The organism is Geodermatophilus sp. SYSU D00525, assembly GCF_054050475.1.
In genome coordinates this window covers 55,398-111,241 of sequence record NZ_JBJGZK010000009.1, presented here as the reverse complement: position 1 = coordinate 111,241, position 55,844 = coordinate 55,398, and the positions used below count along the sequence as shown (strand labels likewise).

General features: G+C 76.6%; 62 protein-coding genes (2 of these 62 cut by a window edge). 28 read left to right on the top strand and 34 right to left on the bottom strand.

What is annotated here, in order from left to right:
• The 3 genes from ACI796_RS10255 to ACI796_RS10245 form a co-directional block, all read right to left on the bottom strand.
• Positions 1-1,906, bottom strand: partial view of an elongation factor G-like protein EF-G2 gene (locus ACI796_RS10255; protein WP_456941124.1) — the 5' portion only. 161 nt of this gene lie to the left of the window's left edge; only the first 1,906 of its 2,067 coding nucleotides appear in the window; the start codon lies at positions 1,904-1,906; its stop codon lies beyond the left edge, outside the window.
• A gap of 125 nt (positions 1,907-2,031) precedes the next feature.
• Positions 2,032-2,931 carry a PP2C family protein-serine/threonine phosphatase gene (locus ACI796_RS10250; RefSeq protein ID WP_456941123.1) on the bottom strand — a complete coding sequence of 300 codons (900 nt, stop codon included), beginning with the start codon at positions 2,929-2,931 and terminating at the stop codon, positions 2,032-2,034.
• Between the two features lie 75 nt (positions 2,932-3,006).
• On the bottom strand, positions 3,007-3,984 hold the full coding sequence (locus tag ACI796_RS10245) for a zinc metalloprotease (RefSeq protein WP_456941122.1): 978 nt from the start codon (positions 3,982-3,984) through the stop codon (positions 3,007-3,009).
• 182 nt (positions 3,985-4,166) lie between these two features.
• On the opposite strand from ACI796_RS10245, the gene ACI796_RS10240 reads away from it, so the two are divergent.
• A complete protein-coding gene (locus ACI796_RS10240; protein WP_456941121.1) occupies positions 4,167-4,382 on the top strand; it encodes a hypothetical protein in 216 nt (71 codons plus the stop codon).
• Here the strand turns inward: ACI796_RS10240 and ACI796_RS10235 are convergent.
• Positions 4,379-5,473, bottom strand: coding sequence for a sensor histidine kinase (locus ACI796_RS10235; protein WP_456941120.1), 1,095 nt, complete (start codon positions 5,471-5,473; stop codon positions 4,379-4,381). The two genes, ACI796_RS10240 and ACI796_RS10235, sit on opposite strands and share 4 nt — an antisense overlap.
• Before the next feature lie 239 nt (positions 5,474-5,712).
• Positions 5,713-5,901 carry a hypothetical protein gene (locus ACI796_RS10230; protein ID WP_456941119.1) on the bottom strand — a complete coding sequence of 63 codons (189 nt, stop codon included), beginning with the start codon at positions 5,899-5,901 and terminating at the stop codon, positions 5,713-5,715.
• A 114-nt stretch (positions 5,902-6,015) separates the two neighbouring features.
• Between ACI796_RS10230 and ACI796_RS10225 the strand changes: the two genes are divergently transcribed.
• Positions 6,016-8,574 carry an HAD-IC family P-type ATPase gene (locus tag ACI796_RS10225; RefSeq protein ID WP_456941118.1) on the top strand — a complete coding sequence of 853 codons (2,559 nt, stop codon included), beginning with the start codon at positions 6,016-6,018 and terminating at the stop codon, positions 8,572-8,574.
• Here the strand turns inward: ACI796_RS10225 and ACI796_RS10220 are convergent.
• The 3 genes from ACI796_RS10220 to ACI796_RS10210 all read right to left on the bottom strand — a co-directional run bounded on the left by ACI796_RS10220 (position 8,522) and on the right by ACI796_RS10210 (position 10,083).
• The gene (locus ACI796_RS10220) at positions 8,522-9,106 is read right to left on the bottom strand and encodes an AAA family ATPase (protein WP_456941117.1); all 585 of its coding nucleotides are present in this window, start codon (positions 9,104-9,106) and stop codon (positions 8,522-8,524) included. The genes ACI796_RS10225 and ACI796_RS10220 overlap by 53 nt on opposite strands.
• Before the next feature lie 165 nt (positions 9,107-9,271).
• The gene (locus ACI796_RS10215; protein WP_456941116.1) at positions 9,272-9,859 is read right to left on the bottom strand and encodes a hypothetical protein; all 588 of its coding nucleotides are present in this window, start codon (positions 9,857-9,859) and stop codon (positions 9,272-9,274) included.
• A gap of 77 nt (positions 9,860-9,936) precedes the next feature.
• Positions 9,937-10,083 (bottom strand): hypothetical protein, encoded by a 147-nt coding sequence (locus ACI796_RS10210; RefSeq protein WP_456941115.1) that lies wholly within the window; start codon positions 10,081-10,083, stop codon positions 9,937-9,939.
• 727 nt (positions 10,084-10,810) lie between these two features.
• Here ACI796_RS10210 and ACI796_RS10205 point away from each other — a divergent pair.
• From ACI796_RS10205 to ACI796_RS10185, 5 genes are all read left to right on the top strand, one after another.
• Positions 10,811-11,323, top strand: a complete 513-nt coding sequence (locus tag ACI796_RS10205; protein WP_456941114.1) for a LysR substrate-binding domain-containing protein — start codon at positions 10,811-10,813, stop codon at positions 11,321-11,323.
• Complete coding sequence (locus tag ACI796_RS10200; protein WP_456941113.1) at positions 11,283-11,516, top strand: hypothetical protein; 234 nt, start codon at positions 11,283-11,285, stop codon at positions 11,514-11,516. Before ACI796_RS10205 ends, ACI796_RS10200 begins: the two co-directional genes overlap by 41 nt.
• Before the next feature lie 60 nt (positions 11,517-11,576).
• Entirely contained in the window at positions 11,577-12,569 is a 993-nt protein-coding gene (locus tag ACI796_RS10195; protein WP_456941112.1) for a serine hydrolase, read from the top strand.
• 64 nt (positions 12,570-12,633) lie between these two features.
• The gene (locus tag ACI796_RS10190; RefSeq protein ID WP_456941111.1) at positions 12,634-13,089 is read left to right on the top strand and encodes a hypothetical protein; all 456 of its coding nucleotides are present in this window, start codon (positions 12,634-12,636) and stop codon (positions 13,087-13,089) included.
• Positions 13,090-13,145: 56 nt separating this feature from the next.
• Entirely contained in the window at positions 13,146-13,925 is a 780-nt protein-coding gene (locus tag ACI796_RS10185; RefSeq protein WP_456941110.1) for a PadR family transcriptional regulator, read from the top strand.
• A 188-nt stretch (positions 13,926-14,113) separates the two neighbouring features.
• Here the strand turns inward: ACI796_RS10185 and ACI796_RS10180 are convergent, their stop codons facing one another.
• Positions 14,114-14,311 carry a DUF1918 domain-containing protein gene (locus ACI796_RS10180; RefSeq protein WP_387988159.1) on the bottom strand — a complete coding sequence of 66 codons (198 nt, stop codon included), beginning with the start codon at positions 14,309-14,311 and terminating at the stop codon, positions 14,114-14,116.
• An 86-nt stretch (positions 14,312-14,397) separates the two neighbouring features.
• A complete protein-coding gene (locus ACI796_RS10175) occupies positions 14,398-15,276 on the bottom strand; it encodes an alpha/beta fold hydrolase (RefSeq protein WP_456941109.1) in 879 nt (292 codons plus the stop codon).
• Positions 15,277-15,395: 119 nt separating this feature from the next.
• Between ACI796_RS10175 and ACI796_RS10170 the strand changes: the two genes are divergently transcribed.
• The 12 genes from ACI796_RS10170 (at position 15,396) to ACI796_RS10115 (ending at position 27,719) form a co-directional block, all read left to right on the top strand.
• On the top strand, positions 15,396-15,986 hold the full coding sequence (locus ACI796_RS10170) for a sugar O-acetyltransferase (protein WP_456941108.1): 591 nt from the start codon (positions 15,396-15,398) through the stop codon (positions 15,984-15,986).
• Positions 15,983-16,537 carry a TetR/AcrR family transcriptional regulator gene (locus ACI796_RS10165; RefSeq protein ID WP_456941107.1) on the top strand — a complete coding sequence of 185 codons (555 nt, stop codon included), beginning with the start codon at positions 15,983-15,985 and terminating at the stop codon, positions 16,535-16,537. Before ACI796_RS10170 ends, ACI796_RS10165 begins: the two co-directional genes overlap by 4 nt.
• Positions 16,538-16,572: 35 nt before the next feature.
• The gene (locus ACI796_RS10160; protein ID WP_456941106.1) at positions 16,573-17,772 is read left to right on the top strand and encodes an MFS transporter; all 1,200 of its coding nucleotides are present in this window, start codon (positions 16,573-16,575) and stop codon (positions 17,770-17,772) included.
• A 193-nt stretch (positions 17,773-17,965) separates the two neighbouring features.
• Positions 17,966-18,346 (top strand): hypothetical protein, encoded by a 381-nt coding sequence (locus ACI796_RS10155; RefSeq protein WP_456941105.1) that lies wholly within the window; start codon positions 17,966-17,968, stop codon positions 18,344-18,346.
• A 134-nt stretch (positions 18,347-18,480) separates the two neighbouring features.
• Entirely contained in the window at positions 18,481-19,476 is a 996-nt protein-coding gene (gene iolC / locus ACI796_RS10150) for a 5-dehydro-2-deoxygluconokinase (protein WP_456941104.1), read from the top strand.
• On the top strand, positions 19,469-20,392 hold the full coding sequence (locus tag ACI796_RS10145) for a class I fructose-bisphosphate aldolase (RefSeq protein ID WP_456941103.1): 924 nt from the start codon (positions 19,469-19,471) through the stop codon (positions 20,390-20,392). The genes iolC and ACI796_RS10145 overlap by 8 nt, the downstream gene beginning before the upstream one ends.
• Before the next feature lie 13 nt (positions 20,393-20,405).
• On the top strand, positions 20,406-21,335 hold the full coding sequence (gene iolB / locus ACI796_RS10140) for a 5-deoxy-glucuronate isomerase (RefSeq protein ID WP_456941102.1): 930 nt from the start codon (positions 20,406-20,408) through the stop codon (positions 21,333-21,335).
• A complete protein-coding gene (gene iolD / locus ACI796_RS10135) occupies positions 21,332-23,260 on the top strand; it encodes a 3D-(3,5/4)-trihydroxycyclohexane-1,2-dione acylhydrolase (decyclizing) (RefSeq protein ID WP_456941101.1) in 1,929 nt (642 codons plus the stop codon). The genes iolB and iolD overlap by 4 nt, the downstream gene beginning before the upstream one ends.
• Before the next feature lie 21 nt (positions 23,261-23,281).
• A complete protein-coding gene (locus ACI796_RS10130; RefSeq protein ID WP_456941100.1) occupies positions 23,282-24,259 on the top strand; it encodes a TIM barrel protein in 978 nt (325 codons plus the stop codon).
• The gene (locus tag ACI796_RS10125) at positions 24,256-25,341 is read left to right on the top strand and encodes a Gfo/Idh/MocA family protein (RefSeq protein WP_456941099.1); all 1,086 of its coding nucleotides are present in this window, start codon (positions 24,256-24,258) and stop codon (positions 25,339-25,341) included. Before ACI796_RS10130 ends, ACI796_RS10125 begins: the two co-directional genes overlap by 4 nt.
• On the top strand, positions 25,338-26,213 hold the full coding sequence (locus ACI796_RS10120) for a sugar phosphate isomerase/epimerase family protein (protein WP_456941098.1): 876 nt from the start codon (positions 25,338-25,340) through the stop codon (positions 26,211-26,213). The genes ACI796_RS10125 and ACI796_RS10120 overlap by 4 nt, the downstream gene beginning before the upstream one ends.
• A gap of 12 nt (positions 26,214-26,225) precedes the next feature.
• Positions 26,226-27,719, top strand: coding sequence for a CoA-acylating methylmalonate-semialdehyde dehydrogenase (locus ACI796_RS10115; protein WP_456941097.1), 1,494 nt, complete (start codon positions 26,226-26,228; stop codon positions 27,717-27,719).
• 8 nt (positions 27,720-27,727) lie between these two features.
• On the opposite strand, the gene ACI796_RS10110 is transcribed toward ACI796_RS10115, so the two are convergent.
• On the bottom strand, positions 27,728-28,543 hold the full coding sequence (locus ACI796_RS10110; protein ID WP_456941096.1) for a DUF899 family protein: 816 nt from the start codon (positions 28,541-28,543) through the stop codon (positions 27,728-27,730).
• 85 nt (positions 28,544-28,628) lie between these two features.
• On the bottom strand, positions 28,629-29,372 hold the full coding sequence (locus ACI796_RS10105) for an MBL fold metallo-hydrolase (protein WP_456941095.1): 744 nt from the start codon (positions 29,370-29,372) through the stop codon (positions 28,629-28,631).
• 96 nt (positions 29,373-29,468) lie between these two features.
• Between ACI796_RS10105 and ACI796_RS10100 the strand changes: the two genes are divergently transcribed.
• Both ACI796_RS10100 and ACI796_RS10095 read left to right on the top strand, forming a co-directional pair.
• Positions 29,469-29,729: a hypothetical protein gene (locus tag ACI796_RS10100; RefSeq protein WP_456941094.1), complete on the top strand. Its 261-nt coding sequence runs from the start codon at positions 29,469-29,471 to the stop codon at positions 29,727-29,729.
• Positions 29,730-29,805: 76 nt separating this feature from the next.
• Positions 29,806-30,399 carry a hypothetical protein gene (locus ACI796_RS10095; RefSeq protein ID WP_456941093.1) on the top strand — a complete coding sequence of 198 codons (594 nt, stop codon included), beginning with the start codon at positions 29,806-29,808 and terminating at the stop codon, positions 30,397-30,399.
• A gap of 16 nt (positions 30,400-30,415) precedes the next feature.
• Here the strand turns inward: ACI796_RS10095 and ACI796_RS10090 are convergent, their stop codons facing one another.
• From ACI796_RS10090 to ACI796_RS10065, 6 genes are all read right to left on the bottom strand, one after another.
• The gene (locus tag ACI796_RS10090; protein ID WP_456941092.1) at positions 30,416-30,631 is read right to left on the bottom strand and encodes a hypothetical protein; all 216 of its coding nucleotides are present in this window, start codon (positions 30,629-30,631) and stop codon (positions 30,416-30,418) included.
• 122 nt (positions 30,632-30,753) lie between these two features.
• A complete protein-coding gene (locus ACI796_RS10085; protein ID WP_456941091.1) occupies positions 30,754-31,482 on the bottom strand; it encodes a GntR family transcriptional regulator in 729 nt (242 codons plus the stop codon).
• Positions 31,483-31,626: 144 nt separating this feature from the next.
• Positions 31,627-32,403: a TIM barrel protein gene (locus ACI796_RS10080; protein ID WP_456941090.1), complete on the bottom strand. Its 777-nt coding sequence runs from the start codon at positions 32,401-32,403 to the stop codon at positions 31,627-31,629.
• Positions 32,400-33,419, bottom strand: coding sequence for a Gfo/Idh/MocA family oxidoreductase (locus tag ACI796_RS10075; RefSeq protein WP_456941089.1), 1,020 nt, complete (start codon positions 33,417-33,419; stop codon positions 32,400-32,402). Before ACI796_RS10075 ends, ACI796_RS10080 begins: the two co-directional genes overlap by 4 nt.
• Positions 33,416-35,689, bottom strand: a complete 2,274-nt coding sequence (locus ACI796_RS10070) for a cytochrome P450/oxidoreductase (protein ID WP_456941088.1) — start codon at positions 35,687-35,689, stop codon at positions 33,416-33,418. Before ACI796_RS10070 ends, ACI796_RS10075 begins: the two co-directional genes overlap by 4 nt.
• Positions 35,690-35,774: 85 nt before the next feature.
• Entirely contained in the window at positions 35,775-36,812 is a 1,038-nt protein-coding gene (locus ACI796_RS10065) for a LacI family DNA-binding transcriptional regulator (protein ID WP_456941087.1), read from the bottom strand.
• A gap of 144 nt (positions 36,813-36,956) precedes the next feature.
• Between ACI796_RS10065 and ACI796_RS10060 the strand changes: the two genes are divergently transcribed.
• Positions 36,957-38,198 carry a Gfo/Idh/MocA family protein gene (locus tag ACI796_RS10060; RefSeq protein WP_456941086.1) on the top strand — a complete coding sequence of 414 codons (1,242 nt, stop codon included), beginning with the start codon at positions 36,957-36,959 and terminating at the stop codon, positions 38,196-38,198.
• Between the two features lie 94 nt (positions 38,199-38,292).
• Positions 38,293-39,291 (top strand): sugar phosphate isomerase/epimerase family protein, encoded by a 999-nt coding sequence (locus tag ACI796_RS10055; RefSeq protein WP_456941085.1) that lies wholly within the window; start codon positions 38,293-38,295, stop codon positions 39,289-39,291.
• Between the two features lie 196 nt (positions 39,292-39,487).
• On the opposite strand, the gene ACI796_RS10050 is transcribed toward ACI796_RS10055, so the two are convergent.
• The 8 genes from ACI796_RS10050 to ACI796_RS10015 form a co-directional block, all read right to left on the bottom strand.
• Positions 39,488-40,303, bottom strand: a complete 816-nt coding sequence (locus ACI796_RS10050; RefSeq protein ID WP_456941084.1) for an ATP-binding cassette domain-containing protein — start codon at positions 40,301-40,303, stop codon at positions 39,488-39,490.
• A 4-nt stretch (positions 40,304-40,307) separates the two neighbouring features.
• Positions 40,308-41,369, bottom strand: a complete 1,062-nt coding sequence (locus tag ACI796_RS10045; protein ID WP_456941083.1) for an ABC transporter permease — start codon at positions 41,367-41,369, stop codon at positions 40,308-40,310.
• Between the two features lie 64 nt (positions 41,370-41,433).
• Positions 41,434-42,414, bottom strand: coding sequence for a substrate-binding domain-containing protein (locus ACI796_RS10040; RefSeq protein ID WP_456941082.1), 981 nt, complete (start codon positions 42,412-42,414; stop codon positions 41,434-41,436).
• A gap of 133 nt (positions 42,415-42,547) precedes the next feature.
• Positions 42,548-43,789 (bottom strand): Gfo/Idh/MocA family protein, encoded by a 1,242-nt coding sequence (locus ACI796_RS10035; protein WP_456941081.1) that lies wholly within the window; start codon positions 43,787-43,789, stop codon positions 42,548-42,550.
• A 90-nt stretch (positions 43,790-43,879) separates the two neighbouring features.
• Positions 43,880-44,806 carry an anti-sigma factor RsbA family regulatory protein gene (locus ACI796_RS10030; RefSeq protein ID WP_456941186.1) on the bottom strand — a complete coding sequence of 309 codons (927 nt, stop codon included), beginning with the start codon at positions 44,804-44,806 and terminating at the stop codon, positions 43,880-43,882.
• Positions 44,807-44,811: 5 nt separating this feature from the next.
• On the bottom strand, positions 44,812-45,648 hold the full coding sequence (locus ACI796_RS10025) for an MEDS domain-containing protein (protein ID WP_456941080.1): 837 nt from the start codon (positions 45,646-45,648) through the stop codon (positions 44,812-44,814).
• A 91-nt stretch (positions 45,649-45,739) separates the two neighbouring features.
• Positions 45,740-46,168 (bottom strand): ester cyclase, encoded by a 429-nt coding sequence (locus ACI796_RS10020; protein WP_456941079.1) that lies wholly within the window; start codon positions 46,166-46,168, stop codon positions 45,740-45,742.
• Between the two features lie 7 nt (positions 46,169-46,175).
• Complete coding sequence (locus ACI796_RS10015; protein ID WP_456941078.1) at positions 46,176-46,412, bottom strand: lipopolysaccharide assembly protein LapA domain-containing protein; 237 nt, start codon at positions 46,410-46,412, stop codon at positions 46,176-46,178.
• A gap of 193 nt (positions 46,413-46,605) precedes the next feature.
• On the opposite strand from ACI796_RS10015, the gene ACI796_RS10010 reads away from it, so the two are divergent.
• Entirely contained in the window at positions 46,606-47,310 is a 705-nt protein-coding gene (locus tag ACI796_RS10010; RefSeq protein WP_456941077.1) for a hypothetical protein, read from the top strand.
• A complete protein-coding gene (locus ACI796_RS10005; protein ID WP_456941076.1) occupies positions 47,307-48,152 on the top strand; it encodes an MBL fold metallo-hydrolase in 846 nt (281 codons plus the stop codon). Before ACI796_RS10010 ends, ACI796_RS10005 begins: the two co-directional genes overlap by 4 nt.
• A gap of 9 nt (positions 48,153-48,161) precedes the next feature.
• On the opposite strand, the gene ACI796_RS10000 is transcribed toward ACI796_RS10005, so the two are convergent.
• The 5 genes from ACI796_RS10000 to ACI796_RS09980 form a co-directional block, all read right to left on the bottom strand.
• Positions 48,162-48,572, bottom strand: coding sequence for a hypothetical protein (locus tag ACI796_RS10000; RefSeq protein WP_456941075.1), 411 nt, complete (start codon positions 48,570-48,572; stop codon positions 48,162-48,164).
• Between the two features lie 19 nt (positions 48,573-48,591).
• Complete coding sequence (locus ACI796_RS09995; RefSeq protein WP_456941074.1) at positions 48,592-49,047, bottom strand: RDD family protein; 456 nt, start codon at positions 49,045-49,047, stop codon at positions 48,592-48,594.
• A gap of 103 nt (positions 49,048-49,150) precedes the next feature.
• Positions 49,151-50,119, bottom strand: a complete 969-nt coding sequence (locus ACI796_RS09990) for an NADPH:quinone oxidoreductase family protein (protein ID WP_456941073.1) — start codon at positions 50,117-50,119, stop codon at positions 49,151-49,153.
• Between the two features lie 86 nt (positions 50,120-50,205).
• Complete coding sequence (locus ACI796_RS09985) at positions 50,206-50,709, bottom strand: copper chaperone PCu(A)C (protein ID WP_456941072.1); 504 nt, start codon at positions 50,707-50,709, stop codon at positions 50,206-50,208.
• 67 nt (positions 50,710-50,776) lie between these two features.
• Positions 50,777-51,028 carry a hypothetical protein gene (locus ACI796_RS09980; protein WP_456941071.1) on the bottom strand — a complete coding sequence of 84 codons (252 nt, stop codon included), beginning with the start codon at positions 51,026-51,028 and terminating at the stop codon, positions 50,777-50,779.
• A 93-nt stretch (positions 51,029-51,121) separates the two neighbouring features.
• On the opposite strand from ACI796_RS09980, the gene ACI796_RS09975 reads away from it, so the two are divergent.
• Positions 51,122-51,694 (top strand): N-acetyltransferase family protein, encoded by a 573-nt coding sequence (locus tag ACI796_RS09975; protein ID WP_456941070.1) that lies wholly within the window; start codon positions 51,122-51,124, stop codon positions 51,692-51,694.
• Positions 51,695-51,857: 163 nt separating this feature from the next.
• Positions 51,858-52,541 carry a hypothetical protein gene (locus ACI796_RS09970; protein WP_456941069.1) on the top strand — a complete coding sequence of 228 codons (684 nt, stop codon included), beginning with the start codon at positions 51,858-51,860 and terminating at the stop codon, positions 52,539-52,541.
• Here ACI796_RS09970 and ACI796_RS09965 read toward each other — a convergent pair.
• Positions 52,502-53,707, bottom strand: a complete 1,206-nt coding sequence (locus ACI796_RS09965; protein WP_456941068.1) for a cupin domain-containing protein — start codon at positions 53,705-53,707, stop codon at positions 52,502-52,504. The genes ACI796_RS09970 and ACI796_RS09965 overlap by 40 nt on opposite strands.
• Before the next feature lie 50 nt (positions 53,708-53,757).
• A complete protein-coding gene (gene hppD, locus ACI796_RS09960; protein WP_456941067.1) occupies positions 53,758-54,963 on the bottom strand; it encodes a 4-hydroxyphenylpyruvate dioxygenase in 1,206 nt (401 codons plus the stop codon).
• A 153-nt stretch (positions 54,964-55,116) separates the two neighbouring features.
• Here hppD and ACI796_RS09955 point away from each other — a divergent pair, with 153 nt between their 5' ends.
• On the top strand, positions 55,117-55,614 hold the full coding sequence (locus tag ACI796_RS09955) for an Lrp/AsnC family transcriptional regulator (RefSeq protein ID WP_456941066.1): 498 nt from the start codon (positions 55,117-55,119) through the stop codon (positions 55,612-55,614).
• Positions 55,615-55,639: 25 nt separating this feature from the next.
• Here ACI796_RS09955 and ACI796_RS09950 read toward each other — a convergent pair whose 3' ends face one another.
• Positions 55,640-55,844, bottom strand: the 3' end of a protein-coding gene (locus ACI796_RS09950) for a universal stress protein (protein WP_456941065.1). Its footprint extends 281 nt past the window's final position; only the last 205 of its 486 coding nucleotides appear in the window; its start codon lies off the right edge, out of view — the gene reads right to left on this strand; its stop codon occupies positions 55,640-55,642.

Sequence of the window (55,844 nt, the reverse complement as noted above, 5' to 3'; positions counted from 1 at the left end):
CGGCGTCGCTGCCGGTGACCCGGGCGCGGCGGGAGGACAGGTCGCTCATCACCGCGCCCACGTGCTCCCCGGGCACGACCACGTCGACCTCGCACCACGGCTCGAGCACCTTGGTGCCGGCGGCGGCCGCGAGCTCGCGGACCGCCAGCGCCCCGGCGGACTGGAAGGCGGCGTCGGAGGAGTCGACCGAGTGCGCCTTGCCGTCGACGAGGACGAACGCGACGTCGACCAGCGGCCGGTCGTCGTGCACGCCCTTGGCCGCCTGCGCGCGGATGCCCTTCTCGACGCTGCCGTGGTACTGGCTGGGCACCGCCCCGCCGACCACCTTCTGCTCGAAGGTGATGCCCGACCCGGGCGGCCCGGGCTGCGCCTCGACCACGACGACGGCGTACTGCCCGTGCCCGCCGGACTGCTTGACCAGCCGCCCGGTGGCCTTCGCCGGCGCGGCGAGGGTCTCGACCATCGGCACCCGCACCGGGACGGTGGTCACCGCGACGCCGTGCCGGGTGCGCAGCCGCTCGAGCAGCACCTCGCCGTGGGCCTCCCCCACGCACCACAGCAGCAGCTGCCCGGTGTCGCGCGAGCGCTCGACGCGCACCGTCGGGTCCTCGGCGGCCAACCGGGCCAGCGCGGGCCCGAGCCGGTCCTCGTCGGCGCGGGAGGCGGCCTCGACCGCGACCGGGTGCTGCGGCACCGGCAGGTCCCAGGGCGGCACCAGCCGCGGGTCGCCGGGTGCGGACAGGGTGTCCCCGGTCTCGGCGGTGCTCAGCCGGGCGACGGCGCAGACGTCGCCGGCCGGGCAGGCGGCGACCGGGCGCAGCGCCGACCCGAGCGGGGAGGACACCGCGCCGATGCGCTCGTCGGCGTCGTGGTCGGGGTGGCCGCGCTCGGCGCCGCCGTGCCCGGAGACGTGCACCGGGGTGTCCGGGGTGAGGGTGCCGGAGAAGACCCGCAGCAGCGAGACCCGGCCGAGGTAGGGGTCGGTCGTCGTCTTGACCACCTCGGCGACCAGCGGGCCGTCGGGGTCGCAGGTGAGCTCCGGGGCCCGCGAGCCGTCGGGGCGGGTGACCGGCGGGCAGCCGTGCTCGGTGGGGCTCGGGAAGCCGTTCACGATCAGGTACAGCAGCGCGTCGAGGCCGATGCCCTGCAGCGGGGCCGCGCACAGCACCGGGTGGAAGTGGCCGCGGGCGACCGCGGTGCCCAGGTCGGCCATCAGGTCGCCCTGGACCAGCTCGTCGCCGGCGAGGTAGCGCTCCATGAGCGCCTCGTCCTCGCTCTCGCCGATGATCCCCTCGATCAGCTCGCCGCGGAGCCGGTCGGCGTCGGGGGCCTGCGCGCCGGGCTCGAGCAGGTTGACCACGCCGGTCACCGTCCCGTCGGGCGCCCGGTCGACGAGGTGGACCGGGTACACCCCCTCCCCGAGCGCCGTCTGGCACAGCCGCACGGTCTCCTCGACGTCGGCGCGGGCGCGGTCGAGCTGGGTGACGACGACGGCGCGCGGCATGCCGACCGCGGCGCACTCCTCCCACAGCTGCACGGTGGTCGCGTCGACACCGCCGACGGCGGAGACGACGAACAGCGCGGCGTCGGCGGCGCGCAGCCCGGCCCGCAGCTCGCCGACGAAGTCGGGGCTGCCGGGGGTGTCGAGCAGGGTGATCCGGGTGCCGTCGTGCTCGACGGTGGCCACGCCGAGGGTCACCGAGCGCTGCTGGCGGACCTCGACGTCGTCGCTGTCGAGGCAGGTGGTGCCGTCCTCGACCCGGCCGGCGCGCACGAGAGCGCCGGTGGCCACGAGCAGCGCCTCGGCGAGGGTCGTCTTGCCGGCACCGGCGTGGCCGACGAGGGCCACGTTGCGCACCCGGGCCGCCTCCCGCGGCTCCGGCGCCGGGACGACGTCCTTACCCACGGCGGCCGCCGGGCCGGTCGCTGTCCTGGACGGGGATGCGCACGGGGACCTCCCGGGCTCGCGGGATGTGGTGTGCACCACACCCTGCCCCCGGACGCGCGGGCCGGGCAAGTCCCTCCCGGGACTCAGTCGGCGGCGGTCCCGGCGGGGGTCCCCGCCGCCGCGCCGACGGTGACCCGGACGGTGCACCGGGCCCACCCGGCGGGGGTCACGTCGCCGACGGCCACCGTCACGTCGTCGCGGGTGCCGGCCGCCAGCGCGGCCACGAGCAGCCGGGCGGCGGCGGCCGCGGGGTCCCGCTCGGCGGCCAGGACCCGCTGCAGGGTGGCGGCGGGGACGACGCCGGACAGCCCGTCGGAGCACAGCAGCAGCCGGTCGCCGGGCTCGGCCCGGACGGCGACCACGTGGGCCCGGCCGGGGTCGGCCGAGCCGCCCACGGCGCGGAGCAGGACCGACCGCACCGGGGAGGCGGCGGCCTCCTCGGGGGTCATGTCGCCGGAGTCGACCAGCGCCTGCACCAGCGAGTGGTCGGAGGTGAGGCGGGTGAGGACGCCGCCGCGGAGCAGGTGGGCGCGGCTGTCGCCGACGTGCCCGACGACGAGCCGGCCGTCACGGGTGAGCACGGCCGCGGTGCAGGTGGTGGCCATGCCGGCCAGCGCGGGGTCGGCCGCGGCGGCGGCGCGCACGGCGGCGTCGGCGGCGGCGATCGCGTCGGCGAGCCCGGCGTCGGGACGGGCCTCGGTGCCGTCGCCGCGGGCGGCGGCCGCGCGGGCGACGACCTCCTCCACGGCCAGCCGGGCCGCGGTGCCCCCGCCCCGCCCCCCTCCTACGCCGTCGGCGACCACGAGCAGGGCGGGACCGGCGGACCCGGCGTCCTGGTCGGGGCCGCGCGGGCCGGCCAGGGAGACCGCGGCGGGGTCGAGGACCAGCCGGTCCGGGCCGGCCGGGCCCGGCGGCGGCACCGGACGCCCGCCGGGCGCCGCGACCGCCGGGAACCACGGCAGCGGCGTCGACGGGGCGGTCACGGGCGACAGCATGGACCGCCGTGCCCCGTCCCGGGGGGAAGCGCCCGCGGGGCCGGACCCCGCGGGCGGCGGCGCTCAGACCCGGACGTCCCGGTAGGCCTCCCAGGCGTTGCTCATGCGGGCCACCTGCCCCAGGGAGAACCGGTCCATGCAGAAGTCCTCGGTGTAGTCCATGAAGTTGTGGACCGGGTCGAGGCCGGGGTCGGCCGGGCAGCTGTCGCGGGTCGCGTCGACGGCGCACTCGAAGGCCGGCACCGCCTCGGCGGGGGTGTCGGCGACGTGGTCGCCGGGGCCGGAGCAGCCGCCCTGGAAGGTGTGGAACAGCCCGAGCCAGTGGCCGACCTCGTGGGTGGCGGTGTCCCCCTCGTTGTAAGGCGCCGCGGCGCCACCGGGCAGCGACTCGTCGAGGACGACCACGCCGTCGCGCCACAGCTGCCCGCCCTTGGCCGACTGCGGGAAGGTCGCGTAGCCGAGCAGGCCGCCGCCGATGGGGGCGACGTAGACGTTGAGGGTGGCCGGGCCGCCCTCGCGCAGCGCGGACTTGGCCGCCCGCTCCTCCGGGCTCCCGGGCACCAGGCCCGCCCAGGCCGCGTCCACCGTGTAGTCGGTGTCGACGAGGGCGAAGCGGAACGGGGTGTCCGGCGAGGGCCCGGCGGCGCCGACGCCGGCGTAGGCGTCGTTGAGCACCTGCACCTGGGCGGCGATCTGCCGGTCGCGCTGCCGCTGCTCGGTGCGGGACAGCGGCTCGACGGTGACGACGTGGACGTGCGTCGGGATGGTCACCGACGCGGCGGGCAGCACGGGCCGGCTCTTCGGGTCGCCCAGCGCCGCGGCCTGGTCGGTGGCGACGGCGTTGGGCTCGTCGCGGGTGGCCCCGGGCCGGACGCGGGCCTCGGTGCCGTGGCTGACGCCGTCGGTGTGGACGTCGGCGCAGGCCGCCGCGGCGCTGGGGAGGGCGGCAGCGGCACCGGCCGGGCCGGCCGCCGGGGCGGTCGTCAGGGCCAGTGCCACCGCGGCGCCGAGGGCGTGGACGGTCCGGCGCAACCGGGTCATGGGTGCCTCCGCAGGGCGCATCGGGTCCTCCGGCCCCGGCCCTGGCCGGCCGGAGGTGGGCGGGAGCCAACCACACTCCGGAACCGGACGGTCCGTCCACGTGTGTCGCAGGACACGTCCGCACCGACCAGGCGTGGACCTGCGGGCGGGAGCGGTCCGCCGGCGTCCGGGACACTGGGGCGGTGACGAGCGCGACGGGCGGGCACGCGGCCGGGCGGGACCAGGAGAGCAGCCGCGCGCACGCGGTGCCGCGGGAGGCCGCCGACGGGCCGCCGCCGTGGGTGGCCGCGTGCGGGACGCCGGTCGCCGTCGTCCAGGGGGCGTGGGACGGCCGGCGCGGACTCGGCGCGGACGACGTCTGCCCGGAGTGCCGGCGCCTGGTGCCCGCCCGGGGCTAGGTGCCGGCCGCCTCGAGCGCGTCGTCGTCCGCGGGCTCGGCCACGGTGGCGCCGGGCAGGCGCACGGTGAACACCGTCCGCCCGGGCCGGCTGTCCACGCCGACGGTGCCCACGTGCCCGGCCACCACGGCCGCGACGATCGCCAGCCCGAGGCCGGTGCTGCCGTTTGCCCGCGAGCGCGCGGAGTCGCCGCGGGCGAACCGCTCGAAGACCCCGGCCTGCAGCCCGGCGGGCACGCCCGGGCCGTCGTCGGCGACCTCGAGCACCGCGGTGCCGTCCTCGGCGCGCAGCCGGGTGGTCGCCGTCGTCCCGGCCGGGGTGTGCGTGCGGACGTTGGCCAGCAGGTCGGCCAGCACCTGGTGCAGCCGGGCGGCGTCGCCGGGGACGAGCACGGCCGCGCCGGGCAGGTCCACCCGCCAGCGGTGCGCGGGCCCGGCGGCGTGCGCGTCGCTGACGGCGTCCATGACCAGCCCGGTGAGGTCGACGGTGCCGACGGCGAGCTCGCGGCCGGCGTCGAGCCGGGCGAGCAGCAGCAGGTCGTCGACCAGGCCGGACGTGCGCACCGCCTCGGCCTCCACCCGGCGCAGCGAGGCGTCGGCGTCCTCGGGCAGCCCGCCGCGGCGGCGCACCAGCTCGGTGTAGCCGCGGACGGAGGTGACCGGGGTACGCAGCTCGTGGCCGGCGTCCGCGACGAACCGGCGCAGCCGGGTCTCGGAGGCCTGCCGCGCGGCGATGCCGGACTCCACCGAGTCCAGCAGCCGGTTGAGCGCCGCCCCCACCCGGCCGACCTCGGTGCGCGGGTCGGTGTCGGCGGCCGGCACCCGGTCGGGCAGCCGCACCTCGCCGCTGAACAGCGGCAGCGCGGCGACCCGCCCGGCGGTGGCGGCGACCCGGTGCAGCGGGCGCAGCGTGCGGCCCACCACCACCGACCCGGCGACACCGGCGGCCAGCAGCCCGGCGACCACCTCGACGGCGACCAGCCGGACCAGCGTGGCCTCGGCCGAGGCCAGCGGCAGGCCGGTGACCAGCACGTCGCCGTCGCCGGACGGCGAGGCGACCACCCGGTAGTCCCCCAGCGGACCGAGGTCCACGGTGCGCGCGGCCCGTCGGCCGGGACGCCGGCCAGCGCGGCGGCCTCCCCGGCGCTCAGCGCCCGACCGTCGCCCTCGGTGCCGACGACGGCGGCCTCGGTCACCGTGCCGTCGACGACGCGCGCGCCGAGTGTGCCGTCGCCCTGGCCGGGCACGAGCAGGAAGTCCGGTCCGCCCCCCGGGTCGCCGGGCCCGGGGGGCGGACCCGCTGAGCCCGCCGTCGGCGTGCGCCGAGCGGGTCACGGCGGCGGCCAGCCGGTCGTCGACCTGGCCGAGCAGCTCGCCGCGGACCGCGGCGGTCGCCGCCGCCCCCACGACGACGACCCCACGACGACGAGCACGAGGGCGAGCGGGACGAGGAAGACCCACAGCAGCCGCGCCCGCAGCGAGCGGGGCCGGGCTCGCCGCGGGAGGGCACGCGTCGTCACGCCGTCCACGGTCCGCGCCGCGGCTGCACGTTCCCTGGACGCCGGGCGGGAGTCGGCTGGGTCCCGGGCGCCGCGGCGTGCCGCCCGCCGTCCCGCCTGTCAGAGTCGGGGGTGATGACGACGGGGACCACCGGCCTGACCCCTCCCGCGGCGCCGGCCGGCCTGACCGCGGCCGAGGCGCGGGCGCGGCACCGGCGCGGTGAGGGCAACGTCGCGGTCAGCGCGTCCTCGCGCAGCTACGGCGTCATCCTGCGCACGAACGTCTTCTCCTTCTTCAACGTCATCCTGTTCGCCATCGGCGCGGCGCTGCTGGCGCTGGGCCGGTACAGCGACGCGTTCACCAGCGTCGGCCTCGGGCTGGTCAACGCCGCCGTCAGCGCGGTGCAGGAGATCCGGGCCAAGCGCAAGCTCGACCGGCTGCAGCTGCTCGCGCGCGGCACGGTGACGGTGGTCCGCGACGGCGCCGACACCGAGGTGCCGCCGGAGGAGGTCGTGCTCGGCGACGTGCTGCGGCTGCGCCCGGGCGGGCAGGTCGTCGTCGACGGGCCGGCGCTCGGCGGGCGGCTGGAGGTGGACGAGTCGCTCCTGACCGGGGAGTCCGACGCGCTGCCGAAGGAGCCCGGCGACGACCTGCTGTCGGGCTCGTTCGTCGTCGGCGGCGAGGGCACCCAGCTGGCCCGCGAGGTCGGCGCCGCCTCCTACGCCGGCCGGCTGACCGCCGAGGCGCGCCGGGCCTCCACCGACCGGACGCCGCTGCAGCGCCGGATCGACTTCGTCGTCCGGCTGGTCATGCTCCTGGTGCTGCTGATGAGCGTGACGATCCTGGCGCAGGCCGCGCTCGAGGGCTTCACCCTGGTGCGGACCGTGCAGACCACCGCGGTCCTCTCGGGCCTGGTGCCCTACGGGCTGTTCTTCCTCGTCGCGGTCGCCTACACCGTCGGGGCGGCGAGGAGCGCCGGCCGCGGCGCGCTGGTGCAGCAGGTGAACGCGGTGGAGTCGGTGAGCAACGTCGACGTCGTCTGCACCGACAAGACCGGCACGCTCACCACCGGCCGGCTGTCGCTGGCCGAGGTGCGCCCGGTCGGGCCGCTGCCGGCCGCCGGGGTGGAGCGGCTGCTGGGGTCGATGGCCCGCAGCACCGCCGCGGGCAACCTGACGACGGCGGCGCTGGCCGGGGCGCTGCCCGGGGAGCCGGTGCCGGTCGCCGAGGAGGTGCCGTTCTCCTCCGCGCTGCGGTGGAGCGCGCTGCGCACCGCGGATGCCGTGCTGGTCCTGGGCGCCCCCGACACGCTGGCGCCGCGGCTGTCCGGGGAGCCGCTGGGCGTCCCCGTGCGCGAGCTGACCGGCCGCGGGCTGCGGGTGCTGGTGCTCGCCCGCGCCGACCGGGACGCCCCGCTGCGCGACGGCGCCGGCCGGGCGCGACTGCCCGCCCTCGAGCCGCTCGCCGTCGTCGCGCTGGCCGACGAGCTGCGCCCCGGCGTCGTCGACACCCTCGCCCGGCTCACCGCGGACGGCATCGCGGTCAAGGTGGTCTCCGGCGACGACCCGGCCACGGTGGCGGCGCTGGCCCGGCAGGCCGGCCTGGAGCCGGGCGAGCCGGTGGCCGGCCCCGCCCTCTCCGGGCTGTCGGAGGCGCAGTTCGACGACGTCGTCGCGCGGACGACGGTGTTCGGGCGGATCGCCCCGGAGCAGAAGGAGCGGCTGGTCGACGCGCTGCGCCGGGCCGGCGGCTACGTGGCGATGGTCGGCGACGGCGTGAACGACGCCCGCGCGCTCAAGCGGGCGCACGTCGGGGTGGCGATGGCCGGCGGCAGCGCGGTCACGCGCGACGTCGCCGACATCGTGCTGACCGGCGACTCGCTGGCCGCGCTGCTGCCCGCCGCGCACGAGGGCCGCCGGATCATCACCGGGATCAGCACGTCGATGCAGGTGTTCCTCGCCCGCGTCGGCACCCAGGGGCTGGTCATCCTCGCCGTCACCATGCTCGGGCTGGGGTTCCCCTACTCCCCGGCCAACGTCGGGCTGACCCTGCTCACCGTCGGCGTGCCGACGCTGTTCCTCACCGCCTGGGCCCGCCCGTCCGCGCCCGACCCGCACCTGCTGACCACGCTGTGGCGGTTCGTGGTGCCGGCGGTGCTGGTGACCGCCGCGGGCGGGGTGGCCGTGTACGCCCGGCACTACACCGACCTGCTGCAGGGGTTCACCGACGACGCCGTCCCCTCGTTCGTCGTCGACGCCTTCGAGGACTACACCGGCGTGTCCTCCGACGACGTCGGCTTCGCCGAGGCGGCGGCGACGATCGGCGCGCAGACGGCGCTGTCGACGTTCGTCTCCTACGCGGCGTTCCTGCTGATCCTGTTCCTCAAGCCGCCGAACCGGTGGTTCGCCGCGTGGACCCGCCCCGACGGCGACCGGCGCCCCGCGTGGCTGGTCCTCGCGCTGGTGGTGGTGTTCTCCGCCGGGCTGTTCTGGCCGGCGTTCACGACCCACTTCGGGCTCACCGAGGCCGCCGACCCGGTGTTCGAGACCGTGGTCCCGGCGCTGGTGCTCTGGTTCGCGGTGCTGACCGCCGCCTACCGGTTCCGGCTGCTCGAGCGGGCGCTGGGCCTCACCGGCGTGGTCAGCCCGCTGCAGCCGCCGGGGTCACGGGACCCAGGAGCTCGGCGAGGGTGAGCGCGGCGGCCCGCGGCCGGTCGACGACGAGGACCTCGCCGGGCGCCGGCCCCGCGGCGCGGTAGCGGTCCCAGCGTCCGGCGTGCCGCCGCATCCGGCCCTCGGGGATGCGGCGGCCGCGGATGCGCTGGCCCTCGGCGGCGTCGTCGGCGGAGACGTCGAGCAGCACCAGCCGGACCGCGCGCCCGGCCCGGTGGGCCGCCCACAGCACCACCGGGCGCCACCAGCGGCTGGTCCACGGGTCGGTGAGGACGACGACCGGCGCCGTCCCCGCCAGGGCCCGGAGGACCCGCAGCCGGTGCGCGGTGTGCACCAGCGGGCGCATCACGCGGTAGGGCACCCGGGAGCCGGTGCGCCAGCGGGCGGCGACGTCCTCGGAGTCGACAGCGGCGACGCCCGGGACGCCGTCACCGAGCACCCGCCGCACCAGGGTGGTCTTGCCGCTGCCCGGCAGGCCGCCGACGACGACGAGCGTGCGGGCCGGCGCGGGCGGGCGCCCGCCGGGCCGTGCCGACGGCAGCGTGGTGGTCACGGGTCTCCTCCTCCGGGCGCCGGCCGTCGCGGGGCGTGCACTCCGGCGGAGCGGGGGACGGTACCGGCGCGGCGCCCCGCGGTGCCGGACCGCGTGCGCGGGGACCGGGGTGCAGCGCGGCACCGTCCTCCCCAACGGAGGACGGCGCCGCGAGGTGCCGGGCGGTCAGTCGTCCTCGTCGTCCGGGCCGCCGCGGCCGCCCCACCAGGGACCGTCCCCGTCGGCGGACTGCACGAACTCGGTGACCCGCGCCTCCAGGTCGGCCAGCCGCTCGTCGGCCTCCTCCTGGGTGAGGCGGCCCTCCTCGACGGCGGTGGCGATGCGCTCCTCCGCCGCGCCGACGAGCGCGGCGACGAGGTCCGCGACGGCGACGCCCCGGTCCTCGGCCACCGAGGCGAGAGTGGCGCCCTCGGCCTCCAGGGCCGTGCGCAGCTCCTCCTCGGACAGGCCCAGGGTCTCGGCGGCGACCGGGAAGCCGCCGCCACCCCAGCCGCCCCACCCGCCGTGCCGGCCACCGGGGCCGCCGTGCCAGGCCCCGGCGTCGCTCAGGGTGGCGGCGACCTCGTCGGCCTGCTCCTGGGTGATCGACCCGTCGTCGACCAGGCCGGCGAGGGCGTCACGGATGCGGTCGACGGCCGAGGTCGCGGAGGTCTCGGGAGTCGTGTCGTCCTCGGCCAGGGCCGGGGCGGCGAGGGCGAGGCCACCGACGATCAGGACGCCTGCCGTGGTGGCGAGCACGGTCTTTCTGCGCACGGGGGTTCTCCTCGTTCGGGCGGCCGGCTGCTCCGGCCGTCGCCCCGAGCGTCGGCGCGGTCCCTGTGACGGACCTGTCAGGCGGCCGTGGCGGGACTGTGGACCTCGCTGCCGTCCACCTCTGCCGCCCCGGGCGTGTGCAGCAGCACCGCCGCGGCGTTGGCCACCACCACGACGCCGATGCCGGCCCACTCGTGCAGCGCGAGCACCTGCCCGAGCAGCACCGCGCCGGCGAGGGCGGCCCACGCCAGGGTGCGCGCTGCACAGGACGCCGAACGCGCGCGGCGGGACCCAGCGCAGCGCGACCACGTCGGCGGCGTAGGGCACGGCCGAGGCGAGCACCCCGGCCGCGACGGCGCACGCCCAGCGGCGCGCCGGTGAGCCGCTCCTGCACGACCAGCACGACGACGACCGGGGTGACGGCCAGCGCGCACAGGGCGGTCGCGAGCGCGGGGGCCTGCAGCCCCGGCAGCCGGGCGCCGGCGACCCGGTTGAGCAGGGTGTAGGACGCCCAGCAGCCCGCGGCGGCCAGCCCGAGGCCGATCCCCGCCCAGTCGCTGGAGCCGCCGGGCAGCACGAGCAGCCACACCCCGCCGGCCGCGGCGAGGGCGACCAGCAGGTCCCGCCGCGACCGGGACCCGGCCAGGGCGACGGCCAGGGGCCCGAGGAACTCCAGGGTCACCGCGAGGCCCAGGCCGATCCGCTCGATCGCCGAGTACAGCGCGAGGTTCATCCCGCCGAAGACGGCGGCCAGCAGCAGCACCGGCCACCACTGCGGCCAGGTCAGGCGGTGCACGGCCGGACGGGCGAGCGGCAGCAGCACGGCAGCGGCCACCCACTGCCGCACCGCGACCACCCCGGCGGGGCCGACGGCCGGGAACGCCTGCGCCCCGAGGGCGGCGCCGGTCTGGTTGCTCGCCGAGCTGACCAGCAGGGTGGCGAGGCGCGCGGGTGGTCGCGCACGCCCGGCGGGTCGTCGAGGAGGTGGCCGCCCTGCGGCGCGCCGCCGAGCGGGGCCGCGGGGAGCTGCGCGTCGGCTACGCGTGGGCGGCGCTGGGCCGGCACACCGCCGCGGTGCAGCGCCAGTGGGCCCGGACCGCACCCGGCGCGTCGCTGGTGTTCGTGCACTCGAACACCCCCACCGCCGGGCTGGCCGAGGGGCTGGCCGACGTGGCCGTGCTGCGCCGGACGCCGGCCGACCCGCGGCTGCGGACGGCGCCGGTGGGGTCCGAGCGGCGCTACGCCGCGCTGGCCGCCGACGACCCGCTGGTCCGCCGCCGCACCCTGCGGCTGGCCGACCTGGCCGGCCGGGTCCTGACCTCCGAGTCATGGCCTCCGACGGCGCCACCGGCACGACGACGGCGCGGCTGTGGGCGCCCGGGCACGGGCCCGCGGAGATCCGGGACACCCGCGGGGTGCACGAGTGGCTCACCGCCATCGCCGCCGGCCAGGCCGCGGGCGTGACCACCGAGGCCACCGCACCACCGAGGCCACCGCGCGGCACCACCCGCGGCCCGGCGTCGCCTACCGGCTGCTGCGGGACGCACCGCCGGTCGAGGTCCGGCTGGCCTGGTGGGCCGACAGCCCGCCGCCGGGCCTGGCCGGCCTGGTCGAGGTGGTCCGCGCCCGCCTGTCCGGCACCGCCGTCCCCGGCTGACCTGGGAGGACGACACACGGACGTCACCCGTTCGTCGCCGATCGGGTCCAGGCTGTGCCCGTGCACGCCGTCCGCCCGCCGACCGGGCGCCCGCGCCGGGGTCTGCTCGCGCGGCTGGTCCTCGGCGCGCTGACGCTCGTCCTCGCGTCGGTGCTGGTGGTGACCGCCGCGGGCGTCCTGGCGGTGGTCCTCTGGGTCCGGGACGGCGGGGAGGGTGCGGAGGCGCCGGCCACGCTGCGGGCCGCGGTGGCGCCGGAGCCGGGCAGTCCCGGCGAGATCCGCGGCCTGGACGCCGCCGGGGAGGCCGCCGTCCCCGTGCCGCCGCCGCCGGTCGCCGTCGACGAGGCCGGGGTGCTGGCCGCCGTCGACGCGGCCGCGGCGACCGCGGACGGCACGGTCGCGGTGGCGGTGCTCGACGCGCTCGGCCGGCCGCTGGTCACCGGTCCGGCCGCCGGGGACGTCCTCCTGTCGGCGTCGCTGGTCAAGCTGCACGTCGTCGGCCGGCTGCTGGCGCTGGACGCCGCCGGCGCGGTCGACCTCTCCGACGGCGACCTCGCGCTGATGGAGCGGGCGATCGTGTCCTCCGACGACGGCGCGATGAGCACCCTGTGGGACCGCTACGACGGCGCCGCCCTGGTCACCGCCACCGCCGCCGACGCCGGCCTGACCGCCACCGCGCCGCCGCGGGTCGCCGGCCAGTGGGGCGAGGCGACACTGAGCGCGGCCGACGTCGCCGTCCTGCTCGTCGGCCTGGCCGGCACGCTCGGCGAGGAGCCGGCCGCCACGCTGCTCGGCTGGATGCGGAACACCGCACCGACGGCGGCCGACGGGTTCTCCCAGACCTTCGGCCTGCTCGCGGGCGGCAGCGGGGTGGCGGTCAAGCAGGGCTGGATCTGCTGCATCGACGGCCGGCGGCAGCTGCACTCGGCCGGCGTGCTGCCCTCGGGCACCGTCGTGGTCCTGCTCGGCGACTTCCCCGCCGCGACGTCGTGGGGGCGCGCCCGCGCCGCCCTCGACTCCGCCGCCGGGGCGGTGCTCGCCGCGCTCGGCTGAGCCCCTCAGGGAGCTCACAGGCGGGGTCCAGCCCCTCCGGAGGGTGCCCGGGCAGCGTGCCGTCATGGACCGCGACACCGCGCCCTGGCTCTTCGACCCCTCGGCGACCCGCGCCCTCGTGGTGGCCCGGCGCTCCCCCGGCGGCGGGCCGGTCGGGGACGTCGTCTCGGACGTGGTGTGGGGCGAGGTGGTGCGCCTGCTGCGCTGGGCGGCCGCCGGCGGGTCCGGGCCCGTGGAGCTGCGTCCGGGGACGTGGTGGCGGCTGGCCGCCGAGAGCGCGGCGCTGCTGCGCCGGCTGCCGGCCCTGAGCGCGGAGATCGACCAGCCCTGGTCGATGGTCCCGCCGGTCCCCGCCGAGCCCGGGGTCGATCCGGCCGGGCGGATCACGCAGGTGGCCCGCCGGCTCGCCGACCGGCTCCGCTCCGGGGAGCCCGTCCCCCTGCGCGTGCTGGCCGCCGAGGTCGACGCGCTCGGCGAGGCGGCCGTGCAGGCGCTCGCCGCCGACTCCCTCGGACACTAGACGGACGTCGTATCGCGATATATCGTTACTGTCATCCGATACGTCAGGAGGCAGTCATGACACCCGATCCACGCTTCGAGGGATGGCGGCCCGGTGGCCGCGGGCACGGCCGGGGCCACCACCCGCACGGCCACCGGCCACACCGGTCCGGCCCGGCCGGGCCCGGCGGCGGGGGCCCCGTCGGCTTCGGCTTCGGCGGCCCGGGCGTGCCCCGGTCCGGTCCGGGCATCGGTCCCGGCTTCGGTCCCGGCTTTGGTCCCGGCTTTGGTCCCGGCTTCGGTCCGGGCTTCGGCCCGGGCCCCGGTCCCGGTGGCGACCCGGCGGCCGGGTGGCGGCGCCGCGGCGGCCGCGGGAGGGCCCCGCGCGGCGACGTCCGCGCCGCCGTCCTGCTGCTGCTCGCCGAGCAGCCGATGCACGGCTACCAGCTCATGCAGGCGATCGCCGAGCGCAGCGGCGGCCGCTGGACACCCAGCCCCGGCGCCATCTACCCGACCCTCAGCCAGCTCGAGGACGAGGGCCTGGCCACGGTGACCGCCGACGCCGGCCGCAAGCTCGCCACGCTCACCGACGCCGGCCGCAGCGCCGTCGAGCAGCTGCGCGGCACCGGGAACGACCCCTTCGCGGGCGGCCCGGAAGGTGCACCCGCCGCCGACCTGCGCGGCCTGCTCGACCAGCTCCACGGCGCGGTCCGCCAGGTGGCGCGCACCGGCACCGAGGCCCAGCTCACCGCCGCGGCCGGCGTCCTCGCCGAGGCCCGCCGGGCGCTGTACCTCCTGCTGGCCGACGGGCCCGGCGGCACCCCGGACGCCGGCGCGCCGGAGACCCCGCAGGCCTGACCTGCACCGCCTCCGGTCCCCGCCGCAGCACCCCGCGGCGGGGGCCCGGCGTCCTCGGGGCCTGCCCCGCACCGCCCGCCGGCCGGTCGCGGGCCTGAGTTGGGGATAACGGTCGACCGGCGACGCCACGAGGGCGCCTCCCCGCTCGCTGTCGTCGAGGGGCCGTCCCCCGAGGGGACAGCCCCGCCCTACGCCTCGGCCGGCTCGGGGACGACGGCGCAGGTGCCCGCCGGGTAGAAGACGCCGGTGTGCCCGTCGGCGTCCCACTGGACGACGTACGGCGGCGCCCCGCCCTGCCCGCGGACCTCGAGCACCCGCCCGGTCCGGTCCGGCTCCCCCTGGTGGGTCGAGCGGACGACGATCCTGTCCCCCACGCGTGCTTCCACGGCGACCTCCCGGCGGTGGCGTGCCCTCTGCGCTGCCCGTCCTGGCCGGTCCAGCCTGCCGCTGCCGCCGGAGGGGGACAAGGGCCTCAGGCCGCCCCGTCGAGCACCTCGCGCAGCCGGGCCGCGAAGGCCGCGGGCTCCCCGGTCTGGCCGTACTCGCCGCCGAGGAAGCCCGCGTGCCCGCTGGGGAAGACGAGCGGCGCGGTCCCCAGCGCCGCGGCCACCCCCGCGCCGCCGCGGTGCGCGAGCTCACCCTCGGACTCGGCGCCGACGGCGACGACGACCCGGGTGGGCGCGGCCCGCAGCGCCTCGGTGTCGTGCTCGTGGTGGGTGCACGAGATCAGGTTCTGCCCGAGCAGGACGTCGTCGCGCGAGCCGTCGTCGTCGGCCGGCAGGCCGAACTGCGCCGGGTCGGGCCCGGGGCCCGCGAGCTCGGGCGTCACCGGGCCGCGGTGGGCGACCAGCCGGATGAAGGCCGCCATCCCGGCGCCGAAGCCGGACCGCTGGTAGGCCTCGCCGACGGCGCGGGTGGCGGCCGAGGCCTCCGCGGCGTCGGGGACGTACCGGACCGACGGCGGCTCGTGCGCGACCAGCGTGCGCACCAGCCCGGGGTGGCGGGCGACGAGGGTCAGCGCGTTCACCGCGCCGCCGCTGCTGGCGAAGACGTCGACCGGGCCGCCGCCGACCGCGGCGAGCACCCGGGCCAGGTCGTCGCCGTGCTCCTCCGGCGCGCTCGTGGCGGCGCCCTCGGTGCGGCGGCTGCGCTCGACGCCGCGCGGGTCGTAGGTGACCACCGTGCGGTCGGCGAAGTACCCGGCCAGCGTGCCGAAGCCGGCCGCGCCCATCGGCGAACCGACCAGCAGCAGCACGGGCGCGTCGGCGGGGCCGGGGCGGACGTCGTGGGTGAGGACGGCGCCGGGCACCTCGAGGGTGCGGGTCTCGAGCGCGGGGGCGGTGCTGGTCATCTCGGGCCTCCCGGGAGCGGTGGTGTCGGAGGGGAGACCGCCGCGGCGGGCCGGACTCATCGGCGCGCCGCCCCGATCGATGCGTACGGGCGTCCGCATGGATGTGTACGCTCGTCCGCATGACCTCGCCGCCCGCCCCGGACGACGCCCGGACCATGCGCGAGCGGATGCTCGCCGGTGACCTCTACGTCGCCGACGACCCCGAGATCGCCGAGGAGAGCGCCGCCGCCCTGGACCTGGTGGCCGCCTACAACGCCACCTCGGCCCGCCAGGGCCCGCTGCGCCGGGAGCTGCTCGGGCGGCTGCTCGGCTCGCTCGGCGAGGACACCGAGATCCGCCCGCCGCTGTACGTCGACTACGGCAGCCGGATCCGCATCGGCGCCCGGTGCTTCGCCAACGTCGGGCTGGTCGCCCTCGACGTCGCGGCCATCACCATCGGCGACGACGTGCAGATCGGGCCGAACGTCCAGCTGCTCACCCCCACCCACCCGGTCGAGCCCGGGCCGCGGCGGGACAAGTGGGAGGCCGCGCGGCCGATCACCGTCGGCGACAACGTGTGGCTCGGCGGCGGGGTGGTCGTGCTGCCCGGCGTCACCATCGGCGCGGACACCGTCGTCGGCGCCGGGTCGGTCGTGACCCGCGACCTGCCGGCCGGCGTGGTCGCCGTCGGCAACCCGGCCCGGGTGGTCCGCGAGCTGGACCGCGGGTGACCGCCCCGGCCCGGCGGCCGCGGCGGCACGACCCCGGCCGCCGGGACCGGCTGGTGGCCACGGCGCTGGACGTCATCGCCGACGCCGGCGTCGCGGGCGCCACGCACCGGGCCATCGCCCGCGCCGCCGACGTGCCCCTGGGGTCGATGACCTACCACTTCGCGAGCCTGGACGAGCTGCACGCCGCGGCGTTCACCCGGCACGTCGAGGAGGTGGCCGCCCGGTTCGACGCCCGGATGCGCGCCGCGCCCGACCGGGCCGCGGCCCTGGACGCGCTCGTCGGGCACCTCACCGGCGACCTCCTGGGCTCCGGCCGGGACCTGGTGCTGGCCGTCGAGCTCTACGTCGCCGCCGCCCGCCGGCCGGCGCTGCGCGCGGTCACCCAGGACTGGATGCAGCGCAGCCGGGCGAGCCTCGAGCGCCACTTCGACCCGGTCACCGCCCGGGAGCTCGACGCCCTGGTCGAGGGGCTGGTGCTGCACAGCGCCCTGTCGACCGACCCCATGGACCGCGCCCAGATCCGCGCCGCCATCCTCCGCTTCGCCGCCTGACCCCCTCCCGCCCTCGACTCCCTGACAGGACGCCCGTGTCGGACACCCTCCCGGTCACCGCCCCGCCCCGGCTGCGCGCCGCCCGCGCCGCCGTCGCCGCCTGCTTCTTCGTCAACGCGGTGCTCTACGCCGACCTCGTGCCGCGGCTGCCGGAGGTCAAGGACCGGCTGGGCGTCTCCAACGCCGAGCTCGGCGCGGCGCTGGCGGCCCTGCCGCTCGGGGCGCTGGTGTCCGCGCTGGCCTCGGCCGCGCTCATGCGCCGGTTCGGCTCGGCGCGGGTGGCCTCCTGGGGGCTGGTGGCGCTGGCCGCCGCCGTGTGGGGCGCCGCCGTCGCGCCGTCGTGGTGGCTGTTCGCCGGGGCGCTGTTCGTCGCCGGCGCGCTGGACGCGGTCGTCGACGTCGCGCAGAACGCGCACGGCCTGCGGGTGCAGCGGGCCTACGACCGGTCGATCCTGAACTCCTTCCACGGCCTCTGGAGCATCGGCGCGGTGGCGGGCGGGCTGCTGGGCTCCGCCGCGGCGGGCCTGCGCGTCCCGCTGGGGGTGCACCTGGGCGTGGTCGCGGCCGTCTTCGCCGTCGTCGCGCTGGTGGCGCACCGGTCGATGCTGCCCGGCCCGGACCGGGAGGAGGCGCCCGACGAGACCGTGCCCGCCGGCGGGCGGGGCACGCTGCGGGCGGTGGCGCTGCCGCTGACCGCACTGGGCGTGCTCGCCGCGTGCGGGGCGTTCGTCGAGGACGCGGGCTCCTCCTGGAGCGCGCTGTGGCTGCGCACCGAGGTCGGGACGGGCGCGGCGGCCGCGGGGCTGGGCTTCGTCGCGCTGTCGCTGGCGATGACCGTCGGCCGGCTGACCGGCGACCGCGTCGTCGACCGGTTCGGGCAGCGCCGGGTGGCCCGCGTCGGCGGCGCGATGGTGGCCGCGGGCACGGGCCTGGCGCTGGCGGTGCCGTCGCCGACGACGACGCTGGCCGGGTTCGCGCTGGCCGGGCTCGGCGTCGCCACCCTGGTGCCCGCCGTCTACGCCGCGGCCGACGACCTGCCCGGGCTGCGGCACGGCGTGGGGCTGACGCTGGTCAACTGGCTGCTGCGGATCGGCTTCCTGGTGTCCCCGCCGCTGGTCGGCGCGCTCGCCGACGCGACCAGCCTGCGGGTCGGGCTGCTGACCGTCGTCGTCGCCGGGGTGGCCACGGTGGTGTGCGGCGGGGTGCTGAAGGCGTCGGTGAGCCGCACCACCTGAGGGCCCGGCATCCGGTGGTGCACGACCGGCCTCCCCGGAGCCGGGCCAGGGAGCGGTGCTCGGAACCTGGCCCGGTGCCCGGCGGAGGAGTCCCCCTCTACTCGGCCGCGGCGGAGCGTGTGCCCACCCAGGGTGCACGCCCGGTGCACGGTCCGCATCCCGGAGTGTCGGTGGCCCGGGTCAGGATCGGCCGGTGACGACCTTCTTCCTCCCCCGTGCGACCGACGACGAGCAGGCCGAGCGGCTGTACGAGGCCCTCGCCGAGTTCGCCGGCTGCGAGCCCGCGCCGCCGGGGGCGCGGGTGCGCTCGGTCGCCTTCGACCAGGACGGCGCCCGGTGGGTGGCCGAGGTGGGCCGCGAGCTGCGCGGTCGGCGGACGACGCGGCTGCTGCGCCGCGGCGAGCTGCTCGAGCACACCGAGGAGCTCACCGACCCCGCCCGCGTGCTCGCCGTCTACCCGGGGACGCCGTACCACGTGGTCACCGACGCGCAGCCGATCACCGGCACCGCCTCGGAGTGGGCCAACCCGTTCCCCGTCACGCCCGCCGAGGTGGTGCTGTTCGACGCCCGCTGAGCCGCGGCGGCGCGGTTCCGTGACGTCGACACGACAAGTTGTCCCTATGTCCTGACAAAGTCTTGACGCCGCGCCGTGCGCCGGAGCACAGTCAGCTCCCATCCCGGGCACGACGCACAGGACGGAGCGGGACCGTGGACGACACCTCCGACGGAGCGGCCCCGGACGTGGTGGTCATCGGCCGCAGCGGCGTCGACGTCTACCCCCTGCAGACCGGGGTGGGCCTCGAGGACGTCGAGACCTTCGGCAAGTACCTGGGCGGGAGCGCCGCCAACGTCGCGGTCGCCGCGGCCCGCCTCGGGCACTCCCCCGCCCTGGTCACCGGCGTGGGCGACGACCCGTTCGGCCGCTTCGTCCGCCGGGCGCTGCGCGACCTGGGCGTGGACGACCGGTTCGTCGTCGTCGACCCCGACCACCCGACGCCGGTCACCTTCTGCGAGGTCTTCCCGCCCGACGACTTCCCGCTGTACTTCTACCGCCGCCCGACCGCGCCGGACCTGCAGATCCGGCCCGGGGACCTGGACCTCGACGCGCTCCGCGGCGCCCGGCTGTTCTGGGCGACGGTCACCGGCCTGTCCGAGGAGCCCAGCCGCTCGGCCCACCACGCCGCCTGGGCGGCCCGGGACCGCCGCCGGCACACCGTCCTCGACCTCGACTACCGGCCGGCGTTCTGGTCCTCCCGGGAGGAGGCCGCGGCGCAGGTCCGCGCCGCGCTCCCCTCCGTGACCGTGGCCGTGGGCAACCGCGAGGAGTGCGAGGTCGCCGTCGGCGAGACCGACCCCGACCGGGCCGCCGACGCGCTGCTGGACGCCGGCGTGGAGCTGGCGGTCGTCAAGCAGGGTCCGCGCGGGGTGCTCGGCAAGACGCGCACCGAGCGGGTCGAGGTGCCGCCCACCCCGGTCGACGTCGTCAACGGCCTCGGCGCGGGGGACGCCTTCGGCGGCTCCCTGGTCCACGGCCTGCTCACCGGCCTGCCGCTGGAGGAGCTGCTGCGCAATGCCAACGCGGCCGGGGCGATCGTCGCCTCGCGGCTGGAGTGCTCGACCGCGATGCCGACGGCGGCCGAGGTCGCCGTCCACGTCGCCGCGCACCGCGCGACCACCCCCCGACTGGAGGACACCCGTGTCTGACACCGCCCTCGACCTCCCCGGCGTCGGGACCGCCGCGCCCCTGTGCAGCAGCTACGCCGAGGTCACCGAGCTGCGCAGCCGCACCCCGGAGGCGATCGGCCGCGCCCTGGCCACCCGCCGCCGCCGGCCCGCGTTCCTCCCCGACGACGGGCGGCTGATGCTCGTCGCCGCCGACCACCCCGCCCGCGGGGCGCTCGCGGCCCAGGGCCGGCCCGCGGCCATGCACAGCCGCACGGAGATGCTCGACCGGCTGCGCACCGCACTCGCCCGGCCCGGCGTCGACGGGCTGCTGGCCACCGCCGACGTCGCCGAGGACCTGCTGCTGCTCGGCGCGCTCGAGGACAAGGTCGTCGTCGCGTCGATGAACCGCGGCGGCCTGGCCGGCTCCGTGTTCGAGATGGACGACCGGATGACCGGCTACGACGTGCAGGGCGTCGTCGACGCCCGGTTCGACGCGGCCAAGATGCTCAACCGCTTCGACCTCGACGACCCCGCCACGGTCGTGTCGATGGAGGCGGCCGGCCGCGCGGTCACCGCCCTGGCGCGCGCCGGGCTGGTGGCGATGCTCGAGCCGTTCCTGTCCCGGCGGGTCGACGGTCGGGTCGTCAACGACCTGTCCCCCGACGCGGTGATCAAGAGCGTGCACGTCGCCCAGGGCCTGGGCGCCACCTCCGCCTACACCTGGCTGAAGCTGCCGGTGGTCGCGGAGATGGAGCGGGTGGCGGACGCGACGACGCTGCCGACCCTGCTGCTCGGCGGCGACCCCGCCCGCCGGCCCGAGGAGACCTACGCCCAGTGGCGCGACGCGCTCGCGCTGCCCCCGGTGCGGGGGCTGGTCGTCGGCCGCACGCTCCTCTACCCACCCGACGACGACGTCGAGGCCGCGGTCGACACCGCCGTCTCGCTGGTCCACTGAGGACGGGCCCGCCGTGACCGCCACGTCCCCCGCTCCGCGCACCGCCCCCGACACCCGCTCCCTGCACCTGCCCGCCGGGACGGCCGCCACCGGGCCCTACGCCCTCGAGGTCACCCCCGAGTCGGCCGGCTGGGGCCACTCCGGGCTCCGCGTGCTCGAGCTGCCCACCGGCGGCCGGCACGTCCTCGACACCGGTCCGGACGAGGTCGTCGTCGTCCCGCTCGAGGGCGGGGTCACCGTCGCCTGCGACGGGGAGGTGCTCACCCTCACCGGCCGCAGCTGCGTCTTCGCCGGGCCGACGGACTTCGCCTACCTGCCGCTCGGGTCCACCGCCGAGCTGTCCAGCCGCAACGGCGGCCGGTTCGCGCTGTGCAGCGCCCGGGCGCGCCGTCGGCTGCCGGTCCGGTACGGGCCCGCCGCCGGGGTGCCGGTCGAGCTGCGCGGCGCCGGCCGGTGCAGCCGGCAGGTGCACAACTTCGCCACCGCCGGGGTCTTCGAGGCCGACTCGCTCATCGCCTGCGAGGTGCTCACCCCCGGCGGCAACTGGTCGAGCTACCCGCCGCACAAGCACGACGAGACCTCCGCCGAGGAGAGCGAGCTCGAGGAGGTCTACTACTTCGAGGTCGCCCCCGGCCCTCTCGGGCAGCCCGGCCTGGCCTACCACCGCGTGTACGGCACCGCCGAGCGGCCGATCGACGTGCTCGCCGAGGTCCGCGACCGCGACGTCGTCCTGGTCCCGCACGGCTGGCACGGACCGTCCATCGCCGCGCCCGGGCACGACCTCTACTACCTCAACGTCATGGCCGGCCCCGGCCCCGAGCGGGCCTGGCGCATCGTCGACGACCCGGCGCACACCTGGGTCCGCGGCACGTGGGCCGGCGAGGACGTCGACCCCCGCCTCCCCCTGCACGCCCCCGACCAGAACGGAGCGACCCTCCCGTGAGCGCGCCGACTCCCCCGCCGCCCCGGACCGGGACCGCGCGGCTGACCGTCGCCCAGGCGGTGGTCCGGTTCCTGGCCCAGCAGTCCACCGAACGCGACGGGCAGCGGCAGCGGCTGTTCGCCGGCTGCCTGGGCATCTTCGGCCACGGCAACGTCGCCGGCCTCGGCCAGGCGCTGCTGCAGGCCGAGGTCGACTCGCCGGGGGCGCTGCCCTACGTGCTCGGCCGCAACGAGCAGGCGATGGTGCACACCGCGGTCGCCTACGCCCGGGCGAAGGACCGGCTGCAGACCTGGGCGGTCTCCCCCAGCGTGGGACCGGGCTCCACCAACATGCTCACCGGCGCCGCGCTGGCGACGATCAACCGGCTGCCGGTGCTGCTGCTGCCGGCCGACACGTTCGCCACCCGCGCCGCCGGCCCGCTGCTGCAGGAGCTCGAGCGCCCCGACAGCGGCGACGTCACGGTCAACGACGCGTTCCGCCCGGTGTCGCGGTACTTCGACCGCATCTGGCGGCCCGAGCAGCTGCCCGGCGCGCTGCTCGGCGCCATGCGGGTGCTCACCGACCCGGCCGAGACCGGCGCGGTCACCCTCTGCTTCCCGCAGGACGTGCAGGCCGAGGCCTTCGACTGGCCGGTGGAGCTGTTCGCCCCGCGCACCTGGCACGTGGGCCGGCCGGTGCCCGAGCGCGCCGCGCTCGAGCGCGCCGCCGAGGTCGTCCGCTCCGCCCGCCGGCCGCTGGTCGTCGCCGGCGGGGGCGTCGTCTACTCGCACGCCACCGAGGCGCTGGACGCGTTCGCCACGGCCACCGGCATCCCCGTCGCGCAGACCCAGGCCGGCAAGGGCGCGCTGCCCTTCGACCACCCGCAGTCGGTGGGCGCCATCGGGTCCACCGGCACCACCGCGGCCAACGCGCTGGCCCGCGAGGCCGACGTCGTCATCGGCATCGGCACCCGGTACCAGGACTTCACCACCGCCTCCCGCACCGCCTTCGCCGACCCCGGCGTGCGCTTCGTCAACGTCAACGTCGCCGCGATGGACGCCGCCAAGCACGCCGGCGTCACGGTGCAGGCCGACGCCCGGGAGGCGATCACCGCGCTGGGCGCGGCGCTGGCCGGCTGGTCGGTCGACGACGCCTACCGGGCCCGCACCGCCGAGCTCGCCGCGGCGTGGGAGGCGACCGTCGAGGCCGCCTACCACCCGGCGACGTCGGGCAGCGGGGGCCGGCTCACCCAGAACGAGGTCATCGGCGTGGTCAACGAGGTGTCGGCGCCGCGGGACGTCGTCGTCTGCGCCGCGGGCTCCATGCCCGGTGACCTGCACAAGATGTGGCGGGTCCGCGACCGCAAGGGCTACCACGTCGAGTACGGCTACTCGTGCATGGGCTACGAGATCCCCGGCGGCATCGGCGTCCGGATGGCCAGCCCCGACCGCGACGTCTTCGTCATGGTCGGCGACGGCTCCTACCTGATGATGCCGACCGAGCTGGTCACCGCCGTGCAGGAGGACGTCAAGATCGTCGTCGTCCTGGTGCAGAACCACGGCTTCGCCTCGATCGGTGCGCTGTCGGAGCAGCTGGGCTCCCAGCGGTTCGGCACCCGGTACCGCTACCGGACCGCCTCCGGCCGGCTCGACGGCGGGGTGCTGCCGGTCGACCTGGCGGCCAACGCCGCCAGCCTCGGCGTCGACGTCCTCTCCGCCCAGGACGGCCCGAGCCTCGAGGCCGCCCTCCGCAAGGCCAAGGCGAGCGACCGCACCACCGTCGTGCACGTGGAGACCGACCCGCTGGTCGACGCGCCCTCCAGCGAGTCCTGGTGGGACGTCCCGGTCAGCGAGGTCTCCACCCTCGAGAGCACCCGCAGCGCCCGCGCCGTCTACGAGGGCTGGAAGGCGCGCCAGCAGTCCCACCTCGTCCCCGCCCAGCCCTGATCCCGAGACGGAGGAGACCTGATGACACAGCAGCCGATGACACAGCAGCACGGCCGCGCGCGGATCCGGGTGGGGTCGGCCCCCGACTCCTGGGGCGTCTGGTTCCCCGACGACCCCGACCAGGTGCCCTGGCAGCGGTTCCTCGACGAGGTCAGCGCCTGCGGCTACGAGTGGATCGAGCTGGGCCCCTACGGCTACCTGCCCACCGACCCGGCGCGGCTGTCCGACGAGCTCGCCGCGCGCGGCCTGGAGGTGTCGGCCGGCACCGTGTTCGAGCACCTCCACCGCCCCGGCTCCTGGGAGGCGGTGTGGAGCCAGGTGAAGGACGTCGCCGCGCTGACGCAGGCCACGGGCGGCACCCACGTGGTGGTCATCCCCGACACCTTCCGCGACCAGAAGACGGGCGCCGACGTCGAGTCCCGCGAGCTCACCGCCGAGCAGTGGCGGGCGAAGACCAGCGGTGTGGACCGGCTGGCCCGCGCGATCCGCGAGGAGTACGGGCTCACCATCGCCTACCACCCGCACGCCGAGAGCCACGTCGGCTGGCAGCGCGACATCGAGCGGTTCCTCGCCGACACCGACCCGGGGCTCGTCCCGCTGTGCCTGGACACCGGGCACGTCAGCTACTACCGCGGCGACAACCTGGAGCTGATCGAGAAGTACCCCGAGCGGATCGGCTACCTGCACCTCAAGCAGGTCGACCCGGCGGTGGTCGACGAGGTGCTCGCGAAGGACGTCGTCTGGCCCGAGGCGGTCAAGATGAGCACGTTCGTGGAGCCACCCCACGGCGTGCCCGCCTACCCGCCGCTGTTCGAGGCGATCGAGCGGCACGGGCTCGACGTCTTCGCCATCGTCGAGCAGGACATGTACCCCTGCCCGCCGGACCAGCCGTTCCCCATCGCCCGGCGCACCCACCGGCACATCGCCGGGTGCCGGCTGCCGTCGCTGGAGATCGGCACCCCGAGGGCCCCCGCCGCCCGATCGGAGGCCCGGGCGTGACCACCGCCGAGACCCGCGCCGGAGCCCTCCCGGAGCTCGCCGACGTCCCGGCGCGCGACCTGCGGGTCGCCGTCCTCGGCGTCGGGATGATGGGCGCCGACCACGTCGCCCGCCTGCACAGCCGCATCTCCGGCGCCACGGTCGCCGCCGTCAGCGACGCGTTCGCCGACAAGGCCGAGCAGGTGGCCGGCACCGTGCCCGGCTGCCGGGTGGTCGGCGACCCGCTGGACGCGATCGCCGACGACGACGTCGACGCCGTGCTGGTCGCCACGCCCGGCCAGTTCCACGAGGAGCAGGTGCTCGCCTGCATCGAGCGCGGCAAGCCGGTGCTGTGCGAGAAGCCGCTCACCATGGACGCCGAGAGCTCGCTGGCCGTCGTCCGGGCCGAGGACGCCTACACCGCCCGCACCGGCCGGCGGCTGGTGCAGGTCGGCTTCATGCGCCGCTTCGACCCCGAGTACGCCGAGCTCGAGGCGCTGCTCCGCTCGGGGGCGCTCGGCGAGCCGCTGGTCGTGCACTGTGCGCACCGCAACGCGGCCGTCCCGCCGCACTTCACCAGCGAGATGATGGTCAACGACTCGGTGGTGCACGAGGTCGACGTCGCCCGTTTCCTGCTCGCCGAGGAGATCGCCGCGGTCACCGTGCTGCGGCCGCGGCCCACCCGGCACGCGGTGGCGGGCCAGTCCGACCCGCTGCTGGTGTTGCTGGAGACGACCGGTGGCCGGCTGGTCGACGTCGAGGTCTTCGTCAGCACCGGCGTCGGCTACGAGGTGCGCACCGAGGTGGTCGGCGAGGACGGCAGCGCGATGATCGGCCTGGACCTCGGCCTGGTCCGGCAGTCCGGCGGGGCGGCGGGGGCGGCCCGGTCGACCGGCGTGGCGCCGGACTTCCGGCAGCGGTTCGGCCGGGCCTACGACATCGAGCTGCAGCGGTGGGTGGACGCCGCCCGCCGCGGCGACGTCGACGGCCCCGGCGCGTGGGACGGCTACGCCGCCCAGGCGGTGTGCGCGGCCGGCGTGCAGGCGCTGCGGTCCGGGCGGCGCACCGAGGTCCGGCTGGCGGCCCGGGAGGCGGCACGGTGAGGATCGCCCTGGACCCGCAGATGCTGCGGACCACGCCGCTGCTCGAGCTGCCCGACGTCGTGGCCTCGATGGGCTACGAGTGGATCGAGCTGTCCCCGCGCGAGGACTTCGTCCCGTTCTTCAAGCACCCGCGCGTCGACCTGGCCACGGTGCGGGCGTTCCGGTCGCGCCTGGCCGACGCCGGCGTCGGCGTCACCTCGGTGCTGCCGGTCATGCGCTGGTCCGGACCCGGCGAGGAGGAGCGGCAGGCGGCGGTGCGCTACTGGAAGCGGGCCGTCGAGATCACCGTCGAGCTCGGCGTGGACACGGTGAACTCCGAGTTCAACGGCCGGCCCGAGGCGCCGGAGCTCGCCGAGGCGATGTTCTGGCGGTCGATGGAGGAGCTGCTGCCGGTGTTCGAGCGGGAGGGCGTCCGGCTGGCCCTCGAGCCGCACCCCGACGACTTCATCGAGCTCGGCCACCCCGCGGTCGACATGGTCCGCGGCATCGACTCGCCGTGCGTGTCGTTCCTCTACTGCACGCCGCACACCTTCCACCAGGGCGACGACGCCGCCGGGATCATCGGGCACGCCGGCGACCTGCTCACCCACGTGCACGTCGCCGACTCGATGGACCACCGCGCCTCCGACGGGCTGCGCTACATCACCAACCCGCCCGGCAACACCACCCGCGTCCACCAGCACATGGAGATCGGCCGCGGCGACGTCGACTTCGACGCGGCCTTCGCCGCGCTCGCCGGGATCGGTTTCGACGGCGTCCTCACCACCTGCGTCTTCGGCTGGGACGACCAGGCCCGCGAGTCCGGCACGCGGATGCTCGCCGCCATCCGCGAGCTGGTCACCAAGCACTTCCCCGACAGCACCCTCACCTGAGGAGCACCGACCATGCCCACGCACATCCCGCACTGGATCGACGGCGCGCGGCGCGACGGCACCAGCGGCCGCACCGGCGAGGTGACCGACTCCGCCACCGGCGAGGTGACCGGCGAGGTCGCCCTGGCCTCCGCGGAGGAGGTCGAGGCGGCCGTCGCCGCCGCCGCGGCCGCCTTCCCGCGCTGGCGGGACACCTCCCTGGCCAAGCGCACCGCGGTGCTCTTCCGCTTCCGCGAGCTGCTCAACGCCCGCAAGCCCGAGCTGGCCGCGATCATCACCGCCGAGCACGGCAAGGTGCTCGACGACGCCCTCGGCGAGGTCTCCCGCGGCCAGGAGGTCGTCGAGTACGCCTGCGGCGTGCCCTCGCTGGTCCGCGGCGGGTTCACCGAGAACGCCTCGACCGACGTCGACGTGCACTCCGTCCGCCAGCCGCTGGGCCCGGTGGCGGTCATCAGCCCGTTCAACTTCCCGGCGATGGTCCCGATGTGGTTCTTCCCCATCGCGATCGCCACCGGCAACACCGTCGTCCTCAAGCCCAGCGAGCAGGACCCCTCCGCGGCGGTCTGGATGGCCGAGCTGTGGAAGGAGGCCGGGCTGCCCGACGGCGTGTTCAACGTGCTGCAGGGCGACAAGGTCGCCGTCGACGGGCTGCTCGAGCACCCGGGGATCAAGGCGGTGTCCTTCGTCGGGTCCACCGCGATCGCCCGGTACGTCTACGAGACCGGCACCCGGCACGGCAAGCGCGTGCAGGCCCTCGGCGGCGCCAAGAACCACATGGTCGTGCTGCCCGACGCCGACCTCGACCTCGCCGCCGACCAGGCCGTGAACTCCGGCTTCGGCTCGGCCGGCGAGCGGTGCATGGCGATCAGCGCCGTCCTCGCCGTCGGCGGGATCGGCGACGACCTGGTCGCCCGGATCGCCGAGCGGACGCGGACGCTGCGCACCGGCGACGGCCGCAAGGGCTGCGACATGGGCCCGCTGATCAGCAGGAAGCACCGCGACCGGGTCGAGTCCTACGTGGAGGCCGGCGAGCAGGAGGGCGCGAAGGTCGTCGTCGACGGCCGCCGGGTGCAGCCCGACGGCGGGGAGGACGGCTTCTGGCTCGGCCCGACGCTGGTCGACCACGTCGAGCCGCACATGAGCGTCTACACCGACGAGATCTTCGGGCCGGTGCTGTCGGTGCTGCGGGTGGACAGCTACGAGCACGCCGTCGAGCTGATCAACCGCAACGAGTACGGCAACGGCACCGCGATCTTCACCAACGACGGCGGCGCCGCCCGGCGGTTCCAGCACGAGGTGGAGGTCGGGATGATCGGCATCAACGTGCCGATCCCGGTGCCGATGGCCTACTACTCCTTCGGCGGGTGGAAGAACAGCCTGTTCGGCGACGCCCACGCCCACGGCGCCGAGGGCGTGCACTTCTTCACCCGCGGCAAGGTGGTCACCTCCCGCTGGCTGGACCCCAGCCACGGCGGGCTCAACCTGGGGTTCCCGCAGAACGCCTGAGCCCCGGGTCAGTGGTGGTGGGTCTGCCGGCCGAGGGTGTCCACGGGGGTCGCGCCGGGGCGGGTCCACTGCGGCACGGGGCGGCTGGTCGGCCCCCAGGCGGCGTTCCCGTCGGCGTCCGAGCGCCAGTACCAGCAGATCGGCGCGCCGTGCCCGCCGACCGGTGAGCCGACCTGCGGGGCCTGCGGCCAGCCGTCGGGGACGTCCTCCCACGCCTCGCGGCGGCCGTAGGGCGTCATGTCGAGCAGGCCGAGGGTCCCGTCGGCGGGCTCGTTGCCCCGGCCGGTCGTGGAGTAGGTGAGGAACACGCGGTCGCCGTCGCGCAGGTAGCAGGACAGGTGCCCCTCCTCCGTGGCGATCCACTCCTCCACCCCCCGCACCGAGTACCAGGGCTGGGTGTAGCCCATGAACCCGACGAAGGGCGCCACCTCGTCCCAGGCCCCCGAGGTCAGGACGGCGAACGAGACACCGCGGGCGTTCAGGTAGACGGCGTCTCGCAGGTGCCAGAGGTTGAAGGTGCAGCCCTCGCACTGCCCCTGGTGCGGCGCGCCGTCGTACCACATGGAGTGGTAGACGAGGAGCTCGTCGCGGCCCTGGAACAGCTCCGGGAACCGGACCGGGCCGTCGGGTCCGACGACCTCGGCCGTGCCGTCGACCTCCACCATCGGCAGCCGGCGGCGGGCCGCGGCGATGGCGTCGCCCTCACGGGTGTGCGCCTTCTCGCGCACCAGGAGCTCGTCCCGCGCGGCCTGCCAGGTGGCCCGGTCGACGACGGGCGGACGGCCGGCCGGCGCGGGAGCCGGGCGGTCCGGGGTGGTCGTCATGGCGTCCTCCGGGGGATCTCGTCACCGACGCTTCCCAGGGAGGACCCGCGCCCCGGCCGGAACTCATCGCGGACGGAGGCCCCCGCTACCGGCGGGCGCGGGCCACCGCGGCGGACAGGTCGCCGCGCCACGGGTCGCCGTGGCCGGGGACGAGCAGGTCGGCCGGCAGCGCGGCGAGGGCACCGAGGGCGTCGCGGGCGCGGTCCGGGGAGGCGGCGAAGAACCCCGGCAGCAGCTGCGGCCCGCGCACCCGCGACGTCGGGTGGCCGGTGACGAGCGCGTCGCCGGTCGCCACCACCCCGTGCCGGGGGAACAGGTAGGCGGTGTGCCCGGAGGTGTGGCCGGGGGTGGGCACGGGGACCGGCCCGCCCGGGAGGTCCAGCGGGCCGCCGTCCGGGCCGCCGTCCGAGCCGTCGCCGGGGAACGGCCGCGCCGCGGCGACGACGGGGTGCGCGGTGGCCCCGGCCCGCACGATCGACAGCGCCCACCGGGCGACCCGCGGCCGCCAGGCCCGGACGGCGACGTCGAGCGGCGTGGCCTGCTCGCGGCGCTCCCCGCGGGTGTTCGGCAGCTCGTCCGGGTGCACGAGCACGGGGGTGCCCGCCGCGAGGGCGGACAGCCCACCGACGTGGTCGACGTGGGCGTGCGTGACGAGGACGGCGCGCACGTCCTCCGGGCGGGAGCCGAGGGCGCGGACCGCGTCGGCGAGGCTCGCGGCGTCGCCCGGGTACCCGGCGTCGACCAGGGTCAGGTCGCGGCCGTCGCGGACCAGCACCCGGTTCACCGCGGTGCCCGGCACGCAGAAGACGTCCTCGGTGACCTCGTGCACCGGCGCTCCCTCCCCCACCCGGACGGTAGCGCCGCGGGGGTTGCCCGGCCGCCCGGCGGGGTGTCGACTGGCCGGGCCGTCGGAGGGAGGGAGCCGGTGGGACGTCGGACCCGGAGCGGGCTGCAGGACGAGCTGCTGCGGCTGCTGCGCCCGCCGGACCCGCGGCGGGAGCGGCTGCCCAGCGAGCGGGTCGCGCCCGCGCTGGCCGCGATCGGCGACCGGATGTCGGGCCGGCCGGCGGACGAGGTGTGCGCCGCGCTGGAGGCGGCGGTGCGGGAGGCCGGCGGCACACCCGACCGGGCGGCGCTGCGGGAGTTCGCGGCCGACATCGAGGCCGGCGACAACCCCTTCGCCTGAGGACCCCGGACGGTGGGACGCTCGGTCCCGGAGGGGCGCTCCCCCGTCTCCCCCGCCCCGGCCGAGGTGAGGCCCGATGACCGCAGCGGCGATCCGCCGGCTGACCGCGTCCGGCGTGGGGGCGTGCCTGCTGGTGGCCGGCTGCGCCGGCGACCCGGACGGGTCCCCCGCACCGGCGGCCGCCGCGCCGGCGAGCGCCCCCGACCGGCGGGACGCCACCTACACCGTGACCTGCGACGGCGTCGTGCCCGAGGGGTTCGCGGTGACCCTGCGGGACGGGTCGGCGCGCGTGCCCGCCGAGACCGGCCCCTACGACTGGTTCGAGGTCTCCCTCGCCGCCGAGACGACCGGGGACGTCGACCGCGACGGCCGGCCGGACGCCGTCGTCCTGCTGCGGTGCTCCCCGCAGCCGTCGAACGGGATCGTCGAGGAGGTCCAGGTCCTCGACGCCGACGGCGACCGGCTCGCCACGCTGCCGAGCCCGCGCACGCTGCCGCGGGCCGACGTCCTCCCGCCCGTGTACGACCCGGACGGGCTCGCGGTGGAGGACGGCCGCGTCGTCGCGGTCATGCGGGTGTACGAGCCGGGCGACACCCACGCCGGCGGCCCGTCCGGGCGGATGACGGTCCGCTGGCAGTGGGACGGCCGGGACTTCCGGCGGCTGCCCTAGGTGCCGCCGGACCCGGTCAGGCGCGGGCGAACAGCGCCCGGTGCGCCTGGCGGCCGAGGATCTCGGCGGCGAGGCCGCGCTCGGAGCCGCGGCCCTCGAGCAGGGCGGCGAGGTCGTCGCGGTCGGCGGTGGTGGCGTAGTCGGCCAGCTCGCGCTCGAGGGCGCGGCGTGACCGCTGCCACACCGAGCCGCGGCCGAACGGGGCGAGGAGGCGGGGAGCGGTGCGGGTCATGACGGTTCTCCGTGCTGCATCTGCGATCGCTGTACCGACTCCATCGTCCTCGCCCGCGGCACACCGGTGGCACTCCGGGCCTGTGAGTGTCGGCACCGTGACCGGACGCACCCGCCGGAGGGTCAGCGGCCGACGAGCGTCGTCTCGAAGTCGTAGCGGGACGCGCGGTAGACGTGCCGGCCGAGCTCCACCGCGCCGCCCTTGTCGTCGAACGCCGTCCGCTCCATCGTGAGCAGCGCCGCGCGCGGCGGCTCCTGCAGCAGCCGGGCCTCGTCGGCCCGGGCCAGGCGGGCGCCGATCCGCTGGTGGGCGACCCGCAGGTGCACCCCCTGCGCCCGCAGGTACTGGTACAGCCCACGCTCGACGAGGTCCTCCGCCGACGGGTGGAACCGGCCGGGCAGGTGGTTGGTCATCAGCGCCAGCGGCTCGCCGTGCGAGCGCCGCAGCCGGCGGACCACCACGATCTCCTCCCCCGGCGCGAGGTCGAGCTCCCCGGCGACGTCGGCCGGCGCGGGGCGCCGCTCCAGCGACAGCACCTCGGTCGTCGGCTCCTCACCGGCGCGGGACAGGTCGTCGTAGAGGCTGGTCAGCTCCACCGACCGGCGGACGTGCGGCTGGATCACCTGGGTGCCCACGCCGCGCTTGCGGACCAGCAGTCCCTTGTCGACCAGCTCCTGCACCGCGCGCCGGACCGTCGGCCGGGACAGCCCGTACCGCTGGGCGAGCAGCAGCTCGTTCTCCAGCCGCGAGCCCGGGGGCAGCGAGCCGCCGGTGATCGCCCCCTCGATGGCCTGCGCCAGCTGGAAGTACAGCGGCGTCGGGCTCGAGCGGTCGATGTCGAAGGTGAGCACGTCTGCCTCCCGGGGAGCGAGCACCGCGGGTCGGTTCGGAGCACCCGCCTCCCGCCCCCCGATGATCGCACCCCGCCGGCCGGGATCCTCCTGTCCTCCCCTCATCGGGGCAGCCGGACAACAGGATGTCCGGACAAGCAGACGTCAGCCGTAGGCGGTGCAGAACGCCGCGAGCGCCTCCTCCGGGTCGCCGGACGCCCAGCCCTCCAGCGCGACGACGCCGTCGTAGCCCAGCCGGGCCAGCGCCGCCGCGACCGCCTCGTGGCGGATCTCCCCCGTACCCGGCTCGCACCGCCCCGGGACGTCGGCCACCTGCACCTCGCCGACCAGCGGCAGCGCCCGCTCCACGAGCGCGATGAGGTTCCCCTCGCCGATCTGCGCGTGGTACAGGTCCAGGTTGAGCCGCAGGTGCGGGCTGTCCACCGCCTCGACCAGCGCGATCGTGTCCGCGGCCCGGGCGAACGGCGTGCCCGGGTGGTCCACGGCGGTGTTGAGGTTCTCCAGCGTGAACACCCGCCCGGCCCGCTCGCCGAGCTCCGCCAGCCGGGTCAGGGTGCGGGCGGCGGTCAGCCACATCGCCGGGGTCACGACGGCGGCGGGGACGACGGGCAGCCCGCGGGCGTCCAGCCCGGTGCCGTGCACGTTCAGCCGCGGGCAGTCCAGCCGCTCGGCGGCCGCCAGCGACCGCTCGGCGGTGCGCAGCAGCTCGGCCGCGCCGTCGTCGTCGGCGAGGGTGCCGGTGACGTAGCCGGTCATCGAGGAGAACGTCGCGCCGGTGGCGGCCAGCGCGTCGAGGTCCTTGCCCGTCCAGTCCCAGATCTCGACCTCGAGCCCGGCGGCGGCGATCCGCCGCACCCGCTCGGCGAACGGCAGGTCGAGGAACAGCATCTCCGCCGAGGCGGCCAGCCGGTACCGGCTCACTTCTCCACCTCGTCGGTCCGCACCGGCCGGCCCGCGCGGACCGACTCGGCCGCGGCCAGCGCGATCGCCAGCGCCGCGCGGGCGTCCTCCCCGGTGACCGGGGGCGGCGTCCCGCCGCGGACGGCGTCGACGAAGGCCGCGAGCTCGGCGGTGTAGGCGTCGGCGAACAGCTCCTGGTCGCTGCGGACGGTCTCGGCCACCCGGCCGCCGGGGCCGGAGAACACCGCGCCGGTGCGGCGGCCGTCGCCCATCGTGACCATGCCGCCGGAGCCGAGCACCTCGCCGCGGACGTCGTAGCCGTAGGCGGCCTCGAAGCAGGCCTCGGCGACGCCGATCGCGCCGTCGTCGAAGCGGACGACGACGACCGCGGTGTCCAGCAGCCCCCGGTCGCGCCAGGCGGGCTCGACCAGCGCGTCGGCGACGGCGTGCACCTCCACCGCCTGCGCGCCCGGGTGCAGGAACCGCAGCGTGTCGAAGTCGTGGATCAGCGTCTCGAGGAAGACGGTGTCCGGCTTCACCCGCGCCGGGACGAAGCCGCCCGGGTCGCGGGTGAGCGAGCGCAGCAGCCGCGGCGTGCCGAGCGTGCCGTCGTCCAGCAGCGCGCGGGCGGCGGCCCAGTCCGGGGCGAAGCGGCGGTTGAAGCCCACCTGCAGCACCACGCCGGCGGCGCGGGCGGCGTCGATGGCGCGGTCGGCGTCGGGCAGCGTCACCGCCATCGGCTTCTCGCAGAACACGTGCCGGCCGGCGGCCGCGGCGGCGGCCACGAGGTCGGCGTGCGCGCGGGCCGGCGCGGCGACGACGACGGCGTCGACCTCCGGGTCGTCCCACACCTGCGCGGCGTCGGTGTAGGCCCGGCCGGCGCCGAGCACCCCCGTCAGGTACTCGGCGGCGCCCTGCGCGGGGTCGGCCACCGCCACCAGCCGCGCGGACGGCAGCCGCCGGGCCAGGGTCTGCGCGTGGAAGGCGCCCATCCGCCCCGAGCCGAGGAGGGCGACGCCCAGCGGGCCGGCGGTCACAGGTCCAGCACCAGACGCGGGCCCGCGGCGCGGGAGACGCAGATCATCATGCAGTCGCCGGCCTGCCGCTCGTCGTCGCCGAGCACCGAGTCGCGGTGGTCGGGGGTGCCGGCGAGCACCGCCGTCTCGCAGGTGCCGCAGGTGCCCTCCGCGCAGGAGGACAGCACCCCGACCCCGGCCGCCTCCACCACCGACAGGATCGAGCGGTCGGCCGGCACGGGCAGGGTCAGCTCGCTGCGCTGCAGGACCACCTCGAACGGCTCGTCGCTGACCGGGCCGGTCCGCGGCCGCGGGGCGAAGCGCTCCACGCGCAGGGAGCGCGCGGGCCACCCGGCGACCGTGCGCTCGACGGCCGCGAGCAGCGGCTCGGGGCCGCAGCAGTAGACCAGGGTGTCCGGCTGCGGGGTGCCGAGGACCTCGTCGAGGTCGAGCAGGCCGGTCTCGTCCTGCGGGCGGACCGAGACCCGGTCGCCGTGGGGGGCCAGCTCGTCGAGGAAGGCCATCGAGGCGCGGCGCCGGCCGCCGTAGACCAGCCGCCAGTCGGCGCCGGCCGCCTCGGCCGCGCGGATCATCGGCAGGACCGGCGTGATGCCGATCCCGCCGGCGACGAACAGGTACCGCGGCGAGGGCGCGAGCGGGAAGTTGTTGCGCGGGCCGCGGACCCGCACCCGGTCGCCCTCGCGGAGGGTGTCGTGCACGTACCGGGAACTGCCGCGCCCGTCGGGGTCGCGCAGCACGCCGAGCCGGTAGGCGGAGTGGTCGGCCGGGTCGCCGCACAGCGAGTACTGCCGGGTGGGCGCCCCGTCGAGGACCAGGTCGACGTGCGCGCCCGGCTCCCAGGCCGGCAGCGGCGAGCCGTCGGCCGCGCGCAGCACCAGCTCCACCACGCCGTCGGCGACCTCGCGCTTGACCGCCACCCGCGCCGGCGCCTCGAACTCGGTGGTGGCGAGGGTGACGCTGGTGGTCCGGTGCCGGACCTCCTCCACGTGCGGGCGGCGCCCGGCGCCCCCGCCGAAGCCGATCGGCAGGTTCTTCCAGACGTACATGTTCGGCGAGCTCGGGTAGAAGGTGGGCGCGCCGGCGAGGGTGTACTCGCCGAGCACCGGCAGCGCCTCCTCCAGCGCGATCCGCGCCTCGAGCCGGGCCAGCGGGGCGCCCAGGCAGCCGTGCACGCCCTCGCCGAAGCCGAGATGGCGGCCGCGGGGCCGGGTGACGTCGAAGGTGTCGGGGTCGGGGAACTGTCGCTCGTCGCGGTTGGCCGCGCCGGTCACCAGGACCACGCGGCCGCCGGCCGGGATCGTGACGCCGTGCAGCGTCACCTCGCGCGAGGTGGTGCGGGCGGTGAGCTGCAACGGGGTGATCAGCCGCAGCGCCTCCTCGACCGCGGCCGGGATCAGCGAGGGGTCGGCCTGCAGCAGCGCGCGCTGGTCCGGGTTCTCGGCGAGCAGCGTGAACAGCGTCCCGGTCAGCCCGGCGGTGGACTCCACGCCGCCGAGGAACAGGATCATCATCAGACCGCTGACCTCGGACTCCGTCGTCACCCGCTCCGGCACGAACGGCACGCCGTCGACCTCGGCCTGGACGAACCGCGTGACCAGGTCGTCGCGGGCGGCCCGGCGGCGGTCGTCGAGCAGGTCGATGAAGAACTGTTGGACGCCGGCGGTGGCCGCCCGCGCGACCGGGGTCAGGTGCGGGGTGCCGGGCACGCGGTCCTTGAGCTCGTGCGTCCAGTGCTCGAGCTGCTCGCGCCGCGCCTGCTCCAGCGGGTCGGGGTCGTGCCGGCCCGGCAGCCCCATGAGGTGGAAGAACACGTCGAAGGGCATCGGCCAGGCCAGCTCCTGGGCGATGTCGACCGTGCCCCGGCCGCCGCTGCCGCGGTCCCGCCAGGTGCCCACCAGCTCGCGCACCACCGCGCGGATGCCGTCCTCGAGCGCGGCGATCCGGCGCGGCAGGAAGTAGGGCTGCACCACCGAGCGGACCTGGTCGTGGCGGGGGTTGTCCATGCTGCCGATCGACCCCGGCGGCACCTGCTCGAGGCGGCTGTCGTCGATGTCCATGCCCTCGAAGCTGCGGAACGTGTCGGCGTCCAGGGCCGCGGCGCGCACGTCCGCGAAGCGGGTCAGGACGTACCAGCCCCAGCGCTCGCTGTGCCACACCGGCGCCTCGTCGCGCATCCGGCGGTACAGGCCGAAGGGGTCGGACGTGTAGAAGTCCGGCCGGAAGGGGTCGTAGTCGAGGGTGGCGGCGGGGGCTGTGGCGGTCTGGGCCATGGCGGTCTCCGCGGTCGGGAGCAACGAGGCTTGAAGCGCTTCAAGCGTCAGGGGTGACCCGGGCCACTGTCAATGGTTTGTCAGGTCAAACCGGCGGCGCCGCGGTCGTCCCCCGGACCACCAGCCGCGGGGGGACGACGACCTCGCGGTGCTCCGTGCGTCCGCCGTCGAGCCGCTCCACCACCGCCGCGACCGCGTGCCGGACCAGCTCGCGCGACTCCTGGCTGACGGTGGTCAGGTCGACGTGCGCCAGCCGGGACAGCGGGCTGTCGTCGTACCCCACGACCGAGACCTCGCCCGGGACGGCGACGCCGGCGCGCAGCAGCGCGTCGAGCAGGCCGACCGCCGAGGCGTCGTTGTAGGCGACGACGGCGGTCGGGCGCTCCCCCGGCCCGAACAGCGTCCGCGCCGCCCGCGCCCCGGCCGCCTCGCCGTGGTCCCCGGCCACCACCCGCAGGTGCCCGTCGAGACCGTGCCGGCGCATGGCCTCGCGGTAGCCACGCCGGCGGGCCGACGCGATGACCCCCCGGCCGCCGTCGACGTGGACGATCCGCCGGTGCCCGAGGGCGACCAGGTGGTCGACCGCCAGCGCGACACCCTCGTCGTCCGCGGCCCGGACGACGTCCACCCCGGCGGAGGGCACCGGGCGCCCGACGGCCACCACCGGCAGCTGCCGGTCCAGCGCCCCGAGACGGGCCGCGGGCGCCTCGGGGCCGAGCAGGAGCAGCGCCTCGCACCGGGAGTCGAGCAGCGTCTCGACCGCGCGCTCCTCGTCGCGGGTGCGGGTGACCGTGCTGAGCACCAGGTCGTAGCCGTGTTCCTCCGCGGCCTCGTGCAGGTCCTCGACCAGCTGCGCGTGGAAGGTGCTGCGGACGTCCATCAGGACGCCGATCAGCCGGCTGCGCCGCCGGGCCAGCAGGCTCGCGGCGCGGTCGGGGCGGTACCCGAGCCGGGCGGCCGCTCCCAGCACCCGCTCCCGGGTCGCGTCGCTGGGCCCCGGGGCGCCGCGCAGCACCAGGGACGCCGTGGCCGGGGACACGCCCGCCTCGGCGGCGACGTCCGCCAGCCGCGGGCGGCGCACCGGCTCCTCCACGCTCAGGACGACCACCCGCTCCCTTGACACGACCCGGCTCCGCTGTTGTGATCGGCATCCCTATTGAAGCGCTTTAGCGACCCGCGGGTGGTGCCGTCCCCACCGCGCCGGCGCGCCACCTCCCCGGCTCCGCCCCCGCGCCGCCCCCGCCCACCCCACGAGAGGGGACCAGCGATGTCGCAGCGGCCGCTGTCCGCGGCGGTGATCGGTGCCGGGATGGCCGGCCGCAGCCACGCGGCCGGCTACCGCCAGGCGGGCACCGTCTTCGGGGAGGGCCTCCCGCCCGTCCGGCTGGCCGCGATCGCCGACGCCGACGCGGAACTGGCCCGCGACGCGGCCCGCCGCTACGGCTACGAGCGGGCGGTGTACCGCTGGGAGGACGTCGTCGAGGACCCCTCGATCGACGCGGTCAGCATCGTCCTCGGCAACGCGCTGCACCGGCCCGTCGCCGAGGCGGCGGTCGCCGCCGGCAAGCACGTGCTCTGCGAGAAGCCGCTGGCCGGGTCGATGGAGGACGCGCGGGCCATGGCCGCCCTCGCGGCGGACGCCGGCGTGGTCACCGCGGTCGGCTACACCTACCGCCGCTCCCCCGCGATCGCGGCCATCCGCGAGCACGTCCGCGGCGGCGGGCTCGGGGAGCCGACCCTGTTCAGCGGCCGCTACTGGTGCGACTACGCCTGCGACCCCCGCAGCCCGATGAGCTGGCGGTTCCGCGGCGGACCCGGCTCGGGGGCGCTGGGTGACGTCGGGGCCCACCTGATCGACGCCGCCGAGCACCTCTGCGGGCCGATCACCGCGGTGTCCGGCGGCGCGCTGACGACCCAGGTCCCGCGGCGCCCGCTCCCCCTGAGCAGGGTCGTCGGGCACGGCACGGCGCCGGTCGGCGACGAGGTCGGGGAGGTCGAGAACGAGGACACCGCCGTGTTCACCGCGCGCTTCGCGTCCGGCCTCGGCGGCTCGTTCTCCGTGTCCCGCACCGCGTTCGGGCTGCCGAACGGGCTCGCGTTCGACGTGCACGGGCTCGCCGGGCGGGTCGCCTTCGACGCCCACCGCCCCGCGGAGTACCTGGTCGACGACGCCCAGCCGGAGGCCCGCACCCGCGGGGCCCGCCAGGTGGTCGTCGGGCCGCAGGCGCCGTACTTCCACGGCGGCTACCCGATGGAGGCCCCCGGCGTCGGGATCGGCAACCAGGAGGCCTTCACCTACCAGTGCCGGGCCTTCCTCGACCAGGTGGCCGGGACCCCCGACCCGTTGCCCGCCAACGCGTCCTTCGCCGACGCGCTGCACACGATGGAGGTCATCGCGGCCGTCGTCCGGTCCTCGGGGGCCGGCGGCGCCCCCGTCGACGTGGCCGTGCCGGACCCCGCTCCGCCGGCCGCGGCCGGCGCCCCCGCCGTGCCGGCGCCTCCCGCCTGACCTCCTCCGTGACCGGACGACCCGGGCGCGACGACCGGCACGCGACGACCGGCACGCGACGACCAGGAAGCGACGACCAGGAAGCGAGACCCCCGTGGCCCTCAAGCTCGGCGCCTACACCGCCTGCCTCCACGACCGCCCCCTGTCCGACGCCCTCGACGTGCTGCAGGCCGACGGGCTGACCTCCGTCGAGGTCAACACCGGAGGCTTCATCCCCTCCCCGCACTGCCACGTCGACCTGCTGCTCGCCTCGGAGCGGGCCCGGCGCGACTACCTGGGGACGTTCGCCTCGCGCGGGATGGAGCTGACCGGGCTCAACTGCAACGGCAACCCGCTCAACCCGCTGCCCGGCGTCGGCCCGGAGCACGCCGACGACCTGCGCCGCACCATCGAGCTGGCCGGACTGCTGGGCGTCCGGAACGTCGTGACCATGTCGGGCACCCCCGGCTCGGACCCCGCCGCCCGCTACCCGTCCTGGGTGGTCAACCCGTGGGACGACGTCTACCTGGACGTCCTGGACTACCAGTGGGGGGTGGCCGAGGAGTTCTGGCGGGAGATCGACGCCCTCGCCCGCGCCCACGACGTCCGGGTGGCCCTCGAGATGCACCCGCACAACCTGGTCTTCTCCCCCGTCACCCTCGAGCGGCTCGTGGAGCGCACCGGCGCCACGAACGTCGGCGCCGAGATGGACCCCTCGCACCTGATGTGGCAGGGCATGGACGTCGTCGCGTGCATCCGGCGGCTCGGGCCGCTGGTGTTCCACGCGGCGGCGAAGGACGCGGAGATCACCCCCGGGGTCGACGTCCGCGGCGTGCTCGACACCTCCTTCACCCGCGTGCCGGCCGACGCCCCGGACACGGTGCCGACCGGCATCGGGTACCGGTGCTCCGCCTGGCCCGAGGACCCGGCGTGGCGGTTCGTCGCCGTCGGCGTCGGCCACGACGTCGGCTGGTGGACGGAGTTCCTGCGGGCGCTGGCCGAGGTCGACCCCGACATGGCGGTCAACATCGAGCACGAGGACGCCGCCCACGACCGCCTCGGGGGCCTCGCCCTCGCCGCGGAGAACCTCCGGGCGGCCGCCGCTAAGCTGTAGCGCCGGGTCAGCCCCCGGCCGTGGGCGGCTCGGGCCGCAGCCGGGGCCGGGGTCGCAGGGCCGGCGGCCACGTAGCAGGCGTCGATCAGCCGCATGGTGGTGACCGCGTCGTCGACGCCGACGGGAGACGACGCGCCCTCACGCATGACCGGCGCCGCCGTCCGGCCCGGGGGCGGACGGCGGCGCCGTCGCCGGGTCAGCGCTTGAGCTCGTGCGAGAGCTCGGCGAGCTCCTGACCGCCGGCCATCTCGGTGGTCAGCTGCTCGAGGGTGACCTCCGAGCGCTTCTTGTCCAGCACCCGCCGGCCGAGCTTGAGGATGACGAAGTGGTCCCCGACCAGGTAGGCGTGGTGCGGGTTGTGGGTGATGAAGACGACCCCGAGACCGGCGTCGCGCGCCGCGGCGGTGTACTTGAGCACCACACCCGACTGCTTGACGCCCAGGGCCGCGGTGGGCTCGTCGAGGATCAGCACCCGCGCGCCGAAGTACACCGCCCGCGCGATGGCCACGCACTGGCGCTGACCGCCGGACAGCGTGCCGATCGGCTGGTTGATGTCCTTGACGACGATGCCCATCTTCTGCAGCTCGGTGTCGGCGATCTCGCGCATGGCCTTGATGTCCAGGGGCGCCATCGGGTACTTGCCCTTGCGGATCTCCGAGCCGAGGAAGAAGTTGCGCCAGACCTCCATGAGGCCGACCACCGCCAGGTCCTGGTAGACGGTGGCGATGCCGGCGTCCAGCGACTCCCGCGGCGAGCTGAAGCGCCGCTCCTGGCCGTCGACCCGCAGCGTGCCCTCGGTGTGCGAGTGCAGCCCCGAGATGATCTTGATGAGGGTGGACTTGCCGGCGCCGTTGTCCCCGAGGACGCAGGCGACCTCCCCGGCGTTGACCGTCAGGTTGATGCCCTCCAGGGCGCGGATGGCGCCGTAGGACTTGCCCACGCCTTCCATCTCGACCAGGGGCGTGCCCTTGGCCAGGTCCTGGGCGGCGTGCTCGGCGATGGTGTCGGTCACGTCGTCATCTCCTCTGGGCGGCGTAGTTCTTGATGTAGAGGTTCACGAGCACCGCGAGCAGCAACATCACGCCCAGGAAGGTGCGGAACCAGTTGGGGTCCCAGCCGGCGTAGACGATGCCCTGGGTGGTCATGCCGAAGATGAAGGCGCCCAGCGCGGAGCCGACGGCCGAGCCGTAGCCACCGGTCAGCAGGGCGCCACCGACGACGGCGGCGATGATGTAGATGAACTCGTTGCCGACGCCGAGGCCGGCCTGCACGGTGCTGAAGTTGAACAGCAGGTGCATCCCGAGGAACCAGGCCAGGAACGAGACGCCCATGAACAGGCCGATCTTGACCTTGCGCACCGGGACGCCGACCGCGCGGGCGCTGGCCTGGTTGCCCCCGGCCGCGGTGATCCAGTTCCCGGTGCGGGTGCGCAGCAGCAGCCAGGTGCCCACGGCCACGAACACCAGCCACCACAGCACGGTGACCTTGAGCGTCATGAAGCCCAGGTCGATGTCGCTGGCGAAGACCGCCTTGGCGGCGCCGAAGCCGTCGATGTTGCTGGTGTTGGGCGTGGCGACCGTGCCGGTGACCAACTTCGTGACGCCGAGGTTGAGGCCCTGCAGGATGAAGAAGGTCGACAGCGTGATGAGGAAGCTGGGGATCCCCGTCCGCACCACCAGCCAGCCGTTGACGAACCCGATCGCCAGGGCGATCAGCAGGCTCACCACGACGCCGACCCACATGTTCAGGCTGAACTGGTAGCAGATCATCGCGGAGGCCAGGGCAGCGGACACCACCATGACACCGGCGGACAGGTCGAACTCGCCGCCGATCATCAGCAGGGCCACGCCGACCGCGACGATGCCGATGGTCGAGGAGGCGTAGAGGACCGTCGCCAGCGCCGGCAGGGTCCGGAAAGGCGCGGCGACGGCGTAGAAGAAGGCGAAGATCACGATCGCCGCGGCCAGCGCCCCGATCTCGGGACGGGCGAGGACGCGGGACACCATCGATCGTTCGGCACGGCCCGGTGGGGTGGCCGGGGGTGCGGTGGACGGCTTCGCCGCCACGGATGAGCTCATGGCGTGCTCCAGACTCGGGAGGGCGGGGTGGGAGGAGCCGGTCACGCGACTCCTCCCCAGCGGGCTACCGGGTGTTGTTGTTGGCGTACTCGACGATCGGGCCGATGTTGGTCTCGTCGACGACGGACGGTCCGGTCAGGACCGGCCCCCCGCCGCCGATGTCGTTGCCGTTGGTCAGGTTCAGCCACAGCGCCGTCACGGCCATGTAGCCCTGGACGTAGGGCTGCTGGTCGACCGAGAACAGGATGCCGCCGCTCTCGATCTGCTCGGCCACGTCGGCGTTCAGGTCGAAGGTGACGACGGAGGCCTGGCTGCCCGAGTCGGCCTTCGCCTGCTGGGCGGCCAGGGCGATGTCGGCGCCGAGGGTCACCACGTTCGCGATCGAGGGGTCCTGCTGCAGCTTGGCGCCGATGGTCTGCTGCACGGACGGCAGGTCGTCGCCATCGACGTAGAGGATCTCGGTGTCGGGGAAAGCGGTCGTCACCCCGGCACAGCGTGCCTCGAGTTGCACCTGGCCCTGCTGCTGGATCACGCAGACGGTGTGGCCGGGGTTCTCCTGGGAGATCTTGGTGCCCACGGTCTGCCCGGCCAGGTCCTCGTCGGAGCCGAAGTACATGCCGACGCCGTAGTTCGTGTAGTCGTTGATCCCGGCGTTGAAGGCGACGACCGGGATGCCGGCGTCGACCGCCTGCTGCACCTCGGGCCCGATGGCGTCAGGGGTGGGCAGTGTGGTCGCCAGCCCGTCCACTCCCTGGTCGATCGCGTTCTGGATGAGCGTCGTCTGCTCGCCGGCGTCCTGGTTGTTCGAGTAGTTCAGCGTGATGTTGTGGTTGGCCGCGGCCGCCTCGGCACCGTTGCGGATCTTGTCCCAGAACGTGTCGCCCGGCGCCTCGTGGGTGACCATCGCGATGGTGTAGCTCTCGCCCTCGGCGGCACCGCCGCCACCCTCGTTCTGCGCGCCACCCTCGCTGCTGCACGCCGTCGCGACGACGACCGTCACGCTCACCGCCACCGCCAGCCGCAGCGACCGTCGGGTCCTCCTCATGGGCGTCTCCTCGTCGGGATGGCCACCCTGCTGGCGGCCGTCGGCCGGTCCGGCTGGGATCCCCGCACCCGGCGGGACGTCCTAATGTCCGGACATAGTGACAAGGGGAATGTGACACGGGCCACCCCGAGCGTCAAGGCCCCTGGGCCCTGCCGGCGGGCACGGGGCCGCCCCCGACCGCGGCCCCGGGGACCGCCACCCGCGCCCCGCGGGCGGCGGACCCGGCGATCGCGTCGAGGACGGCCGCCGCCCGCACCGCGTCGTCGAGGGTGGCGCCGTGCGGCGCGCCGGTGGCGGCCGCCAGCAGCGCGTCGCGGGCCTCGACCACCTTGAGGTCGTCGAAGCCCATCGGGTTGCCGGGTCCGGGCTGGAAGGCCGCGTACTCCCCCGCCCCGGGACCGACCAGCACGGTGGCGACGGGCTGGTCCTGCGCGAGCGGGCCGCGGCTGACCTGCAGCTCGCCCATCCGGCGGAAGTCCCAGGCCAGGCGCCCGGCGCTGCCGTGCACCTCGAAGCCGTAGGCGTTCTGCTCCCCCGCCGCCACCCGGCTGGCCTCCAGGGTCACCCGCGCGCCGGAGGACAGCCGCAGCAGCGCGGCGACGTGGTCGTCGTTCTCCACCGGCCCCGGGACGCCGCCGGCCGCCGTGGCGTGTCCCGACGTCGGCCCGGCCGGGCGGGGCCGCTGCGGCACGAACACCGCCGTGTCGGCGAGCACGGACACGACCTCCTCGCCGAGCAGGTGGCGGACCAGGTCGACGGCGTGCGAGCCGAGGTCGCCGAGGACCCCGCTGCCGCCGCGCGCCCGCTCGTACCGCCAGGTCAGCGCCCCCTCCGGCGCGGCGGCGTAGTCGCTGAGGAAGGCGACGCGGGCGTGGGTCACCCGGCCGATCTCCCCGGCGGCGAGCACCTCCCGCGCCAAGGCGACCGCGGGCACGTTGCGGTAGCTGAAGCCCACGACGCCCTGCACGCCGGCCGCCGCGGCCGCCCCGGCCACCGCGCGGGCGTCGTCAGCGCCCAGGCCGACCGGCTTCTCGATCCACAGGTGCCGGCCGGACTCCGCGACCGCGACGCCGATCTCCCGGTGCAGCCAGTTCGGGGCCGTGACCGACACGAGCTCCACCCGCGGGTCGGCGAGCACCTGCTGCCAGTCCGCGGTCGCCGTGGCGAAGCCGTAGCGGGCGGCGGCGGCCTCGGCCCGGCCGGGGACGTCGTCGGCGACGGCGACCAGCCACGGCACGGCGGGCAGGCCGGCGAAGTGGTGCCCGACCCGGGTGTGGGCGCGGGCGTGCACGGTGCCCATCCAGCCGAACCCGACGACCGCGACCCCGACCGGACGCCCGTTCCCCCGCCCGTTCCCCGGCCCGTTCCCGCCCACGGCACGCCCCCTCGGCCCCGTGCGTGGGAGCGAGCGTAGGGCCCGGACCGGGCGGCGGGGACCCCCTCCGCGCGGCCGGCCGGGACCGTCCTAGGAGCGGAAGAACAGCCGGACGGTGGTGCCGGCCGGACCGGTGCGGACGGCGGCGTCGTCGGCCAGGCTCCAGGCCAGCCACATCCCCCGCGCGCCGTCGGCGGGGTCGGGGGGCACGTAGCCGAGCGTCTCGTCGGTCAGGCCGGGCCCGCCGTCGGACACCTCGACGACGAACGCGTCCCCGTCGGTCCAGGTCGCGAGCTCCGCGAAGGGCGCGGCGCGCAGCGCGTTGACCAGCACCTCGTGGGCGGCCAGGACGACGTCGCCCAGCCGCGCGCGGCGGCCGGCCGGCAGCAGCAGGCTGAGCGCGCGGCGGGCCTGCGCCGGCGACGTCACCGGGACGACGGCCGCGCCCGCGGGGCGCCGGGTCCAGGGCGGCTGGACCGTGCGGAGGAAGTCGGCCGGGTCCTCGTACGCCGGCTGGGGCGCGGGGGCGGCGCCACCCCAGGTGAGCGGGTGGGTGCGGGCGACGGCCGCGAGGACGTCGGCCGGCAGCCGCTGGGCGTCGTGCAGGCAGAGGCTGTAGTACGGCATCGCCTCGTAGCAGCGGTTGGCCACCGCCTCGAAGCGGCTCCACTCCCGCCCGTCCTCGCGGGCGAGCCACACCGGCTCGGCGGCCAGCCGCCAGCTCGGCGCCTCCGCGCGGAGGGCGCGCAGGTCCCGGTCGTAGGCCTGCAGCGTGCCGTGGCCGCCGCGCCACCAGGTCTCGGCGGCGGCGAAGACCGCCAGCCGGCCGAGGTCGGTCCCCAGCTGCCCGGCGAGCAGGCTGCGCACGCGCTCGCCGGCGACGACGAGCACCGGCTCGTCGCGGCGGAACCCCTCGAGGACGAAGGGCACCACCCGCTCGACCAGCTCGGCGTCGGAGGAGAACACGAACCCCTCGTGAGCGAACCCGGTGCCGTCCCAGTCGCCGGTCGGCCGCATCCAGGTCACGGCTGCTCCGGGGCGAGGTCGAACAGCTCCAGGCAGCGGCGCACGTTCCGGCGCGCCCCCACCGGCTGCAGGTCGATCCCGCGGGCGGACAGCTCCTGCGCGGCGCCGGCCAGGGCCCGCGCGCCCGCGACGTCGAGGAAGTCCAGGTCGGTGAGGTCGAGGACCAGCTCGCCGGGGGTGTCGCCGGCGACGTCGACGAGGGCGGTCGCCACGTGCGCGGCCTCGGTGAGGTCCACCTCGCCGTGCAGGGACAGCCGGGGTCCGCGGCCGGAGAGGTGGGCCAGCGGCTGCCGATCGCCGAGGTGCTGCAGCGGGTGGAGGACGGCGACCGGCGCGAGGGCCTCCAGGCCCACCGACGCGTCGTACAGGCACAGCGCGGTCATCGGGACCGCGCCCATGACCTCGTCGGCGAGCTGCTCGTAGGCGTGCAGCAGGCGGCGGCCGGAGCGCCCGCCGCGGATCAGCTCGGTGACGTCGGCGGCCACCCGCAGGCCGGTGCGCCCGCCGGCGAGGGCCTCCTGCGTCGCGGCGCGGTAGTGCTGCGCCTGCTCGGCCGGGGCCAGGCCGCCCGCGGAGGTGTAGCTGTCGCCGGTGACCTGCACGTCGAGCCGGCCGTCGGCGAGCAGCTCGTCCCGGTGGGGCAGGCCGGACACCGCGGCGAGCAGGGTGGGCCGCGAGGGGCCGACCAGCACCAGCTGCTCGTCGCGGCGGCGCCCCTCCTCGAGGAAGGGGACGACCGCGGCGGCGAGGTCGGCGGGGCCGCCGAAGGACCAGCAGGCGTGGTCGCCCGGCCGCAGTCCGGTCGGGCCGTCCAGGCCCCGCGGCACGGTCACGCCCGCGACGCTACCGACCCGGGTGCCCGATGTCAGGCCCTCGGACGGATCCGTTCCGCGGGCGGCCGCGGCGACGGTCCGCCCGCCCGGCTCAGGCGGGCGCGACCAGCCGGACGGCGTCGACGGCGGCCAGCGCGCCGAGCTCGTCGGCGACCATCCAGATGTCGGCGATGCGGCCGCCGTCGAGGGTGAGGACGTCGACCACCCGCAGCCGCACGTCCCGGCCGGTGGGCGGGAGCGGGCCGGCCGCGGTCTGCAGCGGGCCCACCTGCCGGCCGCCCATCCGGAAGGCGATCACGACGCGGTCGCCGTCCTCGACCACGGCGACGACCTGCCGCTCCACCCGCTCGAAGGTGCGCTGCGCCGCCCGGGCACGGGTGACCAGGTCGGCGGCGGTCAGCGGCCGGCCGTTGACCGTGACGGGGTCGGTGTAGACCGCGCGGAACGCCTCCTCCGCGGCGGGTCCGCCGGGCAGCGGCTCGGTCCACAGCCGCAGCAGCCGGTCGACGTCGAAGGCCATCGGCTCGTCACCGCCGGGAGCGGAGTGTCATCCCCAGGAGCACCCCGAGCAGCAGCATGATCGTCAGGATCAGCCACAGCGGCGACGTGACGTCGACGGTGAACAGGTCGACGGTGACCCGGTCCCGGTTCTGCACGATGAACGCGACCGCCACGACCGCGATGAGCAGCGCGAGGACCTGGCCCGGCCGCACCCGGCGGCGGGCCGGCCGGGGCGACGGGGATGCGGGTGACGTCGTGGCCATGGCTGCCTCCGCCGGTCGGGAGTCGCACGGACGGGCCGCACGCGCCACCGTCTCCGTCGCTGCCAGGGGCCTGCCTCACCCCGGACGGACGAGACGGCGGAGTCGGTCCGACCGGGCGGCACGCGACCTCCGCCCAGCGGGCCCGGGACGTCCGCCCCTGACCCGGAGACCGGCAGGAGCCGACGGTGGGACCGTGACCCCCTCGAGGTGGGCCCCGCGCCCGCGCCACCTGATCGCGGCGGGGGTGGCCGGGTACGCGGCCCTGCAGTGGCTGGGCCGCACCTCCGGCACCGATCGCGCCGAGCGCCGCCGGCTCCTGCCCGGGGACGGCCTGTGCCCCGATCCGCAGATCGTGACCACGCACGCGACCACCGTCGACGCGCCGCCGGAGTGCGTGTGGCCCTGGCTGGTGCAGATGGGCTGGGGCCGCGGACAGTGGTACACCGCCCGCTGGGTGGACCGGCTGCTGTTCCCGCGCAACGGCCCCAGCGCCGACCGGCTCGTCCCCGCGTGGCAGCACCTCACCGTCGGCGACCGGGTCCTCGACGGCCCGCCGGAGGCGCACTGCGCCTTCACCGTCGCCGACGTCGAGCCGCCCCGGCACCTGGTGCTGCACTCCCGCGAGCACCTGCCGCCGGGGTGGGCCGAGCGCTACGGCGCCGCGATCGACTGGTCCTGGGCGTTCGTGCTGCAGCCGCTCGAGGACGGGCGCACCCGGTTCCTGTTCCGGACCCGCGCGCGGCTGCGGCCGTGGTGGGTCACCGCGGCGTACCGGATCGCCGTGGTGCCCGCCGACCTCGTGATGTCCCGGCAGATGCTGCGCGGGGTGCGGTCCCGCGCGGAGCGGACCACGCGGGCCGACCTCGTGGCGGTCGGAGCGGCGGCGGGAGGAGCGTGAGGGCCGCACCGGGCGTCCGGGAGGTCGCCCCGGGCGTCCACCTGCTGGGCGTGGGACGGGGCCCTCTCGCCTCGAACGTCCTCCTGGTCCGCTCCGGCCCGGCCTGGGTGCTCGTCGACGCCGGGTGGCCGGGCAGCGCCCGGCTCATCGAGGCCGCGGCGCGGTCGCTGTTCGGGCCGGGCACCCGGCCGGCGGCCGTCTTGCTCACCCACGTCCACCCCGACCACTCCGGCGCCGCCGGGGAGCTGGCGCGGTCGTGGCAGGTGCCGGTGTACGTGCACCCGGCCGACCTGCCGCTGGCGCGGGGCGAGTACCTGCCCACGTACGACATGCCCCTCGACCACTGGGTCCTCGTGCCGCTGATGCGCCTGCTCCCCCGGCGGGTGCGCGAGCGGATCACCGCGGCCGGTGACATCAGCGAGGTCACCCGTCCTCTCGACCCCGCGGCCGGGGTGCCCGGCCTGCTTGGCTGGCGGGTGGTCCCCGCCCCCGGCCACACCCCCGGCTCCGTCGCCTACCTGCGTCCCGCCGACGGCGTCCTCCTCACCGGCGACGCCGTCGTGACCGTCGACCTCGGCTCACCGGCCGGGCTCCTGCTCGGCCGGCGGCGCCCGTCCGGCCCGCCCTGGTACACGACGTGGGACCGGCCGGCGGCGCGGCGCTCGATCGCCGCGCTGGCCGCCCTGCAGCCCCGCGTCCTCGCGCCCGGACACGGCGAGCCGCTGACCGACGACGCCGCCGGGGCCCTGGCGACGCTGGCCCGGGACGCCGGCGGCCGCGTCCGGCGGCGCGGCTCCGGGCACCACCCGGCGCCGACGGGAGACCCGGGTGCCCGCCGGTGACGGGAGCGGTCAGCCGGCGGCCCGGAGCGCGTACGCCTCGACCGTGAGGAGGACGCCGGCCCCGAACGCGACCGCCGTCCCGGCGCGGGCGCCGGGACCCGCCTCCGACCGGTCGGGACGGGGCGCGAACATCCGGCCCAGACCACCGAGCAGGGCCGACCACCCGGTGAGCGTGAGCACGACCGGCCAGCCGGCCACCCAGCGGTTGTGCGCGCGCACGAGGGACAGGCCGGCGACGAACACGAGCGATCCGTCGAGGTAGCTGACGCTGCGGTACTGCTCCCGCACCAGGTCGAGGTTCACCGCCTCCGACGCGGAGATCGCGAGCAGCGCCGGACCCACCAGCCCGGCCAGGCGCCGGGACCAGTCGTCGGCCTCGGCGTCGGCCGGACGGCGCCCGGCCCGGGTCCGGGCGGACACCGCGTCCTCCCCGCCCCGGTCAGGTCCGGACGACGAGGGTGTGCGCGGCCATGTCACCGAGCCGCTGCCGACGGGGGTTGGAGAGGGCGACGACGAAGGCCACCAGGTAGCCGAGGAGGCCGTCGACCAGCCGCAGCACGGTGCGGATCGCCGCGGCGGCGTAGCCCGGCGACGTGGCGCCGGTCCGCTCGTCGATGACCCGGATACCGGTCGCCATCTTGCCCAGCGTCTGCCCGAGCCCGCCCTCCATGAGGACGAAGTAGGCGGCGGCCACGAGGAGGTACAGCGCGGTGGCCCACGGCGGGGCGTCGGACACCCACTCCCAGGGGCCCACCTGCTCGATCGAGTCGGTGCCGGCGGCGAGCAGGGTGTAGGCGCCGCCGATGACCACGCCGTCGATCAGCGTGGCGACGACGCGGCGGCCGGTGACGTGGACGTCGGTGGTGGCGGTGTACGGGGGGTGGAGCGCCGTCATGGCTGCCTCCTGCGGGGTGCGGTCGGACCGTCCCAGCCTCGCGGGACGGTCCGGCCGCCCCCACGCCCGGACGGCCCGGGCGCAGGGGGTCCTTCGGCCCGGGTCAGTCCCGCACGCGCAGGAGGACCTTGCCGGCGGCGCGGCGCTCGTCGAGCTCGGTGACCGCGGCGGCGGCGTCGGCGAGGTCGTGCACCGTGCCGAGCACCGGCTGCAGGAGGCCCTGCTCGAGCAGCGGCAGCAGGTCGGCCCACTGCTCCTGCACGTAGCCGGGGTCGCCCGCCCAGAACGCGCCCCAGCCGACGCCGACGACCGACACGTTGTTCAGCAGCAGCCGGTTGACCTTGACGGTGGGGATCTCGCCGCCGGTGAAGCCGAGCACCAGCAGCCGGCCCTCGCGGCCGAGGCTGCGCAGGGAGTCGGTGAACCGGTCGCCGCCGACCGGGTCGGCGACGAGGTCGACGCCGCGGCCGCCGGTGAGCTCCTTCACCCGGTCGCGGAACCCGTCGGCGAGCACGACCTCGTCGGCCCCGGCGGCGCGGGCCACCTCGCCCTTGGCCTCGCTGGACACCACCGCGAGCACCCGCGCGCCGTAGGCCTTGGCGAGCTGGACGCCCGCCGTCCCGAGCCCGCCGGCGGCGCCGTGCACGAGCACCGTCTCGCCCTCGCGCAGCTGACCACGCCGGCGCAGCGCGAAGTGCATGGTCAGGTAGTTCATCGGCAGCGCGGCGCCCTGCTCGAAGGAGACCGCGTCGGGCAGCGGGAAGACGAAGCCCGGGTCGGCCGCGGCCACCTCGGCGAAGCCGCCGAAGCCGGGGAAGGCGGCCACCCGCCGGCCGGCGGTGAGCCCGCTGCCCTCCGGCGCGCTGCGCACGACGCCGGCCACCTCGCTGCCCGGCACGAACGGCGGCTGGGGCTTGAGCTGGTACTCGCCGCGGCTGAGCAGCACCTCGGGGAAGGTCACGCCGGCGACGTGGACGTCGATCACGACCTTGCCGTCCGCGTCGGGCTCGGGGACGTCGGCGACGGAGATGGCCGAGGGGCCGTCGAGGCTGGTGATCTGCGCGGCGCGCACGGGTCCTCCTGGTGCTCGGGAGACGGTCCGGCGAGTGTGTCAGAGCACGTCCGCGGCGCCGGCGTACGGCAGCCGCCCCCGCGGGCCTACTGCCCCGCGGTCCCGACGGGCACGTCGAGCTGCACCTGCCCGGCGTTCCGGAAGGCGAACGTGACCGGCACCGTGTCCGCGGTGGTGATGTCGGCGGTCACGTCGTCGAGCTGCATCCGCACCTGGCCCTGCGTCGCGTCGACCGAGCCGTCGGCGGGCAGGTCGATGCCGTCGGGGCTGCTGCCGCCCTGCTCGTCGAGCAGCGCGACCGACCCGGCCGAGGGCGTGCTCACCGAGACCAGCCGGTCGTCGGTGTCCGCGTCGTTGGTCAGCGCGCCGCGCAGGGCGACCGAGTCGCCCGCCGCGATCGTCGCGTCGGCGTCGAGGTAGACGTCGTCCAGGGCGACCTGCCCGACCGAGCCGTCGACGCCCGGGGTGTCCGGCGTCTCCTGCGCGGTCTCCGCGTCCTGCCCCGTGCTGCACGCGGTCGCGAGGAGGACGAGGACCGCGGCGCCCGTCGCCGTCCCGAGGGGTGTGCGTGCTCCGGTCCGCTGCTCCACGCTCTCCTCCTGACGTCGGTCCGGCGCCCGTCGTGCTCCCGGGGCCGGTCGCGCGCCGGGCCCGGGCTCAGGCGCCGGGGGTGGCCTGCAGGTCCTCCCGCCGCCGGACGCGCACCGCGCGGAACGGCCGCCCGTGCGCCGGCTCCTCGGCCCAGTCGACGCTGACCACCTGCCCGGCGCGCAGCGACTCCCCGGCCGGCTCGACGGCGGCGGCGTCGGCCCAGCAGTCGCCGGGCAGGCCGGGCACCTCGATGACGGCGCCGCGCGCCTGCTCGTCCCAGCGGACCACGGTGCCGGTGGAGGTCCCCGTGCGCGTCATGCAGCGAGGGTGAGGGCCGCGGCGCCCCGTGGCAACGACGTGCTCCCGCGCACATCCCGGACGCGTGCGCGCCCGCCGGGCGTTGTCCCTGGCATGAGCACCCCGAGCGCGACCACCGAGCGGGCGCCCGGCGCGGCCGGCCCGCTGTCGGAGGCCGTCCTCGCCGACGGCACGCCGGCCCTGGTCTGGCCGCTGCTGGACACCGATGCCGAGGCCCTGCGGGCCGGCTACGCCGAGCTCTCGCCCGAGTCGCGCCGCGCCCGCTTCCTCACCGACCTCCCCGAGCTGTCCGACTCCCTCCTGGAGCTCCTGGTCGACGGCGTGGACGGCGTCGACCACGTCGCCGTCGTCCTCACGGCGTTCCCGGCGGAGGGCGGCGCCCGCCCGGTCGGCGTGGCGCGCCTGGTGCGCTGGCCCGGTGAGCCGGGGACCGCCGACGTCGCGGTCACCGTGCTCGACGCCTGGCAGGGCCGCGGGGTGGGCCGGGCACTGCTGGACGCCGTGCTCGCCCGCCGGCCTCGCGACGTCGTCCGGCTGCGCACGACCGTGGCCGCGTACAACCGCGCCTCCCTGGGGATGCTGCGCCGGGCCGGCCGGCTGACCGCGCGGCACGAGGGCGGCGGCGAGCTCACCGTCGAGGTCACCGACCTGCCCCCGGTGGCCTGACGCCGGGACCGCCACGGGCGGGGCCGGACTCATCCGGTCCGGGCGACGTGCGGGCCGGCGCGTCGGAGCAGGCTCCGCGTGCCGGCACGCCCACAACGGCGGCGAGGCGCGCGACACTGGGCGCGCACCGTCGCCGTCCGTCGACCTCACCGGGTGGTGGACCATGAAGACGACCGACCGTCCCGCCGTCCCCGACGGGCTGCCCCGGCTGCGGGCGGGGTCCCACGCGGTGCCGGAGCTGGGTGCCTGCCTGATGGAGTACGTGTCCGTCCTCGCCGGGGCCACCTTCGACGACCACCCCCGCTGCACGGACCCCACCGTGGCCGCGCTGGCCCGGCTGGTGAACGACGCCTCGACCGACGACGGCCGGCCGCTGCTGGCCGCCTTCGCCCCGGTCCTGGTCGCCACGGGTCCCCTCCGGGACGCCCGGCGGACGGCGGCCGTCGTCCGCGCCGCCGTGCAGGCCGCGGGCGCCGCGGCGGAGGACGGGGCCGTCCTGGCCCGGCACCTCGCCCGCGCCGAGCGGAGGTACGCCCGCGTCACCGGCACCGGGCTGCGGGCCGGCCTCGCCCGGCGGCTGGACCCGCTGTACCGGCACGGACCCGGGCGCCACCGCCTCGAGGCGTCGGTCGACGCGCTGCGGGGGCTGCCCGGGCCGCGGCGCGACGTCGCGCTGCGGGCCACGCTGGCCGCGGCCGTCGCCGCCGCCCGCGAGCCGGACACGGCCTCCGTGCTCGTCCTCGCGGAGGAGCGCGCCGAGTGCCTCGACCTCCGTGACCGGGAGCGGGAGGGGCTGTCCCCGTCGGGTCAGGTGGACGGTCCCCGGCCCGACCAGCTCCAGGCGTAGCGGCCGTCGTCGGAGGCGGTGCCGGCCTCGCCGAGCTCGAGCGGGCGGAAGGTGTCGACCATGACCGCCAGCTCGTCGAATCGCTCCGCGCCCAGCGACCGCTCGACCGCGCCGGGCTGCGGGCCGTGGCTGTGCCCGCCGGGGTGCAGGCTGATCGAGCCCCGGCCGATCCCGGAGCCCCTGCGGGCCTCGTAGTCGCCGTCGACGTAGAACATGACCTCGTCGCTGTCGACGTTGGAGTGGTAGTAGGGCACCGGCACGGCCAGCGGGTGGTAGTCGACCTTCCGCGGCACGAAGTTGCAGATCACGAAGTTCACGCCCTCGAACACCTGGTGCACCGGCGGCGGCTGGTGCACCCGGCCGGTGATCGGCTCGAAGTCCGCCACGTCGAAGGCGTAGGGGTAGAGGCAGCCGTCCCAGCCGACGACGTCGAAGGGGTGCTCCGGCGTCACGTGGACGGTGCCGGCCAGCCCGCCGGGCCCGGGGCCGCGGTGCTTGACGTACACCTCGACGTCGGTGCCCTCGGCCAGCAGCGGCTCGGCCGGCCCGCGGAGGTCGCGCTCGCAGTAGGGCGCGTGCTCGAGGAACTGCCCGTACCGCGAGAGGTAGCGCTTCGGCGGCGCGATGTGGCTGTTGGCCTCGATCGCGTAGGTGCGCAGCGGCTCGTCACCGGTGGGGACCCAGCGGTGGGTGGTGGCCCGCGGGACCACCACGTAGTCGCCCCGGCCCACCTCCAGGACGCCGAACACCGTCTCGACGGTCGCCGTCCCGCGCTCCACGAAGACGCACTCGTCGCCGACCGCGTTGCGGTAGTACGGCGACGGCAGCGACGACACCGCGTAGCAGATGCGGACGTCGGCGTTGCCGAGCACCAGCCGCCGGCCGGTGACCGGGTCGGTGGCCTTGTGCTCCTCCCCGGGGAACAGGTCGTGCAGCTTCAGGTGCCGGGGCACCAGCGGCGCGTTCGGCGTCAGGGTCTGGTCGGGCAGCTCCCACGGGCGGGCGTCGACCAGCGCCGAGGGCAGGCCCCGGTGGTAGAGCAGGGAGGAGTCGCTGGAGAAGCCCTCCTCCCCCATCAGCTCCTCGGCGTACAGGCCGCCGTCGGGACGCCGGAACTGCGTGTGCCGCTTGGGCGGGACCTCGCCCACCCGCCGGTAGTACGCCACCGTCACGCACCTCCCCAGTGGCAGGAACGGCCGTTCCTGCCGCTCGACGATCAGAAGTTGCCGCGCTTCTCCTGCTCGCGCTCGATGGCCTCGAACAGTGCCTTGAAGTTGCCCTTGCCGAAGCCGAGCGAGCCGTGCCGCTCGATCAGCTCGAAGAACACCGTCGGCCGGTCGCCGGTGGGCGTGGTGAAGATCTGCAGCAGGTAGCCGTCCTCGTCGCGGTCGACCAGGATCCCGCGGGCCTGCAGCTCCTCGATCGGCACGCGCACCTCGCCGATGCGGGCGCGCAGCTCGGGGTCCTCGTAGTAGGAGTCCGGCGTCGCGAGGAACTCGACGCCCTCGGCGCGCAGGGCGTCGACGGTGGCGACGACGTCGCCGGTCGCCAGCGCCACGTGCTGGGCGCCGGGGCCGCGGTAGAACTCGAGGAACTCGTCGATCTGGGACTTCTTCTTCCCCGCCGCCGGCTCGTTGAGCGGGAACTTGACCCGGTGGTTGCCGTTGGCGACGACCTTGCTCATCAGCGCGGAGTAGTCGGTGGCGATGTCGTCGCCGATGAACTCGGCCATGTTGGTGAAGCCCATGACCCGGTTGTAGAAGTCGACCCAGCGGTCCATGGCGCCGAGCTCGACGTTGCCGACGACGTGGTCGACGGCCTGGAACAGCCGTCCCGGGCGCCCCGGCCGCGGCTGGTGGGACGACGTCCGGGCGACGTAGCCGGGCAGGTAGGGGCCGGTGTAGCGGGAGCGGTCGACGAGGGTGTGCACGGTGTCGCCGTAGGCGGCGATCGTGGCCAGCCGGACGGTGCCGTGCTCGTCGGTGAGGTCGTGCGGCTCGGCGACGACGGTGGCGCCCTGGGCGCGGGCGTGGGCGACGCACCGGTCGACGTCGGGCACGGCGAGGGCGATGTCGACGATGCCGTCGCCGTGCGCGCGGTGGTGGTCGGCGCGCGGGCTGGCCGGGTCGTAGGCGCCGGTGACGACGAAGCGGGCGGCGCCGGAGCGCAGCACGTAGGCGCGGTGGTCGCGGTTGCCGGTCTCGGGGCCGGAGTAGGCGACCAGCTCCATGCCGAAGGCGGACTGGAAGAAGTGCGCCGTCTGCACCGCGTTGCCGACGACCCACACCAGCGCGTCCCAGCCCGAGACCGGGAACGGGTCGGCCGACTCGTCGTACTGCACCAGGCCGACCAGCTGCTCCAGCTGCCGCAGGTCGAGCCCGGCCAGGCGTTCCTCGTCGTTGAGGGTCTGCTCGATCGACACGGGGGCCTCCTGTGCGCGGGGACGTGGGGGAAGCCCACTGCGCGGAGCCGGTCTGTGCAACCCTGACCGCATCTGCTGGTCCGGCTGCACCGCTGGCCCAGCGGACCGGCCCGTCGACTGGGCAGACTGCACAGCTCGCACCCGGGAGGACGCATGACCCTCGACGCGCTGGACGTCGCGGTGCTGGAGGCGCTGCGCGCGCACCCGCGCGCGGGCGCGCTGGAGCTGTCCCGCCTGCTCGGGGTCGCCCGGGCGACGGTCACCGCCCGCGTCGCGCGCCTCGAGCAGTCCGGCGTCGTCACCGGCTACGGCCCGGACGTCGACGTCGCGGCGGCCGGGTTCGGCGTCCAGGCCTTCGTGACGCTGGAGATCGCGCAGGGCGCCATCGAGGCGGTCCGCGCCGACCTCGAGGCCATCCCCGGCGTGCTGGAGGCGCACGCGACGACGGGCAGCGGCGACGTGCTCTGCCGGGTGGGCGCGGCGTCGCACGAGGCGCTGCAGCAGGTGCTGGTCGACCTCAACCGGTCGCCGTCCGTGGTCCGCTCGACCAGCGTCGTGGCGCTGTCGGAGCTGGTGGCGCGGCGGACCCTGCCGCTGCTGCGGACCGGGGCCGCCCCGGACGCCGGCCGCTCCCGGATGCCCCGCGCCTGACCGCGGCCGGGCTCCGGGCGCGGCGTCAGGCGGTGACCTCCCCGGGCGCGGCGGCCCAGGCGGACGGACGGCCGGTGCCGGTGCGGACCACCGTCACCGGGCACGGCGCGTGGTGGACCACCTGGTCGCTGGTCGACCCGACCAGCAGCCCGGCGAACCCGCCGCCGCCGCGGGCGCCGACGACGAGCAGGTCCGCGCCCCCGGCCGCCTGCACGAGGGCCCGGGCCACC

Coding starts and splice junctions, on each gene's coding strand:
- ACI796_RS10040 (WP_456941082.1), bottom strand. CDS start 42,414: ATGAGGAGGACCCGACGGTCGCTGCGGCTGGCGGTGGCGGTGAGCGTG.
- ACI796_RS09975 (WP_456941070.1), top strand. CDS start 51,122: ATGAGCACCCCGAGCGCGACCACCGAGCGGGCGCCCGGCGCGGCCGGC.
- ACI796_RS10115 (WP_456941097.1), top strand. CDS start 26,226: ATGCCCACGCACATCCCGCACTGGATCGACGGCGCGCGGCGCGACGGC.
- ACI796_RS10060 (WP_456941086.1), top strand. CDS start 36,957: ATGTCGCAGCGGCCGCTGTCCGCGGCGGTGATCGGTGCCGGGATGGCC.
- ACI796_RS09980 (WP_456941071.1), bottom strand. CDS start 51,028: ATGACGCGCACGGGGACCTCCACCGGCACCGTGGTCCGCTGGGACGAG.
- ACI796_RS10020 (WP_456941079.1), bottom strand. CDS start 46,168: ATGGCCTTCGACGTCGACCGGCTGCTGCGGCTGTGGACCGAGCCGCTG.
- ACI796_RS10225 (WP_456941118.1), top strand. CDS start 6,016: ATGACGACGGGGACCACCGGCCTGACCCCTCCCGCGGCGCCGGCCGGC.
- ACI796_RS10045 (WP_456941083.1), bottom strand. CDS start 41,369: ATGAGCTCATCCGTGGCGGCGAAGCCGTCCACCGCACCCCCGGCCACC.
- ACI796_RS10110 (WP_456941096.1), bottom strand. CDS start 28,543: ATGACGACCACCCCGGACCGCCCGGCTCCCGCGCCGGCCGGCCGTCCG.
- ACI796_RS10030 (WP_456941186.1), bottom strand. CDS start 44,806: ATGCGGCCGACCGGCGACTGGGACGGCACCGGGTTCGCTCACGAGGGG.
- ACI796_RS09955 (WP_456941066.1), top strand. CDS start 55,117: ATGACCCTCGACGCGCTGGACGTCGCGGTGCTGGAGGCGCTGCGCGCG.
- ACI796_RS10090 (WP_456941092.1), bottom strand. CDS start 30,631: ATGACCCGCACCGCTCCCCGCCTCCTCGCCCCGTTCGGCCGCGGCTCG.
- ACI796_RS10190 (WP_456941111.1), top strand. CDS start 12,634: ATGGACCGCGACACCGCGCCCTGGCTCTTCGACCCCTCGGCGACCCGC.
- ACI796_RS09970 (WP_456941069.1), top strand. CDS start 51,858: ATGAAGACGACCGACCGTCCCGCCGTCCCCGACGGGCTGCCCCGGCTG.
- ACI796_RS10130 (WP_456941100.1), top strand. CDS start 23,282: ATGACACAGCAGCCGATGACACAGCAGCACGGCCGCGCGCGGATCCGG.
- ACI796_RS10175 (WP_456941109.1), bottom strand. CDS start 15,276: ATGACCAGCACCGCCCCCGCGCTCGAGACCCGCACCCTCGAGGTGCCC.
- ACI796_RS10015 (WP_456941078.1), bottom strand. CDS start 46,412: ATGGCCACGACGTCACCCGCATCCCCGTCGCCCCGGCCGGCCCGCCGC.
- ACI796_RS09995 (WP_456941074.1), bottom strand. CDS start 49,047: ATGACGGCGCTCCACCCCCCGTACACCGCCACCACCGACGTCCACGTC.
- ACI796_RS10245 (WP_456941122.1), bottom strand. CDS start 3,984: ATGACCCGGTTGCGCCGGACCGTCCACGCCCTCGGCGCCGCGGTGGCA.
- ACI796_RS10070 (WP_456941088.1), bottom strand. CDS start 35,689: ATGGCCCAGACCGCCACAGCCCCCGCCGCCACCCTCGACTACGACCCC.
- ACI796_RS10095 (WP_456941093.1), top strand. CDS start 29,806: ATGACCGCAGCGGCGATCCGCCGGCTGACCGCGTCCGGCGTGGGGGCG.
- ACI796_RS10170 (WP_456941108.1), top strand. CDS start 15,396: ATGACCTCGCCGCCCGCCCCGGACGACGCCCGGACCATGCGCGAGCGG.
- ACI796_RS10185 (WP_456941110.1), top strand. CDS start 13,146: ATGACACCCGATCCACGCTTCGAGGGATGGCGGCCCGGTGGCCGCGGG.